Genomic DNA, 57671 nt, shown 5'->3' on the forward strand with positions numbered 1-57671 from the left:
ATTGCTGACTTTGGCGGCGCGGGCACGTATATAGTAGTTTGATTTCCAGCGGAAACCGACTATCGGTCCCACTTTGCCGGAGAAACCTCCGAGAATGCCTTGATTGATAATTCCCATACTATCGTGTTTTAAATTACTTGTTTTTCTGATTGCGCAAATATATGGAAAAAGATTCTCATCAATCCGGTCCACGTGATTTTTGCGTTCATTTGCGTCGTTTTGCGTAGATAATTATTTTGCCTTTTCCGATGGGCTCTGTTTTGTCCGCATTATACCCGGGATGCACTTGCTCCGTACCAAGGTCGTGGTTTCTTCGCTCAGAGGTACCTGTGAGTGGAGAAGGTACGGAGCAAGTGCATCCCGGATATAGCTCGGATAAGAGGTTGTTTAGCTATTAATTAGTAATGATGAAACGTGAGCAAAGGTTTCTGTAACATTTCCTTTCTTCTTTAAGTGTATGAATCCCTATCTTTGTAATCTTCTTCACAATTTCTACATCGTACATTTCCTTCTTTTTTTAGTATCTGATAGAGGAGGAGTGTATTTTGTGTAGGAACAGATTATTTGTTAGAATTGAAAAATCATTTTAAAGAAGGATATCTATCAAATAAAATAAAAAATAGGAAGATGCTGGGGGGGGTAGATGAAGATTCAAACCCTGTCATTGTATATTATGAGTTCAAGCAATAAAATAGTAGTTTGTCTGTAAGAGTTTGTATTTAAACGTAACCTCTGATTAAATTTATGATGTAACCATGATTCGATATAAAGTAATATTTTTATTATTAGTTATAGCTTTTAATATTTCCTGTTCTAAAAAAGGAGCACAAAGCGAGAGTAAGTATGAGGTTGATTTATTAAGTGGGGTGGTAGATAGTCTTGGCTATTCTTTATTTACTGACTCTATTAAGTATATTAATCTGGAAACTACAGATTCTTGTTTAATAGGGGAGATAACAGATATGGCAATTGGTACTGACCGACTGTTTGTCTTCGACAAGCGTAGACAAACCATATGGGTATTCAATCAGGAAGGTAAATTTTTGAGTAAAATATTTAAGCAAGGGAATGGACCGGGGGAATATATTCGAATTGAGCAATTCGAGTATGACGAGAAAAATAATCAAATTGTGCTTTTGGCATGGGGAAGTCAACTTTTGTTTTATACACCGGAAGGTGAATTTTTGAAAACTGTAAAACTTGGCTTTCCTCTTACTCCTAGTGATTTTAAAATAGTTCCACAAGGTGGTTTCATTTTCTCTCAAGCGGGATGGGATAAACCCACTGCTGGAATTTATTATGTGAATGATCAGGGCAAAGAAGAGCAAATATTGGTAAAACGAAAAGAGAACCATCTTGTTTTTATAAATTTCGATTGGGAATTATGTTCTTATGATAATACGATTTGTTTTATGTCGCCCAATTTTGAAAATATAGTTTATCATTACGAAAACCAAGAACTTGTAACGGAATATCCATTTCGTATGAAGCCTGAATTGAAGCATGATTATATGGAAACGGTCTCCCTGCAATATTTTGAGGACTTTATTAGAACGGGGTATTTGGAAGGAGAGAAATGGATATTGGCAACTTATTGGTCTTCGGTGGAGGATGCCAGGGCATTCCTTTTTTCAAAGGAGAAGGAGAAATATTGGATTGGGAAATATTTAGTAAATGATTTGGATGGAGTAGATCGTAATGCTAATACTTCTGTATCTGGAAATAATACTTTTGTATTCTGGCGTGAGAATGAAGATACTGATGAGAATCCTATCATTCAGGTTTTGTATTTGAAATAGTAGATTTAGTATTTTATTATGAGTATGAGATATATACAAATTGATATTTTATTGTTCATTGGGATATTAAGTATCTGTAGTTGTTCTTTTAAGAATGATTATCCTAGACAGGCTAACCTTGTCCAGATAGATCTATCTTATCAAAAAACTCAATTTCCTCTCTCTTCTTTTATTGATGATATATCTACTATCAAACTGGAACTTCCTACTCCTTATTTTTGGGGAGTGGTTACAGATGTTTTATTTGCGGATTCAACTCTTTTTGTAGTGGATAAGAAACAAGGAAATATTTTTCGTTTTAAGAAAGATGGTACCTTTTTGAATAAGATTGGATCGAGAGGAGGAGCGCCTGGAGAGTTTCTTAGTTTACATCGTTTCTTTATAGGAGATCAATATGTGTTTGTTAATGACTTGAATGTAAGGAAAATACATTATTACGCACATTCAGGAGATTATGTTAAGTCTATTTCTTCTACATATGAATTGGTTTATGATGATATAGTAGCTTTGCCTGATGGCAAATTTTTGTGTCATGACATAGAGGGGTATAAAGATGAAAGTAAGATTTGGCTTATGAATGAAAAAGGGGAGAAGGAAAGGACATTATTGTTTCATGAAGATAATTATCCCTACAGCTATACAGATTGGAATACTATTAATACTACTATGGATAATCAACTAAACATATTGGATCCTATAACTGGTACTTTTTATCTTTATGATATAGAGAGAGAAAAGCTGACAGAAACTCTACGCTTAGTATCTAAGGAAAAAGATTTATCAGCTTTTGGGGGTATTGAAAATCTCTCGCAAATTAAAGATAAATATGCATATCTCTCTTTTGCAATAGATACTGATAGCTATGTGTATTCTATATGGTCTACTTCAGATAATATTGCTTTGTGCTCTCTTTATGCGAAGGAAGAAAAAAAGATTGATGTTTTCAGAATGCCTGAAATGGATTTTCTTGGTTATTCAATATGCCCTATTCCTGTATCTACAAATTTACCGGATGTGATGGTAGCTATTATGACTGATGAGTATCCTTTGGAGTATTTCCCGGATCAGTATCAAGATGGAGTTTCTGAACAAGTAGTAATTGTTTATATAATGAAGTTCAAACAACCTAGATGATGTTGTGTAATACTGAATGAAAGTTTGATATGGAGATGTGTATATTGAATAAGGTTGATAATTGATTTTATATTTAATATAATGCAAAAATTTTGGTTTATTGGAGAACCTGTTTACTGTCATTGATATTTTATATGGTGATTGCTTGTCGGAGAAGTTATCTTCATATGGACTGAGTATGCAGGAATTGAAGTTATGCTACCTGGTTCGTGCCCGGTTAGGCAATAAGGCTATTGCAGTTCTCTTTAATATTGCTTCCCGTTCGGTGCTGAAGGCAAAGCAACGTATAAAAGGGAAATTAGCGTTATCGGCTACAGATTGTTTGGATAAATGTATTCAGCAACATTAACTATACGATTCATGTTCTCTTGTTCTTAATTTATTCGTTTGAGTGTAGACGCTTATCCGGTAATGAACACTATTCTCGAAATGATATATAGATAGTCAACTGTTTGATATTTTGCCTCAGATACGTAGAAGTTCCTTGATCTCACGGGAAGGTCTGTACCCCATTCTCAATATAGAAAACTTTCTCTTCTTTTCCTCTGGTCAAATTCCGGAGATGGAGCAGAGCGCCTTTGGGAATGTTATCGAAAACGAGTGTATCGGTTTTTGCTTCTTGTTTGGAAATATACTTCCATCCCTCATATCCATCATTGTATCCTATTTCATAAACATCCCCAACCCGTATGAAGTTGTCGTCATTGCGGGGTGTATAGTCTAGACGGTCTATGTATACCTCTTTTCCAAAATCTATTGTGATATGACTTCCTTTTTGTTTTGATACAATCCAAGTCAATGGATTATGATCCAAGCATTCTTGCAGTTTCTCTGCAGAAAGTTGCCCCTCATATTTATTCTCGCTAATACTTTGGGCAGTGATTGGCTGACCTTTGTGATAAAAATCTAAATCAGCCACTTCTACAACTTGATTTTTTGGGGCTGTATAACGGATATAACGGCATTGAACAGGAGGATTGAGATGAATGGTATTCACACTGACTTTCGGTGTATCTGCAATATGATATAATAATTGTTTTTGTCTGAAGTTCTCATAATCCGAACCATATATTTTAGCTCCTACCACTTTTGCCATGTGTTTAACTACCCGCAGATAAAGAGGGCATTTGCGGGTTACAGTAATGCTTTCATATTCATCTTTATTAGGAACAAAGGTTATAGCAGAATCTCCTTTTAAGACGAAAGGATACCCGGCTAACCGATATTCCATACCATCATAATAAAGTGGTTGATAGGCAATATTAGGCTCTATATTATGGAAAATTGCTTTCCCATCAGCTACCTTTGCCATATCAATAGGCATCCACTGGGCGGGGCTGAAAATTCCGATGTACATATATGTTTCAGAGGCATCTTCCGATGGCACTTCATGACAATTTTCAAAGTATTCGCTACTAACATCTTTTATGAAAAGATTTTTAAAAATAGATGGAACTTTTGAATCTAGAATCATGTCTTTGAACGTTTCTTGCTGCATACCGAAACACCTGCGTAATACTTTGCCTTTCTTTCTTCCATCATTATATTTGTCGCGTCTCACAGCATCTTCTTCTGTAAACCAGAATGGAATATAACGTTGTGTGGTGTCTAAAACAACATTCCAGGTGTGTCCTGTCAGGTTATCCGGTGAAAGAGGTAACTCATCTACTGCAACGGGGATTCCCAATGAGCGTAATACATATATCAGGTAGTCGCAAGAGTCTACACATTTTCCTACCCGGTGTTTTAATAGAAACTGTGCTCCCAAGTGTGGAAGATTCAGGTTGCGGTTGAAGATGAATTTTTCATCCCTTAGATATTGTCCAATAGCATTGGATGCTTTAATGATATCTGAGCCTGTATATAGAGAATCTAAAAGGAACGAGAATTTTTTACGATAATCTGCTCTCCAATTCTCTAGTGGTTCATCGCTTATCCGGTATGGTAAGATAAGTTCGCAAAAGTCATCGAAGGTAAAGTGCTTGTTCCACGGTCTTTTCTCCCATTCTTCAAAAGCCATATCTATATTCTCTATTAAATAGTCGGCCGTTATCACATGTGCATCATATACTTTGGGTAGATTATCGTATCTGAAACCTTTCAAAGGGTTTACTTTGTCATCCGGTAGTTTACCATTTTCATCAACGCTTGCTTTGATGGCTTTTATGCTATCTAATACGTGCCCGGCATAACTAAAATAGTAAGGCATATTTTTTATAAGAAAATGGGCAGCTTTTAATTTTAGCGGGTTTTTGCGGTAGTGTTCCAATACTTTTAATAATTCAGAACGATTGTCTCCTGCAAAATCCAGGGCATATTCTATACGATAATTTTCTTTTTGACATGCGACCACAATAAATAGTAGGATTATGCTAAAGATAAAAGTTTGTTTGGACGATTTGTTTTTCATAATCTATTTTTTATAAGTGACAAAAATAGAGGAGAATATGCTATTAGTATATGTCTATTCCCGCCAAAAAGGTATGTTTTACTGTGTTTTGTTAATTTGTATATAGTTTTGGCGAGGATGGGTATGTGTGGTCACTATATTTCCTGCTACTTTTGTGAAATATTGATGGTAAGGTAACTATAAATAGATTATTTTCAATCTTTGATATCTAGTATAAAATTATATTGAGTAGAAAAAGTGAAGAAAAAGATAAAAGTACTTGCTACTTTATATTATTAATTAAATTTTTATTTATTATGAAGAAAAACATTTTAGTGGGAATATTTGCCCTTGCGTTTTTAGTAACTGTAGGTTATGGAGTGGAAAGAATGAATAATTATTCTAAATTAACCTATTTAGCATTGGAGAATGTGGAAGCATTGGCTGACGATGAAAGTGGGACTAAGGTTGGGCGTTGTAATTTGGAAGATACATGGGCACATGAAAGAGGGTATAGATATTTTTGCGATAGCAGGACTAATGATAGTACAATTTACCCATGCCCATCCTCAAGCTCATTTGGTAGTTATGATGATAATAAGAAAGAACGATGTACTAAATAATTAATTTTTAACTATAAAGTTCTCTCAAAATAGGTATTAACTTCTTGTTTGTAATTCTTAATTCATAATAAGAATGAAAGAGGGTAATATCTATTTTGAGATATAAAAATTAGTTGGAAACATTATTTGTAAATAATCATAGTTGTATAAGCAAAATTAGAGACATGCAAATAATAAAAAATATACTTTATCTTGTACTTATACTAAATACTTGCATAAGTTGTCATAAAAATAGTGATAACACATATTTCAATGGTGAAATCCAAACTATTGAAGATAGTATCAAAGATGTGAAGAAAGTTACGTTGAAAGTCGTTTCATTGGATGGGGCAAATTTCGGCTGGTTATCGACCTATGATTCACTCATGTTTTTTTTGAATCCCAAATTAACGGATCGTTTTTATAATATATTTAATATAGATACAGGGAAAGAAATAGGGACTTTTTGTAATAAAGGAGGAGGCCCTGATGAGGTTTCTACTTTCGGCCCTATTTTTCACCTTTTTGAAGAAAAGGGTGAATTAAAAACTCTACTATTTGCGCCTAACGAGGAGAAGTTATTCATTTGGAATATAACTCAGTCTATTCAGCAAGGCACAACTATTATGGATAAAATGTTTCCATATACTTGGCGGACAGAGAATGGAGGTGCCCCTTATCTCCTTATGTTTCTTCAAGATAAAAATACATTAATAGCTGAATTACAGTCATTTCCTCTTAATGAAGAAGAGGCTACTTTGCCTGCTTATCAGAAACGGACGCTTGATACTAATAAGTTACTGGGAAGTTATTCAAGCTATAAGAAGTCAATAAAAAATGGAGCAGCATCTATTTTCCCAGAGTCTTTCTTTTATTCTAATGATGCTTTTAAACCAGATAAAACTAAAGTGGTACAAGCTATGGCTAATCTCCCACAATTGAATATTCTAGATATTGAAACAGGTCAAGTAGTAGGTTACCGTATGAAAAATGGGCCAGATTTCTCTCTGTTTGAAACAGATAGACAAATAAAGAAATATTTTACAAGGGTACAGGCGGATGACAATTATATATATACATTATATTGGGGAAAAGAGCATTGGGGACGTTTTGAAATTCCATATATGAATACTATTTATGTTTTCAATTGGCAGGGAAATTTGATACGAAAGTTAGAAACAGATCGTGGGCTTGATCAGATGTGGATAGATCCGATAAGAAATAGATTATATGTAACGAGTCCCAAAGTTGACGATGTCTTCTATTTGGATTTAAATGGACTTTTTGATTAAGTTATTGTTGGATTTTTTGTAATTATATAATAAGCTATGGAGCGCTTATGTTTGTTGTTGCTATTTTTTTTCTTTTATTCTTGTAAAGATAAGAAAGATGATATTGTTCAGTTAGTTAATGAGTGGGATGGTAAAGAAATTGTCTTTCCTACTTCTTCTAAATTTACAGTACAAGGAGAAGACACTGTGACTTTTTCTTTCTCAGATGCTGATTATAAGATTGTTTCTTATATAGATTCTGTTGGTTGTACTGGTTGTAAAATGCACTTGCCTCGGTGGAGAAGATTTATGTATGAAATAGACACTTTGATGGATGCCAGTGTTCCATTTGTGTTCTATTTCCATCCCAAAAATATCGAAGACTTGTGTTACATAATGCGTCGTGATGTATTTACTCATCCAGTTTGTCTTGATATATCTGATGATTTTAATACTTTAAATCGTTTTCCTAAAGAGAGAGCTTTTCAAACATTCTTATTGAATAAGGAAAATAAGGTAATAGCTATTGGCAATCCAGTTCTTAATCCTAAGGTGAAAGAATTATATCTTAAAATATTGATGGGTGATATATCTCAAACGACTACTATTCCGAACACTGAAGTTGTTGTTGATAAATTGAAGTTGGATTTTGGTTCTTTTGTCCATTCAGAAACTCAAGTGCATAAGTTGATTGTAACCAATACAGGTGGAACTCCTTTGGTTATTCAGGATATTATTACCTCTTGTGGTTGTGTGAAAGTGAAATATGCTAAAGAACCTGTTCCTCCCGGTAGTAAGTTGGAAATAGTAGTTATTTATGAAGCTGAAAAAGCGGAGTATTTTAGTAAAACTATAACGATATATTGCAATACAGAGTCTTCTCCAATAATGTTGAAGATAGTGGGAAATGCAGAATAGTTGGATACACTATGAGGAAATGGAGTAAAATGATAGTGAGTATTGCTTATGGTTGTTGCATTAGTATTGTAGCGTTATTCATAGTGCAGATATTTGCACTTACTTCATTTAAGATACCCTCTGACTCGATGGAACCTTCTTTATTAGCTGGAGATTATATTTTGGTGGATAAATGTTCTAAGGGAGCTAGGTTGTTCAATGTGTTTGATGCTGTAGATAGGCGGGAAGTGAAGATTCATCGTGTGCCTGGTTGGAGGAATTTTAAGAGGAACGATGTATTAGTCTTCAATCTACCTTATCCAGATCGTTGGGATAGTATCGCTTTTGATGTGATGAAATACTATGTAAAACGTTGTATAGCTCTTCCAGGCGATACTTTCGAGATACGAAATGGGCGATATTATGTGCGGAATTGTGACGCTATTCTGGGGAATGTGGCATCACAAGAATATTTGATGAATATATTGGGGTCGGGCAAAGCGGAGGAGCATGGTGTTGTGACAAGGTGTTATCCTTATAGTGGATTGCTGGATTGGAATATTAAAAATTTTGGTCCATTTTATATTCCTGCTAAGGGAGATACGATACTTATTAATCCAAAGACAAAACTGCTGTATCGGAATCTGATAGAATGGGAACAGAAAAAGAAGTTGCAACTAAGAGGTGATACAGTTCTGTTTGGCGATAGTATGATACGGAATTACTGTTTCCGGGAAAATTATTATTTTGTTGTAGGTGATAAGGTTGTGAATTCGAGAGATTCTCGCTATTGGGGATTATTGCCAGAACCTTTTATTGTAGGCAAAGTTGTTCGGATATGGAAGTCGGTAGACTTAAAAACTAATGAGATGCGGTGGAACAGAGTTCTTAAAAGGATAGAATGATAAAGTTGAGCATACATAGTATGAAAAATACAGTAATAGTGACGCTGTCGTTTGTTGCTGTATGTTCTTTGTTGGGGCTGGTATGTGTAACAACTCCTGGACTTCCTATTAGGGAAACCATTGGGCAATGGATATGGTTTGGGAAAGCTGTACTATTTTCGGCGAGTTGCGTTGTTGCTGTTTTTTTATTGGAGTTTTTAGGGAAAAGTTCTTGGAAAGCAATATTGCTTTTCCCGCATATCTCTGTTTATGTATCATGGAGTTTGATATTTTGGGGAGCTATCGAAGTTATTTGGGGATTACGCCAGTTATATGGTTTTTCAGCTTCCGGTCATTTGCAATATGCATTTACAGGCTCTTTTTTTAATCCGGGTCCGTATGCCGGGTACTTGGCGATGGTATTGCCAATATGTTTGCATCAGCATATGTGCATTGTTGGCTGGAAGCAGGTAAGTGTTTTTCGGAAAATAGAGAAATCTATTACAGTAGTTGTTGGTTTTTTGATCCTTTGCATGCTACCGGCTACTATGAGTCGTTCAGCTTGGATGGCTGTTATAATAAGTTGTACTTGGGTGATGTATATGCATCGGAACCATCGCAAATGGACTCTTCTTTGGCAGAGATATAGGAAACGCTATATCTCATGGGGAATAGGAATCTTTTTTATTTTGATGCTGGGAGGCGCAGGAATGTTTCTTTTGAAATCAGATTCTGCTTTGGGGCGCTTGTTTATGTGGAAAATTACTTGTCAGGCTATAGCTAAATATCCGCAGGGTTGTGATAAAGGATTTGCTTTTGCTTATGGCGAAGCACAGGAAAAATATTTTGCTCAGAGGAATTATGCTGAATGGGAAGAGCGTGTGGCGGGGAGCCCGGAATATGCATTTAATGAATATTTGGAACTGGCTTTGACGAAAGGGATTGTTATTTGTGTAATGTTGTTGGTGATTACTTTTGGTTGTTTGTGGATTGGGGTACGATCTGGACGATATGGTGTATGTGGTGCAATTATAGCTTTACTTGTCTTCTCTTCTTCTTCTTATCCTATGCATCTTCCTGCTTTTATAATAGCCTATATTTGTTTGTTGTTAGCTTGCGGAATAGGAGATGTGATAGGGAAACCACTTACTTTATATGTATGTGTTATGATATGGGGTGGAGGTTATAGTGAGAAATGGCAACAGGAAAAGGAGGCTTATTGGGTATGGGAGAATACAAGAAAACTTTATTATTCGGGAGCTTATGCATCTGCTAATGAGTATTACAAGGAACTTTATCCACTTTTGAAGGAAAAAGGGAGGTTTTTGTTTGAGTATGCTCATAGCTTGCATAAATCTGGATTTTATAATGAGTCTAATGAATATCTGCGTGAGGCTGGTAAATATAGCACTGATCCGATGATATTGAATATTATGGGTAAGAATTATCAGGAATTGCATTATTATGAATACGCTGAAACTTGTTTCCTCTCGTCTGTCAATCGTTTACCAGGTAGGATTTATCCTTACTATCTTTTGGCAAAGCTTTACACTGAATCGGATTTTTGGAATAAGGGAAAATTTGTAGAGATGAGTCAGATTGTGTTAACCAAAGAACCTAAAGTGCATTCTACAGCTATTGAAGAAATGCGCAGTGAAGTGAAATTGATTGCGAAAAAAATGAAATAAATAAGGAAATAATATGGATAATTATAAAATAACAGGAATATGGAAACCTATCATGATAACTGGAATGCCTGTCTGCTATTCCGCAATAAACAATTGACTAAACAACTGAAAGACTATCAGAATGCCTCGGCATTAGCTGAATATTCTTCTGCCCTGCTTGTGTCTATGGGGCAATTGCTTCGTCTTCATCAGCATCCGTCTTATGGACTTGTTAGGGATGAGGCTGAATGGGAGAACCTGTTTACTGTCATTGATATGTTGTATGGTGATTGCCTGTCAGAGAAGTTATCTTCATATGGACTGAGTATGCAGGAATTGAAGTTATGCTACCTGGTTCGTGCCCGGTTAGGCAATAAGGCTATTGCAGTTCTCTTTAATATTGCTTCCCGTTCGGTGCTGAAGGCAAAGCAACGTATAAAAGGGAAATTAGCGTTATCGGCTACAGATTGTTTGGATAAGTATATTCAGCAACATTAAATGTCTGTTTCGGAAATATGCTATTATGACGGATTTGGTAATGTTTCGTATTTCAATTGAGTGTTTAAAAACAATAAAAGGGTTCCTCCGAGCGAGTATGGCAGATTATAGTCTGTATGCCTTTTTGTATGCATTTCCCCTTATTCTTATTTCATAAAGATGGTATATTGGTGATTTTGCTAACGCTTATTTTTGTCAATACGTGCAAAGTAGATATTTAATGCATAAATAGCCAAATAATTAGTGCTACTTGCTGCATAATATACGATATTTATACGATAATTAGGCGGAAAAAGTCAATTTCATGCAAACAAACTCTTAACTCCTTGTTGACAAACTCTTAATTTCCTGTCGAAAAGAAGTTAACTTTATCGTAGATGAATGCTTGCTTGCTCTGCGAGAAACCATATGAAACTCTACGGTGAGCGAAATAGGTAGACATAAGATGCCTTTTTGAGTTTTTTAGCGAATGTTTCCTGATGAGTATTGAACTGTTATTTTGAATGGTAAATTGCCAAGTTTTGTTTCCTTTTTCTTAAAAACAGGATTTCTTTGTTCTCTTCTGTCGATAGTTCGTATTTCTTCCTTTCCTCTTGCTCTCTTTCTAATGGCTCTGGCTGCGTTTCTTCTGTTTCCTCTATCCTTTTCCCGGAAATACAATACTCAGAAGTCCTTTAAAAATACAAAATGACAGTTTGCAATTTGCATTTTGTCAGCTTACCCTTTAAATAGGTGTGATACAATTGTAACTTTTTATAGCTAATTATTGAGGGAATAAACTGACTTTTCATATCTTTGGACAAGATTAAACTGTAGAAAACAATGGATGAAACATTAAAAGGACAGATTGATGCTTGGACAGAAGCTGACGAGCATGGTAAAGGTATTGATGCGGTGCCCTTCAGAAAACGGGTTCAGGACTTCTGGAAATGGTTTACTGACAACGAAGAAGACCTGGCGCAGATAGTTGAAAACCGTGGTCAGCTTGAGAGTGGTGATGCAGTTGAGTTTGTTACAGCCGGAACTAATCTGATAAACGAGGATGTGCACTTCAACCTGGGCGGAGATTATGAATTTACTTTCTCTGTGGAGGGTAGTACACACTTATTCTACCTTTATCCGTATGTGGTATCGCAGTTGCCCGCACAATTCAAGGATAAATGGCATTTCTTTCCCTTCAATCAGGGGACAGATGCAAGCTTTAGCTTTGGTATGTACGGAGTGAATGTGGATATGGCCCAGGTGCAGGTATCTGCTACTTATCAGGAAGACATCAACGCCTTTAATATTTGTTTTTACGAAGAGCATTTGTGTTCGTTGGAAGAGGCCCAGAGCTTTAATGCATACTATATCATGATGGAAATCATGCTTGGTGAAGGACTTTCATACCAGTACATCGGCAATGTGGAACGGGCGGATGCTCCGCTTGAAAACAGTATGAAGCTTCCCGAACTCAGGGCATATATTACGGATACGCTAAAGGCTCATGACAAGGAAATATTCGATAATCCGCAACAAGTGTATACCGGTTACCGTTTTGAACCTCAGGAGAGCGAAGAATTGCGTTTTGACGTTGTTGCAGGCAGCTCCTGCTTCCAGCCTCTGGTTGCCGATTATTATAATGGGTCGGAGGAGCTGTTCAACCGGTTGAACAGGTTCGGTGCACAAGCGGTATTTATCGCTTTCCCATATGAGAACAATGAAGAAGGAGACGGGAAGAAGGCACTGGATTTCCGATACGAGTTGGAAGACCGCTTATCGGAAGAGTTGCTTGCGCCGGAAGGTCTGGGACTTTTGCTGGGTGGTGCTGTCGGAACAGGTACTTGCTACATAGACCTCCTGTTATTTGATGAGCCGGCTTTCATCGAGAAGATTGTCCCGTTCCTGAAAGATTATCCCCAGTATCGCTTCTATCTCTCTGATTTCCGTCAGGGGAGTGACTTGTGCAGGTTGTATGAGACAGAAGATGACGAGACGGAGGAATAAAAATAAATCGCTAATAATTAATATATCACAACCATGAGTATAGGTTTCAGATTAACAACGAAGTGCAAAAACGTTTCTTCATTCCAGAAGCTGTTGGATGTGGTGGCTGCCCGGCATGAGGTGTCTGTTAGTCATACAGAGGATTATTCGGAATTATCTGTTTGTCGTTTAGGAAATATATTCTTCAATTATGAGCCGGCAGAGGATGAAATGGTCATTATAGGCGATTGCCAGACCAACTTGTTAGGTGCAGGCTTTCATAAGGCTGCGATAGATATCGTTGATGAATTGATGGATCTGAGGGACTTCCCTTTTGAGGTGGAAGACGATACGGAATATTATGAGCACAGGGACTTTGAGCGGATGCGTTCCGAGCATTTCTATCATTGGCTGAATGCGATTGTAGAGCTTTGCCAGGAACGTATGAGTAAGGTTGGTGGTATGCAGGCCATCTGCTGGGATTGCAATAAATACATGCCGCAGGAAATAGAAGGAACGGTGGTATCTCCCTTCGGACGACTACGTCCCGAAAATCTTGTAGAACGGATAAAGAACAAGGGCATCGAAGCATTGGCAAATGAATTCCTCATGTGGAACAATAAGGAACGTGATGCATTGTTCTACCGGAATACTGCTTTGAGTGCTTTGTGGGAAGATTGCTACTTCATGCCTTCTGCCCGCAGCGATGAAGATGAGGAAGTCAATTCGTTCATTATAAAAAATCTGGAGATGGCAGCCGGAATAGATGCGTCTCTTCCTTTTCCGAAAGAAGACTATCTGTTGCTTTGCCGTCTGGCAGAAAAAGAGCCGATAGATGTCTCTGCATTGCCGGACTACGTATGTGAGTTTCCGATAGGTTATCGTAAAGGATGGGTGACGTATACATTGGGCAACTTGAAGTTTTCTCTTCCGGGTAAGTATCTTTATTTTGAAGAAAACGATTCCCGCGGTTATTATGACGGGGAGGATGAGAACTGGCATATTGTTCGCATGACGGCATGTTCCATGCCTGATGAGGAAGTGGACTATCTGGAAGACGATGCGCCTGTATTGCTGAAGGAACTGTTCTTCAAGAATGGTAAATGCAGGCTCTATGACCTGGGTGCAGATGGAGATGAAGAGAATGATGAATACGTATGCCAATGTCAGGTTATCACTGAACATCAGTTCACCCTTTTCACCATTTCGTGTGAAGGGAAGAAGGAAGCGACGGCTTTTTCAACTGATTTTATAGAGCATTTTTTGGCTATAAAGGAAGATAAGCATGAAGAGTTGCTCAAAAAGATAGAAAAGTGGAATGAGGAGGATGAAGAACAAAAAATAATCGATGCCATCCTGGAGATTGTCGAAGAAGAGCGGGGCACAGAGCTGACAGGACTTCTGGCACGTGCTTACAACAATCTGGGAAGCTTTCAGAAAGCTCTTGATTGCCTCTTCTCCATAGAGGAAGAGTGCAGGGAAGATGCGCTTTGGTTCTATCGCGTGGGCTATGCCTATTATTATTTGAATCAGTTGGACAAGGCGCAGGAGGCATTTGAGCATTCGTTAGAGTTGGACCCAGACGATGAAGATGCGAAAGAATACGTTGAGAATTGTAAGAATGGAGTATATCCCTATAATCTGGAAATGTACGAAGAGGAAGAATTGGATACTCTGGAGGCCCATGTTGAAAAGTTCTTCGGTCATTCGGATAATGTCTTCCATGAAATAGCTTCGCCGGATGTCCACGTGGATATTTATATTGTTGAGCCGACGGCTGAAAAGAACTATTATACGTTGGTAACTTCGGGCATGGGTGCGCATCGGATGAATGTACCCCAAAAGTTGGCTGAGTATAAGCTGGAGCGTGCCGAACTATTGATATATTTGCCCGCCGATTGGAAAATCCAGAGTCATGATGAAAAAGATTACTGGCCATTGCGCTGGCTGAAGATACTTGCCCGTCTGCCGATAGAGCAGGATACCTGGTTAGGTTGGGGACATACCATTCCGAATGGTGAGCCGTTTGCGGAGAATACAAAGCTTTCGGGAGTATTGCTCATTAATCCGGAGAATGTGAAAGAAGGTGCTGCCGTATGCCAATTGCCCAATGGTGAGGAGGTGAATTTCTATCAGGTGATTCCACTCTATGAAGAAGAGATGAATTTCAAGATAAAGAGAGGCGCAGAGGCTTTATTGGGAAAAATGGGTGAAATGAGCGCGGTGGTGGATATTAATAGGGTGAATGTCTGTGGTTAATCATTAACCACAGACACAAAAGTAACGACAGAGCGTGCGGGGATTACTGCCAATTGTTTATTCTTCAATTTATCAATGGGAAGCAAGTCTTCGCCAACCTTATCCGATGTGCGATAGCCCTGCCATGATTTCACCTTCGAATCATTTACATGGAACGTGAAATTTTGTTCCCGGTCGGCATAGTTGATGACGACCATTACCCATTGCCCGTTTACATTCCGGTAAGCAGAGCACATAAGTCCTTTGGGGTCAGTATCTCCTTCCGGAATTGTCTGTCCTTTTTCGTTAGTTGCACGAATAGACATGCGTACAGCTCCCGGACGGACAAAACGACTGTAGTTGCCTAATATCCACATCAGTTTAGAATCTTCCACTTTGCCGTCATGTAAGTCGGGGACCGTGTATTCTCGTATCAATCCATCCTTATAATCGCCTCCTATGGCACGCCACCATTGCCAGCTACGGGCTCCTGCATAAACAATGTCATGATGAATGATACGTGCCACATAAAGGGCTGTTTTCATTGTGCGGTCGAATCCGTGACCGCCGCCTATTTCCTCGTCATTCCCCATAATGCAGGTTTCCGTCTGCCAGAAATCAACCTTGTATTTATCTAACGTATCACGTAACTGACGGCGATAATCACGAAGCATGTTTAGCGGAGTAGTTGTCCAATAGCTGTGCCCTGAGATGAGACGGAGGACCTTGGGGGTATTTCCCAAATAAGTGTCTGTACTATCCGGTGAAAAGAAAGATTGTATCTCGTATCCACGTTCGTGATTAGTCATATGGGTAGAAAACATGCAACGGTAATCCGATGATTCACAGATAGCAATTTCCGTATCAATTCCTTCTTTTACAAACTCTTTACTGATGAGGCGTACGGCACGGGCTATTTCTTTCTTCGTGGCCGGAGTACCTTCCTGTTTGGGTCCTATCCAGTTCCAGTGACCATCCGGTTCATTGAAAGGGGAAAGGTAATCGAACTTGATGCCGTCCTTCTTCTCCACTCCTTTAATCATATTTGCCAGAAAGCGAGCGAAATCTTCATAATGTTCCTCTTTCAGATTAAGTGTACCGTCACGTCCGGTGTTGGTGGCAAGCCCGTTCTGGGTATAATAGACGGGCGGTGAGTTCAGGAAAGCGAGAAACTTGCCGACCCCGCGTTCTTTGGCTAAACGGAGAAAGTTGCGTTGTCCCTGTTGCTTATTCCAGTCATAGCTCCCATCCGGCTGCAAGAAACACTCGGTACGCATCCAGGGAGAACCTATTTGACTCGCTTTGCCCTGCTCCGTACTTCCTGCGCCTACATTGAATCGCCACATAGAGAGACCGATACCTTTAGGTTTTCCGTTGGCATCGTTCTCCGTGCTAAACAGCCAGTCTGCCACTAGGTTTTGTTTTTCCTGAGGCCATTTGCCTATGATGTGCATGCTCCAGGCATCCGAGGCGCTGAAGTGCTCCATGACTTGCAAGGGCTGTTCGGTAACTATCTCGAAATGAGTGGGCGGCTGGGCAAAAGCATAACTGCATATGCCGGATAAAATGGCTGCAAGGATTATTTTCTTCATTTGATAAGAATTTCTTTATAAACTGGAGAGGAAGTATCTGTTTGCGGATACTTCCTCTCGTAATTCATATATTTAAGTTATCCTGTAACTTATTTCAGTGTCACTTTGGTTGATTGCGTATAGCAAAATTCCCCTGCTTTGTCCGATTGTACCCCTACACGTGCAAAGACATAGTCGGCACTGGTCAGTGAGGATGGAATATCAATCTCGACAGTCATTTCCTGATCCAGAATAACGTTGGACAAATCCATGAATTTGTTACCTTCGTTTCTATTGTTGTCAGTTAATATACTTTTGCCGATATAAATGCCTACACTTTTCAGGTTTGCACTCTCCACGACTTTCTTGATTGTAAATTTGGCAACAACCTTATTTCCATTTTTCAGAAAAGATGGGTTCTTGATAACGAAGTACGGTGTAACTGGGATATCCTGTACTGTATTGCCTTTTACTCTGATTAATATCGTATCGTTCTGAGGTGCTTCCCAGGGTGCTCCGCTAATTCTGACCAGTTTATATTCGCCATCAAACAAAGATACGGAGTAAGTTCCATCTTGAGCAATGTGTGCCGGTATTTCTGATTTGAAATCGTAGCCATCCTGGAATAGTGCAAATCGTGTTCCGTCAGTACGAACTCCTATTGCTTCTCCTTCATACACTGCTTTTCCTGACAGCATGGACTTGGGTTCATCATAGTTGTCATATCCGCAACTTGAGAGTATCAAGAGACAACCTATTGTGATAAAAAATACTATTTTTTTCATGACTTATATATATTATTAATGGAACGGGTTTTTAACAATTTTCGGGTTGTTGTTGATAACATTCTGGTCAATTGATGAATAATAGTTGGCCAGACGGAACAACCTTGGTCTTTTGAAGCGAGTCAGCGTTGCTTTGTCAAAGATGAATTTGTCTTTGTCATCTGTTCCGGGTTTAGCTACGGCGATTCTGTAAGGATAGAGCCCGTATACTACTGTATTGTCATTGTAAGTACCGTCCCAAGTCTTATCTGCTATTCTCCAACGCTTCATATCAAAGTATCGGTGATCTTCAAATGCTAGTTCTACGCGACGCTCATTTTGGATTTTTTCCAGAGTCAGGTGTTCGATGCTGTTGGCAGGGAACCCTGCACGTTCACGCAGTTTATTGATGTAACTTTCTGGCGTAGGATCTGTTTCGCCCAGCTCGAAAGCAGCTTCGGCAGCGTTCAGATAGATTTCTCCCAAGCGAAACCAAGGCCACCAGTTTTCGCAACCAGTACCGCGTGAGCTGGCTGCTGATGCTTCGCTGACAAACTTACGAATGTAGAAACCAGTATTGCTTACGTCTGGTGCATTGTCTTTCGGACCATCCAGACCTGTCCATGTCTTTCCATCTTCATAATTGCTGCCCAATGTAGGGTTTACACTAAGATCATAAGTTCCGGTAGTTGCATTCCAGATAGCAACACCAGCCTGAATGTCAACGTCTATACTGCGGAATTTAGTACCTGGATAAACGACAGTACCGTAAAGGCGTGCGTCTTTATTGGCAAAGATATCGGTTTGATTTTCATATACAATGTAATTGCCATTAGCGTTTTTATAGCGCAATGTTCCTTTGCTTCCATCCAGATAGTCATAGCTTTCAACAAGGCTCAGTGATGGGGCGATGGTAGAAGAAGACTCGTTGTCTTCGGTCAGGTGTCTTACGATGTTATCATATGCAAAACGGTGCACTTTAGTGGGAGCTAGGTAATCTTTAGCAAAGATGATTTCTTTGTTTCCTGTCTTGGTCATGAACAAGTCATAGAAGTTCTTTCCTTTATCTGGATTTGAATTATACAGTTCATAAGGACCTGCGATGATTGCTTTGGATGCTTCAAGAGATTTCTTGTAGTAATCATTAGCCATACTGGCAGAGATACCTACTTCACCACCATCTGTCTTCACAGCGGGAGTCAGTTCGTTGTTGTATTTAGCAATGGAGCCAGCATACAGCATGGCACGACTTTGCAATGCAAGGGCTGTATAGGTGTTGGCTCTGGTCTGGCTTCCGTTGTTGCTTGCCAACTGATCCTTGATGCTTTGGATTTCAGTATAGATGAAATCATAGATTTCATGCTCTTTGGCGCGCGGATTTTGCAGATAAGACGGATCGCCACTGAAGTCATATTCCAACGTGGTAGTGATGAGGGGAACTCCACCCATGCGTCTTACTAATTCAAAATATACATAAGCACGCAGGAAACGGAATTCTGCGTTGAACAATGCTTTCTGTTCTGTCCCTAATCCGGTGCTGAATTTATCCAGTTTCTCGATAGACATGTTGATGTCGCGGATTAATCCGTAATCCCACCATCTGCCATAGTCATCGCCATACTGAAGCTCATTTCTGTAGTTTTGATCCATTGTGCCCGAATACATGGCATCGTCAACTTCGGTCATACCACCTGTATTGAAGTCACCGTGCAGTTGAGGCATTCTGTTATAGATGTTTGCCAACTGCGATTTTATCAGGGCTGGGTCATTCCATACCTGTTCGTCGGTAAGGATATTCTGAGGATCTTTCTCGAACCAACTATCCCCACAACTGGATAATAGGGAGGTAAACAATACCCCCACAATGAATAAACTGATATATCTTTTCATAATCATCTTTTTTAATAGGTAATGTTAAATCCAACAAGTATGGTTTTTTGCTGTGGGTATACAACAGCTGCTGCGGCACTGATTTCCGGATCTATTTCATATTGGTGTACATTGTCGAATGAAATCAAGTTTGAAGCATTGACATATACACGTACCTTTTGTGCACGTATTTTTTGAAGAATGTGTGCAGGAAGGCTATATCCTACTTCCAAGTTCTTAACTCTCAAATAGTGTACATTGTGCAACCAGAAATCACTGTTTTTACCGTTAGGTCCAGACTCTCCCTTTCTAATAGCTGGATAATACCCTGAAACCCATGCGCTGTTCGGATCATATGGGTCCTCGCGATGCCATCTATCTTCTAGAAGATACTCGGGTGAGCTACCGTTGCCGTGAAGAGGGTTTCTCAATTCATAGTTCTGACCCCATCCTTGCATGGCACCACCTGCAAAGTCGATATTCAGGTCAATACCTTTCCATTCAACACCGATGTTGCCACCGAACGACAACATTGGAGACCAACCTTCGGGATAACCGATAGGACGTTCGTCCATTCCATTGATGATACCATCGCCGTTGACATCTTTGTAGATAAAGTCACCGGGTAACAGTGAACGGTTGTTCTGGCCGTCTATATTTACCGGATAGTTGTTGATTTCATCTTGGGACTCGAAACGTCCGATTACCTGATATCCCCAATAAATACCTCCCCAACGGTCATTGGAGCCATTGCGATATTTATTCCAGGAGCTACCGAATCTTTCTTTGTAACGATAAACCATCTTATATCTGGAGAAAGTCATATTGCCACTTACGGTATAGTTCACATCTCCGATATTATCTTTCCAGGTAATCATACCTTCGGCACCTACATAAGCATCTTTGTTCAGGTTTTCATTGGGTAGGCTGTAACCTACCTCGCTGGGCAAAACAACGTCGTAACGTCCTGCTGGAATACCGGTAATATTCTTTCTGAAGGCATCGAATGTACCTGTCAGTCTGTTATTGAACAGAGCAATATCAAAACCTATATTAAGTGATGTGTTTTTCACCCATGACAGGTTTCTGATGGGCAATCCACGTTGATTAATGCCGGTGACTACTTCACCGTCCAGAACAGCACTTCCTTGTTTCCAGTTGTATCCGTCCATGTAACCGAACATAGATACACCGGCTTCACTACCTGTCTGCCCCACAGAAGCACGAATTTTGAGATCATTGACTACACCCTTCAGATTTTCAAAGAAAGATTCTTCTGAAATTCTCCATCCGATTGATGCACCGGGGAAGAAGCCCCATCTTTTTCCGGGAGCGTAAAGGTAAGAACCGTCATAACGTCCCAGTAATTCAACCAAATATTTGTCAGCATAGTTGTAGTTGATTCTGCCAATCCAACCGGCTCTGGCCTGATAAGACCAATCGTCGTTGAAGTCGTTAATTTCACTGAATTGTAGTAGCGGCAGGTAGTTGTTGGTTGGTACCGTACCGTTTGACTGATAGTTCTTGTCATAGTCAGAAGCCTCGTAAGCAAATACAGCTGATATGTAGTGGCTCTTGATTTGCTTGGTATAGTTCAGTTGGAGTTGCATATAGCGTGCAGCTACGTCTCTCTCCGTCTGGTATCTCCAACGGCTATTCAAACCACCGGTTTTGTCATATACACCACTTTCCTTATTATAGGTGTATGCATCATAAGCGTATTGGAAACCATCGAATTTACTGTTGGTATAGTTGTAAGAGAAGGTCGCCTTTGCTGTAAGCCCGAAGCCGAAATCATATTGTGCATATGCGTTGATGTTTGCATTACGCGTCAGGTTGTCCTTATAGCCGGCAACGTCTCTTTTAAAGAGTGCCGGGTTATAACCGATTTCGTGAGTGTTATTGATGTAATCAGGATTATCGTTGGCATAGGGGCTTTCGATAGGCCACATTTTGAACATAGACAGAATAGAAGAAAAATATCCGTCACCGCCGGGAAGACCTACATCCTGGCTTTTCTCATATTTACCGCTGATTTGAGTTCCAATAGTCAGGCCTTTGGCTATCTTTGTTTCGATGTTAGCCTGGATATTGGTTCTTTGGTAGTTGAAGTCAGGCATCAATGCATCCTGGCTTGTATGAGCAATAGAAATGTAGTGGTTGGTCTTTTCGGAACCACCCGTAACATTGGCATTGATGTGATATTGAGGTACGTTATTTCTCATGATGATATCGTAGTAGTCATAGCTCTGATATCCAGGTTCCGTGCCTGCCTGCCATTTGGCTAATTCTTCTGGACTATAGAGATTTGCCGGATTTCTGCCGTAGTTCTGTTCAGACTCTACCAATGCTCTTACATATTGTCCGGCATTAGCCAGTTTGGGGAATCTGGTCAGATTCTGCCAGCCATAATACCCATTGACATTGATGGTGGCTTTCTCGTTTTTCTTACCTTTCTTAGTGGTTACCAGTACAACGCCGTTGGCTGCACGCAGACCGTAGATAGATGCGGACGCGTCTTTTAGGATAGAAATGCTTTCGATATCCTCGATGTTGAGGGCATTGAACGCATCATTACCAGAGACATTGGAGCTTTGCACCCAGTCGCTGCCGGTTTCACCACCATAAGGAATGCCGTCGATAACGAACAATGGATTTCCCATATTACGGATTTCCAGATTGATTCCTTTACCGGGACGTGCATCCATGGCACGGGTCGAAATACCTGCCATCTTACCGGATAAGGCTCCTGCCGTAGTAGTGGAAACCGAGCGTGTCAGAGCTTCGGATTTTACGTTGCCGATGGCTCCGGTCACATTTCTTTTGGACTGGGAACTGTAACCAACAACGATGACCTCATCCAAGATTTCCGAATCCTCTTCCAATGTAACTTGAAAGACTGTTTTACCATTCATCTTGACTTCTTTGGACTTGTAACCGATGAATGAAACCACCAGTGTGCCATTTGTGTCGTTTACGTTTAATGTGAAATTTCCATCAATGTCGGTGATGGTTCCGTTCATACTTCCTCCACTCGTCACCTCTTTCACTGTGACGTTGGCACCTATGACTGGCTCACCTTTTACATCAGCTACATAACCTTTGATTGGGGTTTGTCCGAATACTGTAGCAGATAACAATAGCATGGCACAAGTGCATAGCAATTTAAAATGCCTCATAAGAATTAGAATTTAGAGATTAAACATATATTATCTTCTGTTCACTTTTTAACGCCGCAAATGTAAGAGAATGTAGCATATATTAGTATTATAAATCATGCAAATAAGGTTCATGAATCTTGCAATGAATGATTTGTATATATCAGATACAGAATTTATTCTTATTTTTGAATCGCTATTCGAGAACATACACAAATTGGCATTATGAGATATACATGCATATTCTTGTTTCTGTTATTTCCGGTGTGGCTGTCAGCGCAACCTTATTCCGTGAAACGGTTAGGGGCAATCGAAGGATTGTCCAACAATAATGTTCTGAGTATAACTCAGGATAAGCAGGGCTTTTTATGGTTTGCAACGGAGGAGGGACTGAATAAATTCGATGGTACCCGTTTTATTACCTATTATAAGGGAACCTCGGACAAACTCAGCATTACGGGTAATGAATTGAACTGCGTACTTGATGATCCGGTGGATTCTATTCTCTGGATTGCTACACAGCGTGCCGGATTGAATGCCTATGACTATGCCAATGATACTTTTACTACCTATGCCTATGAGCGGGGGCAACCAAATAGTCTGACTACCAATGATGTCACAGATATACAACCTGCATCGGACGGAAACTTATGGATTGCTACTTATTGGAATGGTATTGACTATCTGGATAAAAAGACCGGGAAGTTCACACATTACAATTGGGAAACAGTGCCGGGGCTGGTCAGTAATCAAATCTGGTCTGTGGTTGATGGTAGAGACGGAAAACTCTATATTGGGCATGTACATGATGGATTCAGCATACTCTCTGTAAAGGAAAAGAAGGTGAAAAACTTCAGACACGATCCGGCTGATCCCAATAGTCTTCCGGCAGACGGGGTGATGTGCGTATATAAGGATAACAGCGGAAATATCTGGTTGGGAACTTCCAATGGTTTGGCTCTGTTCAATCCGGTGGCGGAGAATTTCATTCATTTTAAAGACAATCGGGAGGCGGTTCAGCATCGGGTATTCAATATCAAGCAGATGGATGATAATAAGCTGTGGATTGCGATGGAGTTTGGCGGAATTGCTATTCTGGATTTGGCACAACATCTGTTTTTATCGCCGAGACAAGTACGTTTTACTTATATAGGCGAAGGCAATGATGAATATGGTTTGTCGAATTCTACGGTGCGTTATCTCTTTCAGGATTCTTATAAGAATGTATGGGTGGGTACCTGGGGAGGTGGCATTAATTTCTTAAGCCATGAACCCTCTTTGTTCAATACTTATAATTATTCGCCCATTCCGACGGCTGAAAGAAATCTTACCAACAAAATGGTTAATAGTGTTTGTGTTAATCATGAAGGACAATTGTGGATAGGAATGAATAACGGAGACATTAATGTCTTCGAAAAAGGAAAGCGGATAGCGGCCTATGGTAGAAACAGCGGCGACCTGAATGGCAATCCGGTTCAGGCTTCTCTATGCGATTCGAGAGGGAACTTGTGGTTCGGTCTGTTTGCTGGAGGTGTATGCTATTACGATAAAAACAAGGAGATTTTCAAGCAGATTTTTCCGAAAGATGAGATTGATACAGATGTGCGTACCATCTATGAGGACAGAAATCATGTGATATGGATTGGAACCAGTACAGGGATGTATAAGGCGGATATTGAAGGTCGTGTTTTGGAGCACTATATAGAAGATATACAGATACGCAGTATCTTCAAAGATGAACAGGGATGCTTTTGGGTTGGTACCTTCGGAAGTGGTGTTCTTGTCTATGCGCCTGATTTCAGCGTGGTGAAACATTTTCATGTGGGTGAGGACTTCCCTTCAAATACCATCAATGCTGTGTACGCAGACAGCAAGAAGCGTGTGTGGATAGCAACCGGCGAGGGGCTGGTATGTTTTCCTTCTTCGAAAGAGTGGGAGTACAAAGTTTATAAACGCATGCACGGAATGGAAAACATCCATGTACGGGCAATAATGGAAGATGCTTCAGGCAATATCTGGTTCAGCACGAATAAGGGAATCAGTTGTTATATGGAGTCTAAAAACAATATCTATAACTATAGTCGTGAAGATAATATTCCGGCAGACGGATTTATGAGCAACAGTGCGGCATGTGACAACGATGGCAGGATTTACTTCGGTTCTCTCAACGGATTATGCTATTTTAATCCGGGGATTGTGCTGGCAGAACGCAAAGCTCCACCAGTCATTATGACGGAAATGCGCATATTCGAGCCTTTGAATGACTGGGGAAATAAAGAAGAAGTGCTTCCTCTTGACGGATGCTTGTCAGTAGAATTGAACTATTTGCAAAATAACTTCAGTATTACTTTCAATGTACAAAATTACGCATTGGCCAACCAAGTGGAATATGCCTATATGTTGAAAGGGCTTGAAGATTCTTGGTATACCGTAACGGAACCCAATAATACTACTTTTCGTAATGTGCCTCCCGGCAATTATCAGTTTTTGGTGAAGACACGTATGAGAAACCAAGACTGGTCGGACCAAATAACGACGTTGAATATCCGCATCATACCTCCTTTGTGGCTATCGTGGTGGGCAAAGTTGCTCTATGTTGTGACAGGGGTATTTATTGTGCTCTCCATACTCTATGCTTACAAGAAAAAGTTGGATATGGAGCTCCTTTACGATTTGGAGAAGAAAAATCATGAGCAGGAACAGGAATTGAACCAGGAACGATTACGCTTTTATACCAATATCACTCACGAACTCCGTACTCCGTTAACATTGATACTGGGACCATTGGAAGATATGCAGAAGAGCCATTCACTTTCCAATAAAGATGCCCAGAAGGTATCGGTTATCCACCAAAGTGCTATCAGATTGCTGAACTTGATTAATCAGATACTGGAATTCCGTAAGACGGAAACGCAGAATAAGAAACTCTGTGTGACTCATGATAATATAGCTAATCTGGTATACGAAACAGGGCTTAAGTATAAGGAGCTGAATCGCAAGCCCAATGTTAAATTCCATATTGAGGTAGAGAGTGAAAATATGTTTCTCTATTTCGATAAAGAGATTATGACCATCATATTGGATAATTTGATCTCCAATGCGATGAAGTATACCGAGAAAGGCTCTATATTATTGAGGCTGTACAATGTGGCACGGGATGGTGTCGACTACACCGAAATACTGGTGACAGATACAGGCTATGGGATTACTCCCGAAGCCTTGCCTCATATCTTCGACCGTTATTATCAGGAAGGAAGTGAGCATCAAGCATCCGGTACGGGCATTGGTTTGGCACTGGTGAAAAACCTGGTAGAGTTGCACGAAGGGACTATCAGAGTGGAAAGTACCCTGAATGCGGGGAGTGCGTTCTATATCAGCTTACTGACGGATAATATTTATCCTAATGCGTTGCATGCCGACTCGCCGGAAAAGACTGACGATGAGCCGGAAGAAGAGAAAGAAGACATTCCAGAGTCCGTATCCGGCGGAAAGCGTATCTTGCTTGTAGTGGAGGATAATCCTGACATCTGTAATTATATTGCAGAGTCTTTCTCTGATGATTTTGAGGTGAAGACGGCAGCCAATGGAGAGCAAGGAATGGAACAGGCACTGAACTGCATTCCGGATATAATAGTCAGTGACATCATGATGCCTGTGATGAATGGAACCACCATGTGTAAGAAACTGAAAGAAGACGTGCGCACCAGCCACATTCCTATCGTTCTGCTGACGGCTAAGGATTCTTTACAGGACAAGGAAGAGGGGTATCAGGTGGGGGCGGACTCCTATCTGACAAAGCCTTTCAGTGCTACATTGTTACATAGTCGCATCAACAATCTGCTCGAATCACGCAAGTTGTTGGCAGAGCGTTTCAGTGGTTCTACACCCCATCATAATTTGAATGAAAAACGTGCCCGGTTGGCAGAGTCCCTGAACAAGCTGGATAATGAATTCATTGAGAAGATTAATCAGTTGATAGAAGGTCGTTTGTCGTCCGAAAAGGTGGATATTGGTTATCTGGCTGACAATATGTTTATGAGTAAATCTACGCTTTACCGTAAGATGAAAGCATTGACGGGACTTTCCACCAATGAGTATGTTCGTAAGATAAAGATGCAGTATGCCGAACGTTTGTTGCTGGAAGGCAGGTACAGCATTTCCGAAGTTGCTTTTAAAGTGGGAATAAACAGTTTAGTTTACTTTCGCCAATGCTTTAAAGAGGAGTTCGGCGTGGTGCCTTCGGAGTATCTGAAACAGCCATAAACATTGCCAACTTCTTGCCACCGCATTGGCAAACTTTTGCCACTGCGATGGCAAAGTTTTGCCAAGCCTATGGCAAAGTCTTGCCAACACGGTGGCAAGAACTCGCTCCTATATCCCGTGTATTAAGAGACTACCATTCGTAGCCTTCTACATAAGCATCAAACTCCTGTTTCTGGGTCACTCCGCACTTCTTGAGGATATTCTGTACGTCCTTTTGCTCGGCAGGGCTGAGGAGACGTTCGCCTTTGCGGATGCGGTAATAAGTTCTTTGGCTGAATCGCTCTACCAGCAGGGTCATAGCACGTTGTCTCTGCTTGTGCGGCAGATTCTCCAGAATATTCATGCAACCTTTGGCATAATGCACTTTCTTGCTGGAGCGGTAGTGAGGACAAGCGCCTTTCAGCGTGGCTTGGTGTTTGGGACTAATGACCACCCAATGTTCGATGCTGCTCGGGATGGCTTGTTCTACCAATTGCCTCAGGCAGGTAGAGGCTTTGGGGCACTGACGGTTGAGGCATAAGGGATAATTGTGCGGTACGTCCGGAAAATAATGTTCTTCTTCCATGATTGTGAGTTGTTTGTTGTTGTTTCCAAGGCAGTTATCCTTCTTTAAAGAGAAGCTCAGTGTTTCTTTTGTGATGACTACGATTGAATTTCACGGCAAAAGTAATCATTATTCAGACACGTTTGCCTGAATAATGACTCTTTTTTATTCATTTATTTCTCTTCAAACGTATTGAACGAATGGGGTTGGAGCTGCACGTTCAGATAACGGTTGCCTAATTTCACGGTTATTTCTTTGGTTTCATTGTTGAAGTTGCCGGCTATCACTACTTTCTTCTTTTGTGGAGTTTCCACAATCATAACGGGTGTTTTATCTTCTTTCTGCGCTTTGTAGGCTATGATGCGTGAACCGGGAGAGACGAACCTGCTGTAATGCTTCACGGCGTAATATTCGGGCGTCAGAGTTGCCTTGCGGGTTTTTGAATCCACATGTATCAGTGCATTTTGCTTCCATCCCCAGGGACTCTCACCGTTGTCGCAAAGTGTGTTGTTCCAGAAGGTATATTCTTCGCAACCATTGCCCAGATAGTGGTTAATCAGGTGGAAAGTGTGCTCTCCTGCCTGCCAGTCGAAGCTGCCCCAGCCACATTCGCTTTCACTCTGTACATACTTATATTGGGGATACTTCTCGCGGATTTTCGGCAATATCTGTCCGCCTTCCCACTGGAAACCTATGCCTTCGATGCTTTGTGGCATACGCGGGTCGGAAAGTATCTTGTCGACGTAGTCGTAGCGGTTCGTATTGAAGGTGCCGAGGTATAGTTTCACTTCCGGGTGATGTTTCTTTAGCGTAGGAGCCAGATATTCTACATTGAAGCGTACGGTGCCTTCGGCAGTCCAGGCACAACCGGGATAGGGGGTATAGCTGTATGCCTCATTCTGATACATGACCATATCGATGGGAATTCCCTGTTCCTTGTAGGCATCAATGAATTTGCAGAAATAGTTGGCATACGTTTGCAGATAGCGGGGGTCTTGTATCATGTAGTCGTTCATTGCCAGTTGTTCGGGGAATACGCCTTTACGCTTCTCGGTGTTGTCTTCGAAAAGGGCTATGCTCGATTCGGGAGACATCTTATTGGTCTTGTCGCTGCGTACCGGATAGTCATGGTTGATTTTCATCCAACTGGGAGGAGACCAGGGGGAAATCCAGAATGTCATCCCGGGATTGTACTTTTGTGCTGCCCGCACGAAAGGGATGATGGCGAGTTTGTCGCGGTTGATATTGAAATACTTCAACTGGAAGTCGCCCGATACTTCGTCGCAACTGTACCAGTCGCGTGCATAATCGTTCGCATTCATCGAGATTCGTCCCCGTGTGAAGCGTAAATCTCCCTGTGGAGAGAACATCTTTTCCAGAAGGTCGTCCTGCTCATCGCGGGTAAGCATGTTCAGAGCATCCCAGCACAGTTCGTTGAAGGTGGTGCCCCATGCTTTGAAGGTGGTGCCCCCTTCTGTTCCGTTGATTTCTAAAAGCGGAGTCTGTCCGGTGCTTGATTGTAACTTTACTTTAGATTGTTGCCAGATGTTGGCTTCCGTGCTGCTCACCCAGTTGTAAGTCTGGGCATAGGTTCCGGTGGCAAAGGCAGTTGCCAGGCAATAGAGGAATACTTTTTTCATTTTCTTCTTTTTCATGGTAATAAGTCTTTTGAGCGCAAAATAAGCAAAATAGTTGCTATTACAAGGTGCACAAAAGGCGCAAAAAGGGGGACAAATCAGTTCAAGCGAAGATAACATCGTTGTGAAACGTCACGTATGGGCATAAAAAAAGGAGTACCGCTGTACTCCAACCTTTGTTAACCTTAAATCTAATACTATGAAAAACACATTGCAAAGGTACGGACTTTTGGGACATCTGCAAATAAAACAAATAAAAAAGAGTGTTTTATAACATGTTTTAGCGAAAAGAACGCTTTTGTTAAGGCTTGCTAAGGATTTGAACCCTCTCCACGCTTATTTTCTAAAAAAGAATTATCTTTGTCTCATTAATTAACGAACACAGAGGCACAGAGACATAGGATTCTCTTTTTCTATAAAGTGAAACACTCCGTACCTCTGTGTCTCTGTGTTCAATAAAGATAAATCCACATGAACGAAGATATTGTGCTCACCCCGATGATGAAGCAGTTTCTGGACTTGAAGGCCAAGCATCCGGATGCCGTTATGCTGTTTCGTTGCGGCGATTTCTACGAAACTTATTCTACTGATGCTATTGTTGCGGCCGAAATCCTCGGAATCACCCTCACCAAGCGTGCCAATGGTAAAGGAAAAACCATTGAAATGGCCGGCTTTCCCCATCATGCGCTGGATACGTATCTGCCTAAACTGGTGCGTGCGGGTAAGCGTGTGGCTATCTGCGACCAGTTGGAAGACCCGAAGATGACCAAGAAACTGGTGAAGCGCGGCATCACGGAACTGGTGACTCCCGGTGTTTCCATCAACGACAATATACTGAATTACCGGGAGAATAATTTCCTGGCTGCCGTCCATTTTGGTAAAGGAACCTGCGGTGTGGCCTTTCTCGACATCTCCACAGGCGAATTCCTCACAGCAGAAGGCCCTTTCGACTATGTGGATAAACTATTGAATAACTTCGCCCCGAAGGAAGTGCTTTTTGAACGTGGAAAACGCGGTATGTTCGAGGGAAACTTCGGGAGTAAGTTCTTTACTTTTGAGCTGGACGACTGGGTGTTTACTGAAACTACCGCGCGTGAGAAACTTTTGAAACACTTCGAGACAAAGAACCTGAAAGGTTTCGGTGTGGAGCATCTCAAGAATGGTATCATTGCTTCGGGAGCCATCCTGCAATATCTCATCATGACTCAGCACACCCAGATAGGGCATATCACTTCACTGGCACGCATTGAGGAGGATAAGTATGTCCGTCTTGATAAGTTCACCGTCCGCAGCCTCGAACTGATAGGCAGTATGAACGATGGCGGCAGTAGCTTGCTGAATGTGATTGATAAGACTATCAGTCCTATGGGGGCCCGTCTGCTGAAACGCTGGTTGGTGTTTCCGCTGAAAGATGTGTTGCCTATCAACGAACGCCTCAACGTGGTGGAATACTTCTTCCGTCAGCCGGACTTCAAGGAATTGATTGAAGAACAGTTGCATCTGATAGGTGATTTGGAACGCATTATTTCAAAGGTAGCCGTGGGGCGTGTCTCCCCGCGTGAGGTGGTGGCGCTGAAAGTGGCGTTACTGGCTATTGAACCTATCAAAGCAGCTTGTATGGATGCGGATAATGCCAGTCTGAACCGCATAGGTGAACAATTGAATATCTGCCAGTCCATTCGCGACCGCATAGAGAAAGAGATTAATAATGATCCTCCGTTGCTGATTAACAAAGGTGGTGTCATCAAGTCGGGTGTCAACGCCGAACTGGACGAGTTGCGCCAGATAGCCTATTCCGGTAAGGATTACTTGCTACAGATACAGCAACGGGAAAGTGAACTGACGGGAATCCCCAGCCTGAAGATAGGTTACAATAATGTGTTTGGTTACTATATCGAAGTACGTAACCTGCATAAGGATAAAGTGCCGCAGGAGTGGATACGTAAACAAACTCTGGCAAATGCCGAACGCTACATCACGCAGGAACTGAAAGAATATGAAGAGAAAATCCTCGGTGCTGAAGATAAGATATTGATACTGGAAACGCAACTCTACATGGAGCTGGTGCAGGCGTTGAGTGAGTTTATACCCGCCATCCAGGTCAATGCAAACCAGATAGCCCGTCTGGATTGCCTGCATTCCTTTGCTAATGTGGCGCGTGAGAATAACTATATCCGCCCTGTTATTGAAGACAGCGATGTGCTGGATATCCGTCAGGGACGCCATCCGGTAATCGAGAAACAGCTTCCGATAGGCGAGAAGTACATTGCCAACGATGTGATGCTGGATAGCAGTTCGCAGCAGATTATTATTATTACCGGTCCCAACATGGCGGGTAAGTCTGCATTATTGAGGCAGACGGCGCTGATAACGCTGCTGGCACAGATTGGTAGTTTCGTACCTGCCGAGAGTGCGCATATCGGATTAGTGGATAAGATATTTACCCGTGTGGGGGCTAGCGATAACATCTCCGTCGGTGAATCTACCTTTATGGTGGAGATGAATGAGGCGGCTGACATCCTGAATAACCTGTCTCCGCGCAGTCTGGTACTCTTTGATGAATTGGGAAGGGGTACTTCTACCTACGATGGCATTTCTATTGCCTGGGCGATTGTAGAACATATCCATGAGCATCCCAGGGCAAAGGCGCGTACACTGTTTGCCACGCACTACCACGAACTGAATGAAATGGAGAAGAGCTTCAAGCGCATCAAGAACTACAATGTTTCCGTCAAGGAAGTGGATAACAAAGTCATTTTCCTGCGTAAACTGGAGCGTGGCGGTAGTGAGCATTCTTTCGGTATCCATGTGGCAAAGATGGCAGGTATGCCGAAGAGCATTGTAAAACGTGCGAATGACATCTTGAAGCAACTGGAAACGGATAATCGCCAGCAAGGCATCGCCAATAAGCCGATGGCGGAAGTGGGAGAGACACGCGAGGGCATGCAACTCAGTTTCTTCCAGTTGGATGATCCGATACTCTGCCAGATACGCGATGAGATACTGACGCTGGATGTGAATAACCTGACACCACTGGAGGCGCTGAATAAGCTGAGTGATATTAAGCGGATTGTGAAAGGGAAATAATTTCCCTTTCATCCTTTTTAGTTCGTCATTTCCTTCTTCACATTATCCTTCTGCTGTTCCCTGTATTGTCTTGGCGGCATGCCAAAGCGTGAGGTGAACAGTTTGTAGAAGGTGCCGCGATTATTGAAGCCTGTCTGATCCATAATCTCTTCAATGGTGAGATTTTTGGTCAGCAGTAAACGCTCCGCTATGGTAAGGCGATACTCCTTGATGATGTCGGACGGTGACTTTTCGGTTATCGGTTTCAGTTTCCGGTAGAACTGGCGGGTGCTATAGCCTAAGTCACTGCTCAGCAGTTCCACGGATAAATCAGGATTGGAGATATTCTTATCTATGGTTTCTATCACTTTATCCAGGAACTCTTGGTCTTCTTTATGGATGCAGTTGCCGTTCTCTACCTTGAAGGAACTGAAAATGGAGCTATAATACTCTTTTAAGTCCGATTTTCGCTTTATCAGCCGGTAGACAATCTTCTCCAGGTATTTCACATTGAAAGGCTTGGTAATGTAAGCTTCCGCGCCTGATTCGATGCCTTTCACTTGCTCATCTTCGTTATGGAGGGCGGACAGGAGGATCAGTGGTATGTGGCTCCACAATTTATTCTGTTTTATCTGTTGTGCAAAAGAGAGTCCGTCGATTTCGGGCATCATCACGTCTGAGATAATTAAGTCCGGCTGTCTTAATTCCAGATTGGCTAAAGCCTCCTTGGCATTGTTGAAAGACAATACATTGTACTCCTCTACAAATATCTCCGAAACAAACCATAGCATGGAGGGATCATCATCGATAATCATGATTGTTTGTTTGGAGGTGTCGAAGTTAGCGATGGTCTTTTCTAATTCTATGGGCTCTGCATTGACATTCAAAGGGGGGGCCTCATATACTTCCTGCTGTGTTTCCTGCTCCGTCAAAGCCAGTTCCGGCAAGGTTACTGTGAATGTCGTTATCTCATTGGGCACACTGTCTACACTGATTTGCCCGTTCAGCAAATTTGTCATGCTTTTGCATATAGCCAGTCCGAGTCCGTTCCGGGAGTTTGCTCCGTTCATTTCGAAGGAATCCAGTATCTTGTAACGGTCGAATATCTTTGTAAGGTTTTCTTTGGCTATTCCTTTCCCGGAATTAGAGATGCGAAGGGTGAGAAGCCGGTTTTCTACCCTCAATCCGACAGTAATACTTCCTTTCTCCGGCGTGTATTTGAAGGCATTGGATATCAGATTGTTCGCAATCTTGTTGAAACAACTGATATCTGTGTTCCATTCTATACCCGGTTCAATATTCAACTGATAATCCAGTTCCCGGTTCTCAGCCAATTCACCGAATGACTCCGCAATACCCTGCAGCTTCTCCGATACGGGCAAACTCTGAATGGAAAGTGTTTTGTTGCCGGTTTCGAGTTTACGGAACTGAAGCAGTTCCAGGATTAAGCTGTTCAGCTTCTCCGTGTTCTGCTGTATCATCTTTCCGTATTTGAGGATGTAGGAGTCGGCTTGCGGGTAGGCAAGTATCTTTTCGCATGGGCCGTAAATCAGCGTTAACGGCGTGCAGAACTCATGTGTGATGTTTGTAAAGAAACGCAGCTTGGATTCGTAGATTTCCTCCTTCTTTTCCCTATTCAGTTTCTTAATCATGCGCTGCTGCTTGCGGCGGTATTGCCGGATGGTCTGATAAATGGCCGTGAAGCAGAGCAAGGCGATCAGTATGGAATAGATGATATACGCCCAAGTACTCAGATACCAGGGTGGAGTAATGTGGATAACCAGTGCTTGCGGTTCACTCTCTTTGCCATTCATGTTATTCTTGTATTTCACTAACAGCGTGTATTGTTCCGGTGCGAGATTGGAGAAGATGGCACTGGCCGATGTGCCACTCTCTATCCATTGATTACTAACTTCTTCCAGCTTGTAGGAGTAGGAATAATTGTTCCCATTAATATAATCTATTGCCATAAAGTCAATGCAGAAGAAGTTCTGACCATAGTCCAGTTGTAGTATGGTCTTGTCTTTCTTTTCGTGCAGGAACTCGTGGATGTTATACTCTTTTCCGAAGATGGACAATCCTCTCAGGCTAATCTGTGGCATATAGTCTTCTGCGATATATGCATTGGGTTTGACGGTGACGAACCCGTTTGTACCGCCGAAAAATAATGTTTCGGTCCGCTGGTCTTTGTAAAAGGCGCCGTCACTGAATTCGGTCACGTCCAACCCGTTTTCTCTATTGTATGTTTGTCCGGTATTGGTTTTGGAGTTGAATCTTACCAGTCCCTGATTGGTGCTTAACCAAAGATTATTCTGCTGGTCTTCTAAAATACCGTGTACGGTATTGGTTGAAAGTAGGTTGGCTCTGTCGTGATACTGTGTATAGTCCTGATTAAAGTAAAGTAATCCGGAACTGGTGCCCAGCCAATACCCCTTTTCGTTTTTGTAGATGGCAAAGATGTCATTGGCAGTTTGACTGTTTACCACGTCGTCAAACCTGTAGGGCGTTAATATCTCCGTTTCTATGTTCAAGCGATATGCCCCGTATCCGCGATTTCCAAACCACAGTATGGAGTCGCTTTCCTGATAAGAGGTGAAGAAGTAATTGGAAGCCATACGTCCATCATCCAGAACAATGCGGGTAGCTGATTTTACGACGGGAGCCGTACCTCCTTTCTGCAAGATAACTTTTACAATGCCCTCCCCAACAGTAGATACCCATAAGGTGGTATCATTCAGTTCGTTGATAGAGTGTACGTATTTCACTCTCTTACCGTCTGTTACCACGTCAAGTGTATTCAACAGCTTGTTTTTATAGGAGTAATAGTTAATGCCGTTTTCGGTGCCTATCCATAGTTTGTTCATGGAACCTGGAGCAAAGCAATAGACGGTATTATCGGTCAAAGCACTGTTATTGACGGATATGCGGTCGAAGGACGTAGATGTGCCGGTTTCGGGAGAATAGTCTTTGATACGTAATATTCCACCTCCTTTAGTGCCTATCCATAAGGTTCTCTCTTCGTCATAATAAAGGGTGCGTATGGGGTTGTTGATTTGATATATGGGAGTATCCAGCACTGTGTTGGCTATTGAAAAGGTGTCGTTGTAGTACATGTATACTCCCTGCCCGTCGGTTCCTATCCAAACGATATCCTGATACCGGTCCTTCATCAGGCAGAAGATGCCCGATTGAATCTCGGTAGATTGTATTTGGTACTTCACCTTTTGGTCGGACATATATTTCAGTACAATCAAGCCGCTGCTTTTGAATCCGATATAGTAGTCATTCTGCTGTTTGATGATGGAAGAAACTTCTCCGCGGGCTTCGATTTCTGCTTTGAGGTCGGCTATGTAGTACTGCTTCCGGTTGTTGAAGTCATACTCATACAGCGAATAAGTTTCATCAATGAAATAAGCTGTCTGGTCTTCGCTGAAGGTCCATAACAGTCTTTCCGGGTGTATGAAAAGGTTGGTGTAGACTAAAACTATCTCTTGGCCTTTCTTTTTTATCTTGTAACTGCGAGTGTCGTTATTGGAAGTGAATATCCATAGAATGTCGTTTTCATCAATGACGGTGGATAGTACATGCTCAAAGTTCATTTGGGGAACTTTCAGTTTTTGGAGAGCCTGTTTTTCTTGTTGGTAATAGTAGAGGTATCCATCATCTTTTACGATGAAAAGGTCATTTTCGTTACTTTTCGCCATGGAGTTCTTGTCCTTGAACTCTGCAAAGCTTTGGCAAGTCTGGCTTTTGGTGTCCAATCGGTCCAGTCCGTAATTTGTCTGTATCCACAGCACGTTTTCTTCGGTTTCCATGATGTGGTTTATCAGGTTGCCCGAGAGTAATGCTTTTGAAGGGTTGACAGGATTATATACGTGGATGTCGGTGCCGTCGAAGACATTCAAGCCGTCGCATGAACCAATCCAGATAACTCCTTGATGATCTTGATAAAGAGACAGGATGGCACTGTTGGACAGGCCGTTCTTGTTGGAGAATTGTCGGAGGCTGTATGCATGAATCACCAAAGGGAAACAGCATATGAAACAGATGACTAATATGAACCGGATTGTTTTGCGAGTGTTTTTCATATCTGTATATCGGACTAATTAGGTATTGCAAAGATAGAGAATAATGGCAGGATGTCACTGCAAAAACGAGGAAAAAGAGTGCTACTTATCTGACTTTTTTGTCTGTTTGGCCGCCATGGCCCGATTGTGAGACTATATGGCATAAATGTGTATCTGCATTTTCATAAATACGCTTAGCTTTACGGCTGATAAGAAACCTCATTATTTACAATAGACTGTTTTACTATGAAACTACCGATTATCCTATTGGCATCCGCCTTGCTTTGTGCAGGCAGCGTGCAAGCGCAAGATGCAAAACAAGAGAAGAAAGCGAAAGCTTACATGGTGGCAGATGCGCATTTGGACACCCAGTGGAACTGGGATATACAAACCACCATCAAGGAGTATGTCTGGAACACTCTGTCACGCAACCTGTTTTTGCTAAAGAAGTACCCCGATTACATCTTCAACTTTGAAGGCGGTGTGAAGTACGCATGGATGAAGGAGTATTATCCCGGCGAGTACGAACAACTCAAATCATTTATCAGTTCGGGCCGTTGGCACATCAGTGGCAGTAGCTGGGAGGCTTCGGACGTGCTGGTTCCTTCCGTGGAGTCTTCCATTCGTAATATCTTGCTTGGGCAGGAATACTACCGGCAGGAGTTCGGAGTGGAAAGTACCGACATCTTCCTTCCCGACTGCTTTGGTTTCGGCTGGACGTTGCCCACCATTGCCAATCACTGCGGTCTCATCGGCTTTTCTTCCCAAAAACTGGATTGGCGCGTCAATCCTTTCTATGGTAAAAGCAAACACCCTTTTACTATTGGACTGTGGCAAGGAGTAGATGGTTCCTCTATCATGCTTGCGCACGGCTATGACTATGGCAAGCGTTGGAGCAACATCGACTTATCAGAAGATAAACAACTGCAGGAACTGGCCAAGCGTACTCCACTGAACACCGTGTACCGCTATTACGGTACGGGTGATACGGGCGGTTCTCCTACTCTCGGCTCCGTCAACTCTGTAGAGAAAGGCATCAAAGGGAACGGGCCGTTGGAAATCATCAGCGCCACCAGCGACCAGTTGTTTAAAGACTATCTTCCCTATGACAAACATTCCGAATTGCCCGTATTCAACGGAGAATTGCTGATGGATGTGCATGGAACGGGATGTTATACTTCGCAGGCTGCCATGAAGCTCTACAACCGGCAGAATGAGCTGTTGGGTGATGCAGCCGAGAGAGCTGCCGTTGCTGCAGATTGGCTGGGTATAGCCGACTATCCGGGCAAGAGCCTGACAGAATCGTGGAAACGTTTCATCTTCCATCAATTCCACGATGACCTTACGGGTACCAGCATTCCCCGTGCTTATGAGTTTTCATGGAATGACGAATTCCTTTCACTGAAACAGTTCTCCGGTATATTGACTACCTCTGTCGGTGCTGTTTCCGAGAAGATGGATACCCGCGTCAAGGGAATTCCTGTGGTATTCTACAATGCACTGGGCTTTCCGGTGACGGATGTGGTGGAAATAGCCGTTGAGGCTTCCAAGTTCCCCAAAGGCATCAGTGTTTATGACGCGGAAGGTAAAAAAGTTGCTTCACAACTGCTGTCTTATGAAAACGGAAAAGTGCACTTGCTGGTAGAAGCCACGGTGCCTGCCACCGGATATGCCGTTTATGACATCCGCCTTTCCGGAAATCAACAACAGGCAGCTACATCTGTCGCAACCACTGTTATAGAGAACTCCGTATACAAGATTTCACTGAATGAACAAGGGGATATAACTTCTTTGTACGATAAGACGAATGGTAAAGAGCTTGTTAAGAACGGTAAGTCGATTCGCCTGGCGCTATTTACGGATAATGCCTCTTACAACTGGCCTGCCTGGGAAATTATGAAGAAGACAGTGGACAGCACCCCTGTTTCCATAACGGAAGATGTCAGAATGACTCTGAGTGAAGACGGAGACTTGCGCAAGACCCTATGTGTGGAGAAGCGTCATGGTGAATCTGTATTCCGTCAGTATATCCGTCTTTACGAAGGAGAACTGGCTGAACGTATAGACTTCTACAATGAAATTGACTGGCAATCCACCAATGCCCTCCTGAAAGCGGAATTCCCTTTGAATCTTGATAACGAGAAAGCAACCTATGACCTCGGTGTAGGCACTGTTCAGCGCGGTAACAACGTGTTGACTGCTTATGAAGTGTATGCCCAATACTGGGCAGACCTGACTGACCGTGACGGCAGCTATGGCGTTGCCATTATGAATGACAGCAAATATGGCTGGGATAAGCCCGATAACCATACGCTCCGTCTGACTTTGCTCCATACGCCTGCCACAAAGAATAATTATTCTTATCAGGACCGCCAGGATTTAGGCTATCATACGTTTACATACAGCTTGATGCCTCATACCGGCAATTTGGACAAAGCACAAATTGCGAAAGATGCCGAAGTGCTGAATCAGCGTGTCAAGGCTTTCGAAGTAGAGAAGCATAACGGAACATTAGGAAAAACCTTCTCCTTGGTATCTTCGGACAACGCCCATGTGGTAATTAAGGCTTTGAAGAAAGCGGAAAGCTCTGACGAATATGTGGTGCGTGTATACGAAACCGGCGGCAAAGCTCCACAGAATGCCGTGCTGACCTTTGCCGGAAACATCTTGAGCGCCAATGAAGCGGACGGAACGGAAAAGACTACAGGCAGTGCCGCCTTTAATGGCAACCAACTGCAAGTTTCCATACAACCCAACAGTATCAAGACTTATAAACTCCGCCTGAATGCTGCCGGAAAAGCAGCGTTGAAGTCCGAACAGCTTTCTCTGAACTATGACCGTAAATGCTTTAGCTGGAATGAATTTCGCTGGGAAGCCGATTTTGAGTCAGGCTATTCCTATGCAGCCGAGTTGGTTCCTGCTGAATTGACTGTCAACCGGGTTCCTTTCCGTCTGGAAACCAAAGAAGAACTGAATGGTATGGCATGCACCGGAGATACTTTGCAGTTACCTGCGGGGCACGCTTACAACCGTTTGTATATCTTGGCTGCTGCGGCAACTGCTGAGCAGGACTCTAAAGGTATATTCCGTGTAGGTAAGAGTGTGCAGGAGGTTGTTGTTCCATCTTATACCGGTTTTGTCGGTCAATGGGGACATACGGGGCATACGCAAGGCTATCTGAAGGATGCGGAAGTAGCCTACATCGGTACACACCGCCACTCGGCAGAGGGTGACCATGCGTATGAGTTTACTTATATGTTCAAGTTTGCCATTGATATTCCGGCTAAGGCCACTCAGATTATCCTGCCGGATAATAAAAATATGGTCTTGTTTGCCGCTACGCTTGTGGAAGAACCTTATGCTCCTGCCGAGGCTGTATCTACTTTATTCCGTACTGCCAATAAAGACAATGCCGGTCTGCAAGGGGTGACAGAACCCGAGGTCAATCTGCTGAAACCGGAACACATCGTTGCTTGGTCGGGATATATCAACGACAAAGAAAAGCCTGCATTCCTTATCGACGGAAACGAGAGCACCAAATGGTGTGACATCTCCATGCTTCCCAATTACGTAGACTTCGACTTGGGAACAGAAAAAGAAATCAGTGGTTGGAAGGTGGTGAATGCTGCGCAGGAAAGTTTCTCTTACATAACCGGCGGTTGCTTCCTGCAAGGCAGAAACAACCAGGATGAGGCATGGCGCACGCTGGACTTTGTTACGGGTAATAAGCAGAATGTAATCAACCGTTCTTTAGGTAAGGCCGAAAAAGTACGTTATCTGCGTTTGTTGGTTACTCAGCCCGTGCAGGCTCCCAACGGGAAAGCTACACGTATTTATGAATTTGCTGTTTACGAATAAATCCGTTGATCGTAATCCTGATTAAAGAAATATCCGACTGATTCTAAACAGTCGGATATTTCCTGTTGCAATAGAAAATGCTTTTTCATCTTTCATGGTTGTCTTATTCATCGGCTTTTCCGTTGAAACTGCCGTCTACCTCCTCGCACACCCGCATTTCCATCCCTTTATATACCACTACAACCTTGTGCAGCCGGGTGTTGCCGATGGCGCGTTTCACTGTGTCCGTGTCGGCGTAGCGGTTGGCTTGGGCAATGGCTTCCCGGCGCAGTTCTTCCACGCGGTTTTCGGGGTCTTTGTACTTGGCATACTTCAACTCCACGATGTAACTGTGCGTCATGTCGGAGTAAATCTCCAGCATCGGACAGAGGAAGATATCGACGTATCCTGCCTGTGTGTCCTGTTCGGAGATGGGGCGGTAGAAGCGATTCTGAGCAGTCATGGCAAGGGTGAAGCCGTGGACAAAGAACTCGCCCTTCTGCTTGTCACGCTGTGAGGCATAACGCTTCAGACAGTCGGCAATGTAGCCGAAGTAGGACTGCCAATCACCCCGATAGGCCAGTGCACTGGATAGTTCGCTCTTTTCATAGCTGCTGAAGCTGAGGTCGGCATCATTATAAGTATTCAGCAGATAGGTGTAGAGTTGTTCCTGCACCACCATATTGGGAATGGTCAGTTTGGTTTTTCCTTCGTGCATTCCGCTGATGGTGAGCATTCCGAAGTAGTAGAGCAGGCTTACGAAATTATCGGGATTGGTGATGCTGACGGCAGGGAAACCATCCTTCAGGTCACCGGTGATATAGCCTTGGCTCACTAAAGTCTGGATGATGGAGGCATCGTGGGCAAATTCCTTGTCCTTGCGGATGAGCATGCGCAACTTCTCATAGTCGATGCGGATGTTGCTCTCTATCATGTTTTGCGGCACTTTACCATTATCAATGTAGTTTTTTACGAAATAAAGCACCATATTGGAGTTGTACATCGTGGTTTCGCCATAACAATCCTGCGCAAAACAGTAATTGTCATACCAAGGTTTCATTATCTCTATCAATTCGTCCACGGTGTGGCGGAAAGGACTGTTTGTAGAATAATAGTTAAGCATTTCGCGCACTTCTTCTTCAGTGAAACCCATCAACTGGTTGAATTTCGATGAGAGTGAGTAGTTGGTACCAATGTTGAATCCGCTGGTCAGGTCGTCCATCGTCACAGGGCTTACGCCGGTGATGAAGCAGCGCTTGATGCTGGAATAGGTTCCTGCCTTCACTTTGTTAAATAGATTACGCAGATAACCTTCGCCATGCGTCTCGTCAGTGTATCGGCGTAAACTTTCGGGATTGGAAAGGATGGCGTTGGTGAAATGGTCGTATTCGTCGATGAAAAGGTACATTTTCTGTCCGGCGCGTTCACATACTTGGTAGAGGAATTCCAGTTGCGCTACAGCTCCGTTTTTGGTATGCAGTTCTTCCCATGTCTCCGGGGGGAGGAGATCGGCATATTTCTTGCAAAAGCTCTCGATGGTTGTGCCGCAGTGCTCATCCAATCCTTTGCGGTAATCATTTAGTTCGGCATTGATGCCGGAAAAGTTGAGATAGAGCACTAAGTAGCTGTTGCGGTCAGGCGTGGGGTGTTGCCCGATGTAGAGGTCACCAAAAAGATCGTCAAACTTATCGCGGGTACTCACGTCATAATAGTGTTGCAGGATATTCAGTGTCAGACTCTTGCCAAAGCGTCGTGGACGGATGAAGAAGAAGAAACGGTCTGCCTGCTCTATCATGGGGATGAAGCGGGTTTTATCTACATAATAATAGTTGTCGCAGCGAATATCTGCAAAGTTCATCATTCCGTAGGGAAGTCTTTTCCTGTCCTGTACTATATAGTCCAATGGATTCATTTCCTGTCCTCCTTATTGTTTTTTAATCTGTTACCTTGTAACACAACGATACAAAGATAACAAAAGTTCTTATAGGGACGATGCGTTTCTAACTACATATTTTATGAAGTATTTCAGGTTTATCTTTTGGGCACTGCATGCCTCGGCATTCCGTAATATCCCGGTATAGGTTGATAGATAGACTGTGCAGGCCTTCCACTTGTTACTAAAATGGCGTCTTCCTTTTGCAGAAAGACGCCATTTCTCTTCTTTTGCTAATACAAACCTTTTTTGAAAACATGAAAATAGGAGTTACATGTGCCGGATAATGCCTGTAAATGCAGCTATTTCCTATGCTGTTTTTCAGATGTTGATATTCTGTTTGCAAGAGCTATATATCCAATCTGTCGGTACTTTATATCCAACTTGTCAACGCTTATATCCAGCGCGCTGGGTCTATATGTCCTGCACCTTGGAAGTTTATTCCCTGCACGTACGGCATCCTTTTCCAACGAAAAGCACCTTCATTTTGTAGAAATAGGAGATGCTTTTACTTTTATAACGATGTGTATAAAAAGATATCCGGCTGTGCATCAACCGGATATACTTTTTTAATCGCGTATTTCTGTCCTACTGTGCCCTGTTGCGCAAATAAGGCATTCTCGGGGGATGGGAAATACAAAGTGTCAAAAACCTATCACCATCCTTGATTCTGTGGATAACGTTCGCCGGTCGTCACACGGTCAATCATTTGTTGTGGAACAGGACGTAACCAATGTCTGTCTTCCGTAATATTCGTATTAGCTTTACCATCGTCATACATGCGCACACGGTCAATCAATGTTCCGGTACGAACTAAATCTGCCCATCGGCAATGTTCTGCAAGCAACTCACGGGTACGTTCTTCAAGGATGAAGTCGAGCGTAACATCACTTGGAGCGATGTCCAATGCACCAATTTCACCGATTTGCTTATCACGGGCACGCTCTCTAATCACATTTATATATTTAGCTGCATTCGTATTATCACCCAATTTGAAAGCGGCCTCAGCAGCCAGCAAATAAGTTTCGGCTAAACGATAAATGATGTAAGAGCGATCTGTATTGTCATTGGGAATAGCACGCGTTCTGTCCAGAAACTTCATGATAGTGGGGAAAATGGCACGACCATTGTAAGCGTCAGGGGTAAAAATCAGATAGTGATTGCCTTCACGATTCTGGGTTTTAGCTCTGATTTCTTCAGCAGACATATAATATCCCGGATAGTACATGGCAGTATCGCCAACAACGGTATAGTCCCAGTTGAAGCTTTCGTCCTTGCCGTCAATGACATAATTGACAACACCACCTTTTTGCGTTTTAGTGGCATACCACACTGTCTGGAAAGTTGCTTTATAACGTGTATCTTTATCACGGTTGTTGAAAGCATTATAGGTATAGCCGGTAGGATTAATCCAAGAGTAACAACGTCCGTCATTGATGTTACGCTCACCCAAATACTGGTCATAACCATTCACAAAGTAATGATTCAGCGTGCTGCGTCCGCCAAAAGTGTTGTCATCATCCCAGTCCATACGGGCTACAAACAGTTCTTCCTTGTTCTTGCCGGAAGGGGCATCATTGGCTTCATCAAAAACATCTGCATAATTGTCCATCAGCTTCAATCCCAAAGAAGGGGCATCCGTGATTAATCCGGTTGCCATATCAAACGCTTTCTGATAATATTCCTTAGCCTTGGTGGTGTTATAGTACTTCGTCTGCGTATTTCCTTTATATGATGGATTGGCAGGATCTTTATCGAATACCCAGGCTAATGTCAGATAAACACGTGACAACAAGTGGCGGGCAGCTGCGGCAGAAGCGCGGCCTGACTCCAGATTATTGAGTTGCGGACTGGGTGAACAGAGCCTGATGGCATTCAATAAATCAGGGATAATGACCTCTTCATAAACACGCACCATATCATGGCGTTCGGCCGAAGTACTTGGGGATGCATTATAGGTGGTAGTCAGTGTAACGTCACCGAATTGTTCCACCAAATGAAAGTAATTATAAGCTCGCATAAAATAAGCTTCACCTAAGTACTGGTCACGCTGTGCAGCAGTCAGCACAGTGGTGGTAATATCTACTTTATCAGCATTTTCAATCATATAGTTCAAGGTGTTGATGTGGATATAGGCATCGTTCCACAACTTCCTTGGGTATTCATTGTTTGCATTATATTTCTCTAAATCGTAGTTTGCAAGATCGGCGCAACGGTTGCTTCCTCCGATGTTGTTCTTCAATTCGTCCGTGCCCGGATTCATCAGTCCGTGAATGCCTTCTTCGGCACTATAAGTGGAACGTACATTGGCATAAACAGAGTTTAGGGCCATGCCAAAGCCGGAAGGTGTTGCCATGAAATCCTGCATTACATTCGAGTGATTCTCTTCCTCCAGAAAATCGGAACAACCGGTTGCCAACAAAACAAGTGATGACAAGGCAAGTGTTGATAATATCTTTTTCATATTCATTCTGCTATTATTCAATTACTAATTTAGAAAGTTAAATTCAAGCCAAACACAAATGTGCGTGTAGGAGGAGTCTTTAAGTTGATGGTACTTGTAGTCTCCGGATCTATGCCGCCATCTTTACGGTATTCTTTGCTAAACCAAGTGAAGAGATTTGAGCCTGTAGCATATACGCGGGCTGTTTGCACGTTTAATTTGGAAAGGAATGTCTTGGGGATATTGTATCCTAACGTGATATTCCTCAGTTTCAGGTAAGAACCGTCATAACGGGCCAGTAATCCTTTGTTGGAAACTGTAGCGGTAGTGGGTTTCGGCCAACGGGCTGTTGTATTGTCCGGCGTCCAGTAATCCACGTTCAGGTTGTTGTAACCACCCTGCAAAGTATTCATCCAGCCGTTATGCATATCCGAGGTAATAGTTCCACCACAACGGAATGTCCACAAGAACGAAAGGTCGAAGCCTTTCCAGGCAAAACGGTTGTTGATACCTCCTTCAAATTTGGGAGCACGCTGTCCGATAAATGTTTTATCGTCTTCATTGATTATTTGCTTGGCTTTCGGAGTTACACCATCTTCTTCATAATCTATATGGTGGTTTTTGATTTTGACAGTACCGATTACTGAATTGGCACCGGAAGTTGCGTAGCCGAATGATTCTGCTAATGCATGGTCTTCAGGAGTATCCTGCCACAATCCATCCTGTTCATAAGAGTAGATTATGTATTTGTCTTTACTGACAAACCATCCTCTATCTTTATCAAATTCTACTCCTTCACCAAGATCCATAATCTTATTGCGATTGCCGAAGATATTCAAATCGGTTGACCAAGAGAATTTATCCTGCCCGTCGCCTGCAATATTGACTGTACTCACATTGAACTCCAGACCGCGGTTCCGGGTGGCACCACGATTGGTTAAATATGAATTGGAATAGCCAGAAGTGGAGGGCAGGTTCACGCCTACTAACAAATCGGTCGTATTCTGTTGATACCATTCAATAGTACCCGTAATGCGATTGTTCAAGAAGCCAAAGTCTATGCCCACATTCCAGGTTTCGGTATTTTCCCATCCCAAAGTTTTATCAGGAACAGAACCCGGACGAACTCCCATCACACCGTTTGTCCCTAACAAGTACTTGCTACCGGTATCCAGTCTTGACATTGTCTGATAAGCACTGATAGCCGTACTACCTACATTACCCCAACTGGCTCTAAGTTTTATGCCGGAAAGAACATCCGCATTGACATTCTGCATGAAGTTCTCACGCATCAGGTTCCATCCCAAAGCAACCGAAGGGAACGCATGCCACTTGTTGCCTTTTGCCAAGCGGGATGAGCCGTCGTATCTCACGGTTGCCGTCAACAGGTACTTCTCTTTATAGTTATAGTTCAGACGTCCCATGTAAGAGAGCAGGCCCCATTTCTCGTAGCCACCGCCACCGGTCACGTTGCCCTGTGCAAGTCCCGGATTGTAATACTGGATGTTGTCATCGTAGTAGTCATTGCCGGACACGCTGTTCTTGGTGAACTCCTTCTCTTCTGCGGAAAACAATCCGGTCACGTTGAAGTTGTGGATATTGTTGAAAGAGTAGTCCCAAGTCAGGATATTCTCCAGTGTATAGTCCACGCTGTGTTGGTATTCGCCGAACGACCAGTCGAGGGCACCCATACGTTTGGTCGTATTGGTGGATTGGAATTGACCGATTGAATAATATTTCAGATTTACACCACCATTAAAACGGTACTTGATGCCGAAAGGCAGCTTCACGTCGATATAACCGGTGGTGAAGGTAGACAGGCTCTTACGGTCGTCTATCACACTGTTTTTCTGAGTATCTAATAAGGGATTCCATACATTTTGACCACTACCGGGCAGATAAGTACGCAGAGAACCGTCTTCTTTATATGGAGTAGTGAAAGGAGAAGCACGCAAAGCCATTTCCATCGGATTGGTGTCCTGCCCTTTATTGATGATGTAAGTGTTTAAGGTAGAGAGACCTACTTTCAGGAAGCTGGTTATCTCTGTGTCAAGAGAAAGCTTGGCCGTCATGCGTTCAAAGCTATGTGCTTCATAGTTATTCTGTCCTTTATAATAACCTACGGAAGCACTGTATGTAGTGCGGTCATTACCACCATTGATAGCTACTTGGTGATTTGTCGTCATGCCGTTTCGGAATATCATGTTCTGCCAATCCGTATCGTTTCCTGCCAGATAGCCATCCATCTCCTCCTGATCACGGAATACATCACCCACGCGCATCAGGTTCGGATCATCAATGCCGGTGTAGGCATCCGGATTGGCATTGTAGGTGGCCCATTTTTTCAATTGTATATATTCGGAACTGTTCATCACGTCATATTCTTTAATAGCAGTCGTAATGCCGTAATAGCCGCTGTAACTGACGTTGATTTTTCCCTTGTTTCCACGTTTAGTCGTGATTAGGAGTACGCCGTTGGCACCGCGAGAACCATAGATGGCTGTTGCTGAAGCGTCTTTCAGTACGCTGATACTCTCTACGTCATCGTTATTGATTTCGTTCAGTCCACCGGAGAAAGGAATTCCGTCCACAATAATCAAGACATCATTACCTCCATTAAGAGAACGTTCTCCACGTACGCGAATCTGCGGAGAAGCTCCCGGGTGCGTATTTCCGCCTGCCATCTGCACGTCCACACCGGCAGCCAGACCTTGCAATGCCGCGCCGATGTTTCCTACAGGCGCTTGTTGCAGCGCTTCGCTCTTTACGTTCACCATAGCTCCGGTTATGTCTGATTTCTTTTGAGAACCGTAACCGACAACTACCACTTCGTTCAGCATCTCGGCATCATCCTTCAACACTATTTTCACCGAAGGTCCTGTCACTTTCACTTCTTCCGACTTATATCCGATAAAGGAAATAAGCAGTACCGCATTCTTCGGAGCGTCAATAGCAAAATTGCCGTCTATATCCGAAATCACTCCAGTAGTAGTACCTTTTACTACGATATTGGCTCCAATCACAGGTTCACCGGCAGAGTCTACAACCTGCCCTTTCACATGGATGGCTTGTTCTATAGCCGCCATGACATTTACACTATTTACGAGAAATAGGCATACCACTAAAGGTATCCATAATAAATGTGTTTTTCGTAACTTCATAATATGCAATTTAAATTAAACGATTTGTTATTTAATTATAGTTTATATTCTATGATATCCTGACCGAATGTCACCTTTTTGTCTTATTGTAATCCAGGATTATCTTTTCTCCATCCTTTGCTATCTCTATACAGGTGGAATTGAACAGGGCTTTGCAATAAGGATTATCATATCTATACTGCCAACGCAATGGCATTTCCTTGCCTTTCACATAGAAAGGACTGTCCCAACTGTATGAAACCATACCTTCGGACGGAGATTCATAACTGATGTCCAATCCGTCATCATGAACCGATGCGGCAGATATGGCTTCTATAAACTTTGAGAAGCTTCCCCATTGTGATTTTGAACCTATCTCACAAATCCAGATATTCTGCCGGCCCTTTGCCAGTAGGTCACAGACTTCGCCTCTGTCATCGGCTCTTAAATCTGCTGTATTTCTTGAATATAAAGCTACATAGCCATCCTCTTTACATCCAAATATCCAGGAACCGGAAATATGTACTTCATCAAAAGCTTTCACGGGGAAATAAGCATGGGAAAAATCATTCTTTTGATTGGCCGGTATGTTATAGATGCAGATTACCACATTCTTGCTTTGAGCAGCACGGGGCAGAATTTCGTTACCGGCCCAATAGTTGGGCGACCAACGCAGATTCTTTCCGCCGGGGTGATTGGTATATACCAGAGCCTTATTGCCCAATGTTGCTTGCCATATATGTTGCTGATAGCCCGGAGCACCTTTTCGGTAGTCCAGCGCACAACTCAACATATAGTCCTTGGTACGGTAGGTTTCTATATTGGCCTCTGAAAGTGCAAATCGATCCAGATGCATATCCACAAGTTTGCCATGTTCGGCTATCTGCGCATCATATTTTTTAATGTACTCATCATAGTTCCGATAGGGCCATACGTCGTATTTTTCTGAAATCTGTTTAGACATACGAATAGCCATGGGATGTATGAACTCCTGCATGCCCCAGAAGAGGTGACAATCCAGCTCCTTATCATACGAAATGCCATAGGCGGGAGCATCTTCTACGTTTATACTTACCCGTTGACGGTTTAATAAAGGAGTCTTGTAGTCCACTGCTATTTTTCGGATGACTTCCGGGCAACGGTACGAACTGGTGGAGAGAGCTACGGGTGCCATCACCTCATCCCGGTCATAAGTCCCCACGCCGAATACCAACTTGGTCAATGGAGCCGTATTGTGGGCTCCCATGATGATAGAATGGGCATAATTACGTCCACTTGCCGAGCCGAGGAAACCTTCATAATTATTCAGCGCTACATCAAACATGAGTAAATCCAGCACCATGCCGGCTTTGGAGCGAATATCCTTGTCCTCGGCAAAATCATACAAATTGGCCAGCAGCAATACTTCCACCTCGTAATAAGTGGACATCCATTCGCTGAATCCGAAACGGAAACGATATTCCAACCATTTCATCAGCCTTTCTTTAGCGTGTGCCATGTGTTGCTTGCCGTTCATCCCATTGGTAAACTTTGTTTTTTTATAAAGCTGACCTGCCAGCAATTCCGCAGTATGATAAAGTGCCTGATGGTTTTCCGTATGATAGCAACGGTAGGTTGTATCACGGCGGCCGTCGTCCCACCAATATTTAAAGTCCAGAATACACTCTTCAATGCTTCCTTTTATTTCTGCCGGAAAGAAAGGTTGCCTCTTGTCCAGATAAACCATGCGAAGCAGACAATTGAGTGTAAAGTCATTGCAATCACGGTTCGATTTGATGACGGAAATCACCTCCCTCATCTTGTCCATCTCCAGAGGACGTCCGGAAGCGGCACGCGCTGCCTGGCGGAAGACACCGTAAAGAGGGTGTCCACCTCCATTCTCTGAGTAGTAATCTAAAAATAAATCACGACGTTCTTCGTAAGTGCCACGAGGAGAACTCCAATATTCATCAGGCTGACGAGCCTGGGTCGGCATGGCAAATAACCACACCAACAACATTGTAAACATCATGTATTTCATAAATTCTTTATTTATTCGTAGCGTCCTTTCCAATCATGCGGGAAAGGAATGGTTTTATAATATTTCAATGAATGTTGGGGCTGTTCCAGATTTGCAGGGATAGGCAATCTTGAATAGTCCTGAAAGAAAAGTAGACAGCCGTCTCGCCACCAGATAGCTTCCTGTTCCTGATACTTCAATAAAGATGCGACATGATTAAAACGTTCACGGTCTATCTTACCATCCAGTTTGTTCCAAATTGCCTGCATCTGCCGAACTTCGTCCACACCTTTGTAGTAATGATAAATAAGTTCATCCCATAAAGTCCTTCCCGAAGCCATCTTATAGTTCCAAGGAACTCGATGAAACCACAGAAGATATTCCTGAGGGCACGCCTTGATATCATCAAACATTTCACTAACCGGGTGATGATATTGTCCGGTAGCTCCCGTCCCCTTGGCAGTTCTGTTTACACCGATACTGTCCTTGGTTATTTTATGATAGTCGAAAGCAGTCCATACCGGATCGTCATGCCAAGGTTCAGGTCCGTTATGTGTGTCATAGTTCATGATATGATTCAGTCCGAGGGGCATGGTATAGTTGACATAGGTTTCACGGGACATCATCATAATTTTCAGTACCGGAGAGAGTACGTTTTCGTCGTTGGAGAAGGTCATTCTCACCCAGTCTTCCGCAATTTTGCCTGAGCTTGTATCCGGATTCCATGCCAGACGACCGAAGGCATACCAGTTGGCTTGTCCGAATAAATGTCCTGTCCAATTAAGGTCTGTACCAATATTAGGAACACCGGCGATGGCTGAAATTCCATGAGATTCCCCGTAGTTTTGCAAAACCTTTGAAACGGTAGAGCCTTTTCCATTCTCATAAGTATCTGATTGGAGGGTTTCTTCAAACAGAGTGCCCAAATATACCAGATGCCCTGCATGTCCAAGATTCTCCTGTGTTATCTGAAACTCTAAAGACAGTGGCGTATCGGGCATACCACCGAATAAAGGGTGAAAAGGTTCACGCGGCTGAAAGTCTATGGGGCCGTTCTTGGGTTGTACAAAGACATTTTTTGCAAATTTACCATCCAGCGGTTTAAACTCATTGTACCCGTTTATCACACGATCTACATGACGTTCATTCTGGTAGACAAATGCTCTCCAAAATACAATACCCCCATAAGGTTCCAAAGCCTCGGCAAGCATATTCGCACCATCGGCATGAGAACAGCCGTAATCTTGTGGTCCGGGTTGACCTTCTGAGTTTGCCTTTACCAGAAAACCACCAAAATCGGGTATTAAAGAATATATTTCTTTCACTTTCTCTTTCCACCATTTCCGCACCTGAGGATCTTTAGGGTCAGCCGTATTCAGCCCGCCTATTTCTTTGGGTGCGCTAAACTTTGCTGTCAGATACACTTTTATACCATAAGGGCGGAATACATCTGCCAGTCCGGAAGCTTTTACCAACCAATCCGTCCGCAAGCTCTTAGCTTGTGCATTCACATTGTTGAGTACCGTTCCGTTGATACCGATGGAGGCATTGGCGCGTGCATAATCCGTATAGCGTTGTTCCTTATAAGATGGAAGCCTTTCCCAATTCCAGATACTATACCCTGCATAACCACGTTCTACTGTTCCGTTCAGGTTATCCCAATGATTTAATACACGATACTTCAGTTTTGGATTTTCCTTAATATATAGTTTATCCAAAGGCTGATTGGTCTGTATCAACCTGAGATAATGGAAAACGCCATATAGTATTCCAACATCTGTCCTGGCTGCTATAGCTATAACCTTTTTCCCTTCTATAGTACAGTCCAGAATTAGATAGCCTTCGTCGGACAATCCGTTAATTTCGGCATAGAAATCTTGCTTCTTAAACAATGGTACAGACTGAGGTGTACCAACCACCAGCATGTTATCCTCTAAAGTCTCCGCTTCTGTATAAGGCATATTTAATAATCCGGACAGACCGGCCTGTAGTTCTTTCTTTGCAGCAATCAGGCTTTCTGCTTCTCCCGGGAACATGATTTTACGGCTTTTCAAGCAGTAGGACTCGCAAAGATTTCCCTTGTTTACCGGTTTATAACGTAGCCATAGCTCATAACCGTTCTCTGCATGCAGCCCTTGCACACAACACAGCAAGAGAAGCAGGCATATATTTTTCAAATTCATAGTATTGTTTTTCTTATTCGATTACACCGGCCCAACCACCATTACGAACCAGTTTCATCGTCAATTTGGTAGAACTTGTAACTTCTGCTTCTCTCTTTTTATAGTCCATAGCCTGGCGGTCTGCATTGATGCCATCTTCAAAATAAGTAAGATGTAGTTTTTTGCTTTCCGGCAGGAAATTTAAATCTATCTCAAGTTCACGTCCGGTATTGTTGGTGATAGCGCCGATAAACCATTTTTCTCCGCTACGGCGGGCAATAACAACATATTCTCCCACTTTGGCATCTAATACTTTAGTTTCATCCCACACAACAGGAACACTGGATATGAATTCTGTACAAGGACGTTCACGGTAATAATACACAGGGTTGTCGGCGAGCATCTGCAAGCCACTCTCAAACACAATAAACAGAGCCATTTGGTAAGCACGGGTTCCCGATCCCATTGCATTGGCGCGAGTAGAACGATTGTCCTCGGGTTGGGCGGAAAGCATAGAGCCGGGGGTAAAATCCATGGGACCTACGGCATTTCGCATGAACGGCAGATAGATGGAATTTGCCGGTTTACAGTTGCCGCCTTGCTCCATGCCCAATACTCCTTCATACGAAAGGACATTCGGGTATCTGCGTTCCAAACCTGCCGGCTTGAATGAACCATGGAAATCTACAAATAATTTGTATTTAGCAGCTTCTTTGGCTACACGTTCGTAATAGTTCACCATCCATTGATCGCTACGATCCATAAAATCTATTTTTACTCCGGCAATTCCCCAATCGGCAAATGTCTTGAACAGATCAAAATGATTTTCTACCGCCAACCAAGTCAACCACAATACAATCTTCACATTACGTTCTTTGCCATATTTAATCAGCTCTTGCAGGTCAATCGTAGGATTCGGTGTAAACGGGTCACGGGTGCTTTTTGCCCAGCCTTCGTCCATGATGATGTAAGGAATGCCAAAAGATGAAGCGAAATCAATATAATATTTGTAGGAATCCATGTTGTAACCGGAGCGGAAATCAACTCCATACAAACGGGCATCATGCCACCACTCCCAGCTTACTTGGCCCGGCTTAATCCAACTATAATCTTCCAGTTCACAGGGAGAAGAAAGATTGTACACCATCTCATTGGAAATAATATCCCTGTCATCATCGGAAATCACAAAGAAACGCCACGGGAAACTCCTTTTTCCGGAAGTCTTGGCTATATAATCGGCCTCTTTCAATATTTTCATGCTACGGTCACCGTCCTCACCAAATTCCAGCGGACACTTCGGGAAAAGCGATTGCATCCCATTGTTACCGGTACTTTTCAGGAACATACATGGATAATCCTGCAAATCGGCTTCCGATATCAATATCTTGTATTGTTTATCTGTCTCTAATAGTACAGGCAGATAGGTCATACGGTCTGTTGCTTTGTATTCTTTAGTTTGTATATGCGTATATGGATATTCGTAGGACGTTTTAAAGCTGTTCGGCTGAGACATGTGAGCCAAATAGTCAGCCGGGAAATTGATTACGAAATCTTCTCCCTTTACTTCAACCTCACCTTTCTTGTCTGTTACAAAACGATAGGCCATTCCATTATCAAAGACCCGAAATTCGATGGCGTAATTACCTGCCATATTCATGCGTAACGTATTGCAATAATTCTCAACGATTGCATTTTTCAATGGGATTTCCCGTCTTATGCTTTCATCAATCTTGCCACGTTTCAAACTTCTCAGTTTCGGTTGCTCTCCCAGTACTTCATTGCCTAATGTCATAGTCAAAGAACAATTATCCAGTAATAAGTCATTCCCCGAATATACGGAGTAATATACCTTATCTTTTAATTCTATGTTCACTCTCAGTTTGCCGTCGGGCGACTGTACACTGATTTCCTTGGCAGAAACTTTTCCTCCGTACATGCACAACAGTGCTATCAGTACAGGCATAAAATACTTATGTATCATTGTTTTTCTATCGTTATAAGGTTATTTTTCCAAAAATGCATTCACACACCACAATACCGGAGCTTGTCCATGCATATTGCCCGATAAAGTGCGGCGGTTCAAGTAGAATTGACGATCATTCGTCTTGTTGGTGCCTTCGCACACACCGGCAATATCTCCCTTTTCGTCAATATGTCCCACTAAAGCAATCCAGGCTTTCCGAACTATGGGAGTGTAGACAGCCTCATCCAGCCACCCTTGTTTTACGCCTTTTATCATTGCATAAATGAACATAGCCGAACCGGATGTTTCCGTCCAAGTCGTTTTATCATCTACTAATTGTCCCCACAAACCATCTTCTTTCTGATATTTGCGCAAGGTATCCATCATTTTCCGGTACGATTCCAAAATGCGGGTTCGGTTCGGATTGTCCTCAGGCAAGAGTCCGAGAAGTTCCGTCATTCCGGCTGCCATCCATCCATTACCGCGCCCCCAGAAGAATGGAACATCTTCTGCATGATAGAATAATCCGTTTGGTCGCTGTATTTTATCAAGGTAAACCACCATTTCCGCGGCAGCACGGTCTATATACCGGCGGTCTTTGGTTACGAAAAAGGCTTGAGACTGAATGGCTGATATCATAAACATGTCATCAATCCAATAACGTGTCTGCCACGATAGCCCTTTATCCAGCAAGGCTTGATATTCTTCTTTATGTTTGGTGTTACGGGGCATTTTCCATTGCTCGTCGGCATACCAGATTCCCATATGATAATAAATCTCCTTACCCGTCTGCGCATACAATTGCAAAGGTATCGTTCCGAATACGGTATGGTCTACATGGTCGGGTAACGGCTGCAAACGGCGTTCCGGACCGAAGATGGGCAAGAAGCGCTCTTCCAATTGCCGGAGTAGTTTCTTATTATGGGTTATGTCCGCATAGCGCAAAGCTCCAAACCAAGCACATGTTTCAGGATAAGTGATTTCATTGGGGGGAGCCGGATTACCATTAAAATTGGGGTGCGGAACTTCTACAAAGCGCTTACTAACCAGTTCACCCACTGCTTTAGGAGATGCGCCTTCAGGCCAATTCTTAAAAGCTTTTTGTGCCGACAGCCAGATGGGCACAAAAGTCATTAACCCCACTATTATTAATTTACGCATATTTGTTTCTCCTCTTATTTGATGTTGTTCAATAATTCCAGTTTTCCTTCATCCACCAATTTCAGAATCAGTTCTCCGAATAGTGTGTTTTGCCACGCAAACCAGGCACGGGTGAAGTTGGCGGGATTATCTTTATGGAAAGATTCATGCATGAAGCCTGTACCGGCATCGGTATCCATCAGCATTTTGATACATTCTTTAATCTCTTGATCATCTTGGCTGGTGAAAGCTTTCATCATGATGCTCATGGGCCATACCATGTCATATCCGATATGTGGGCCGCCTATTCCTTCACCGGCTTTGCCTTTGAAGAAATACGGATTGTCCTGGCTCCATACGAAGCGGCGGGTATTCTGGTAGATAGGATCGTTTACATCCACATCGCCCAGATAAGGCATGGCGAGGAGGCTCGGCACGTTGGCATCGTCCATCAGCATGTGGTTGCCGAAACCATCTACTTCGAAAGCATAGATTGTACCATATTTCGGGTGATTATAGGTAGCGTATTTCTGTAGAGCAGTCTCTACCTCGTCAGCCAAAGCTGTGCACTCCTGAGCCAAAGTACCATTTTGATTTACCGTGGAAAGGATTTCCGCAGCTTTTCTTAAAGAAGATACAGCGAAGAAGTTCGATGGAATCAGGAACTGAAATGTTGTAGCATCGTCCGAAGGGCGAAAACAGGAAACAATCAGTCCCACAGGGTTGACCGGAGAACCTAAACCATTATTGTTCAGTGTGTCGAGAGCACGTTCCGTCTTGCGTTGGAATTTATAAGGACCGACACCGTCTTTACGTTGTTGCTCTTTGAATGTCTTCAGTATGTTTGTGATAGCTTCCAGCCATGCTTTATCGAAAACGCTGGTGTCACCGGTTTCTTTCCAGTATTGATAAGCCAATCGGAGAGGGTAACAGAGAGAGTCGATCTCCCATTTCCGTTCGTGTAGTTCAGGCTTCATATCTGTATTATCAGACATCCAGTCGCCGCCTGTAGGGCCATCGTTGTATCCGTTCGCATAAGGGTCGATGTTGATGCACATGAATTGGCGACGGATGACACCTTCCAACATCTTTTTCAGTTCAGGGTCTTTATGCGCCAGTTGCACGTAGGGCCACACTTGTGCACCGGAATCGCGCAGCCACATGGCATGGATGTCACCGGTATAAACAAATGTGTCGGGTTTGCCGTCTAGCAAACGGTAATGTACGGTTGTATCCAGCGTGTTCGGGAAACAATTCTCAAACATCCATGCCAATTTCTGGTTGGTCAGCAGTTTCTTTACCCGCAAGATTTCAGCTTCTACGGCTTTCGAAACATATAGTCTGTTTTTTACCGCAGGGCGGTTTGTCTTGTATGCGGCAGTCACCTGGGCATGGTTCACAACTTTAGTGTTGTCTTGTTTTAAAGTTGGTTCCATTGCTTTGGCATTGTTGTGCATACAGAACAAAGCTACGGCACATAGGCCAATATTTCTCTTTTTCATGTTTTTAAGGGTATTAGTGTATTTTCGTTTATTACTTGATAGCTGCAAGGCGGGCGTACATTTCGACCATGGCGGCCTGAGTCAGCAGCCATTTACGATTGTCGTGGGTACTGCCGCTGAAGTCGGTATTGAATAATCCTTTCTCATCCCGTGCATGTTCCCAGGCATAGTCCAGACTTTGGTTGAAGGAATCCAGATAGACTTTATTCCGGTCTGCTTGGTATAGTTCGATAAAACCTCTGAGCATGACTGCGGTGAACCAGATATCGCCTTTCTTCAGGAGTTTGATGGTGTTGCCCTGTTCTGTAGCATAGTCCATGAAGAAATAGTTGTGACACGCCCGGGCGATGTCCTGAGCGTCGGTCAGGTAGTTCTTGTTGCCAGTCAGTTGGTAGAGTAGGGCAGCCGACTGCATCATCTGGCCACTGTTGTAGGCGAATTTGGCTTTACCTATTTTTCCGTTCAGGGCGATATTGTCGAAGTACAGATAATCGGTAGAATCTTGCAGATTCGCTTTGGTCCATTCATAAAGGTGCTTCCCTTTTACGAAGTAAGTGCTGTCTTTTGTGGCTTTGAAGAGCTTCAGTGCGAAGACTGAGCCAGGGGCATTTGAGCAAGTGTTTTTGGATTCTTTCTTTTGCTCGCACCAGTAGATGCCACCTCCCAGGTTACTGTCCATGCCGCTTTCTATGAAATTCCAGATAAGTTGCGCTTTCTGGAGGTATTTTGCTTCTTTGGTAAGCGTGTAAACGTCGGTAAAGTCAATGCCCAGCCAGACATTATCATCATAGAAACGGTCGGATTGTGCTGCGCTGTTGATGTATGAAGCGTAGGCTTCGGGAGTTCTCTGGGTATCGAAATATTCTTCCAGTCCTACTAACACTTTATTATCGAGCAATGATTTGTAGTTTGCATCGCTTGTTGCCTCGAACAAAGCGTTTATGGCAGAGAAGGTTCCGGAATAGGGCCATAAATAGGAATACAGGTTAGGCATATTCTTTTGCTCTTCGGATGCCAGGTAGGTTGCGGTGTAATCACCTATGTTGGAAGGATAATTTTCACGTAACAAGCATGTGCCGGAGACTGAATAATTCTGGTACAAGGAATCCAACGTTTGTTTGGCTCGTATCAGGGTGAGTTCATTGCCTACGAGGACTTGTTTTTGCGTATCACAACCTGTTATTGCCAGTACGCACATTAATAGACTGAAAAGCGCTTGTTTTGAATTCATCATTCTTAATTTTGATTGTTATATTGTATGTTTTTCTT

At 42.7% G+C, this 57671-nt stretch carries 30 protein-coding genes and 1 pseudogene; 14 read left to right on the forward strand and 17 right to left on the reverse strand.

Annotated features, from left to right (window positions below):
• Positions 1-755: 755 nt before the first annotated feature.
• From QZ135_RS10000 to QZ135_RS10010, 3 genes and pseudogenes are all read left to right on the forward strand, one after another.
• Positions 756-1799 (forward strand): 6-bladed beta-propeller, encoded by a 1044-nt coding sequence (locus QZ135_RS10000; RefSeq protein WP_294608551.1) that lies wholly within the window; start codon positions 756-758, stop codon positions 1797-1799.
• A 24-nt stretch (positions 1800-1823) separates the two neighbouring features.
• Positions 1824-2933: a BF3164 family lipoprotein gene (locus QZ135_RS10005; RefSeq protein ID WP_294608552.1), complete on the forward strand. Its 1110-nt coding sequence runs from the start codon at positions 1824-1826 to the stop codon at positions 2931-2933.
• 106 nt (positions 2934-3039) lie between these two features.
• Positions 3040-3282, forward strand: a pseudogene (locus QZ135_RS10010) (helix-turn-helix transcriptional regulator); the annotation flags it as partial.
• Positions 3283-3423: 141 nt separating this feature from the next.
• Here the strand turns inward: QZ135_RS10010 and QZ135_RS10015 are convergent.
• On the reverse strand, positions 3424-5343 hold the full coding sequence (locus QZ135_RS10015) for a transglutaminase domain-containing protein (protein ID WP_294608555.1): 1920 nt from the start codon (positions 5341-5343) through the stop codon (positions 3424-3426).
• A gap of 296 nt (positions 5344-5639) precedes the next feature.
• Here QZ135_RS10015 and QZ135_RS10020 point away from each other — a divergent pair, with 296 nt between their 5' ends.
• From QZ135_RS10020 to QZ135_RS10055, 8 genes are all read left to right on the forward strand, one after another.
• A complete protein-coding gene (locus tag QZ135_RS10020; RefSeq protein ID WP_294608557.1) occupies positions 5640-5945 on the forward strand; it encodes an NVEALA domain-containing protein in 306 nt (101 codons plus the stop codon).
• Positions 5946-6058: 113 nt separating this feature from the next.
• Positions 6059-7216 carry a BF3164 family lipoprotein gene (locus tag QZ135_RS10025; protein ID WP_294608558.1) on the forward strand — a complete coding sequence of 386 codons (1158 nt, stop codon included), beginning with the start codon at positions 6059-6061 and terminating at the stop codon, positions 7214-7216.
• A 36-nt stretch (positions 7217-7252) separates the two neighbouring features.
• Positions 7253-8113 (forward strand): DUF1573 domain-containing protein, encoded by an 861-nt coding sequence (locus tag QZ135_RS10030; protein WP_294608559.1) that lies wholly within the window; start codon positions 7253-7255, stop codon positions 8111-8113.
• Positions 8114-8142: 29 nt separating this feature from the next.
• Positions 8143-8997: a signal peptidase I gene (gene lepB, locus QZ135_RS10035; protein ID WP_294608560.1), complete on the forward strand. Its 855-nt coding sequence runs from the start codon at positions 8143-8145 to the stop codon at positions 8995-8997.
• Positions 8994-10664: an O-antigen ligase family protein gene (locus QZ135_RS10040; protein ID WP_294608561.1), complete on the forward strand. Its 1671-nt coding sequence runs from the start codon at positions 8994-8996 to the stop codon at positions 10662-10664. The genes lepB and QZ135_RS10040 overlap by 4 nt, the downstream gene beginning before the upstream one ends.
• 39 nt (positions 10665-10703) lie before the next feature.
• The gene (locus QZ135_RS10045) at positions 10704-11141 is read left to right on the forward strand and encodes a helix-turn-helix transcriptional regulator (protein ID WP_294608562.1); all 438 of its coding nucleotides are present in this window, start codon (positions 10704-10706) and stop codon (positions 11139-11141) included.
• 822 nt (positions 11142-11963) lie between these two features.
• Positions 11964-13127, forward strand: coding sequence for a hypothetical protein (locus QZ135_RS10050; protein ID WP_294608563.1), 1164 nt, complete (start codon positions 11964-11966; stop codon positions 13125-13127).
• Positions 13128-13160: 33 nt separating this feature from the next.
• Entirely contained in the window at positions 13161-15365 is a 2205-nt protein-coding gene (locus tag QZ135_RS10055) for a suppressor of fused domain protein (RefSeq protein ID WP_294608564.1), read from the forward strand.
• On the opposite strand, the gene QZ135_RS10060 is transcribed toward QZ135_RS10055, so the two are convergent.
• From QZ135_RS10060 to QZ135_RS10075, 4 genes are all read right to left on the reverse strand, one after another.
• Positions 15362-16936 carry a glycoside hydrolase gene (locus QZ135_RS10060; protein ID WP_294608565.1) on the reverse strand — a complete coding sequence of 525 codons (1575 nt, stop codon included), beginning with the start codon at positions 16934-16936 and terminating at the stop codon, positions 15362-15364. The two genes, QZ135_RS10055 and QZ135_RS10060, sit on opposite strands and share 4 nt — an antisense overlap.
• A gap of 89 nt (positions 16937-17025) precedes the next feature.
• On the reverse strand, positions 17026-17700 hold the full coding sequence (locus QZ135_RS10065) for a DUF3823 domain-containing protein (protein ID WP_294608567.1): 675 nt from the start codon (positions 17698-17700) through the stop codon (positions 17026-17028).
• Positions 17701-17715: 15 nt separating this feature from the next.
• Complete coding sequence (locus QZ135_RS10070; RefSeq protein ID WP_294608568.1) at positions 17716-19569, reverse strand: RagB/SusD family nutrient uptake outer membrane protein; 1854 nt, start codon at positions 19567-19569, stop codon at positions 17716-17718.
• A gap of 11 nt (positions 19570-19580) precedes the next feature.
• The gene (locus QZ135_RS10075) at positions 19581-22727 is read right to left on the reverse strand and encodes a TonB-dependent receptor (RefSeq protein WP_294608569.1); all 3147 of its coding nucleotides are present in this window, start codon (positions 22725-22727) and stop codon (positions 19581-19583) included.
• 204 nt (positions 22728-22931) lie between these two features.
• Here QZ135_RS10075 and QZ135_RS10080 point away from each other — a divergent pair, with 204 nt between their 5' ends.
• Complete coding sequence (locus tag QZ135_RS10080) at positions 22932-26969, forward strand: hybrid sensor histidine kinase/response regulator transcription factor (RefSeq protein WP_294608570.1); 4038 nt, start codon at positions 22932-22934, stop codon at positions 26967-26969.
• Positions 26970-27099: 130 nt separating this feature from the next.
• Here the strand turns inward: QZ135_RS10080 and QZ135_RS10085 are convergent, their stop codons facing one another.
• Both QZ135_RS10085 and QZ135_RS10090 read right to left on the reverse strand, forming a co-directional pair.
• A complete protein-coding gene (locus QZ135_RS10085) occupies positions 27100-27534 on the reverse strand; it encodes a DUF6078 family protein (RefSeq protein WP_294608571.1) in 435 nt (144 codons plus the stop codon).
• A gap of 152 nt (positions 27535-27686) precedes the next feature.
• Positions 27687-29168: a beta-glycosidase gene (locus QZ135_RS10090; RefSeq protein ID WP_294608572.1), complete on the reverse strand. Its 1482-nt coding sequence runs from the start codon at positions 29166-29168 to the stop codon at positions 27687-27689.
• Positions 29169-29621: 453 nt separating this feature from the next.
• Here QZ135_RS10090 and mutS point away from each other — a divergent pair, with 453 nt between their 5' ends.
• Positions 29622-32237 carry a DNA mismatch repair protein MutS gene (gene mutS, locus QZ135_RS10095; RefSeq protein ID WP_294608573.1) on the forward strand — a complete coding sequence of 872 codons (2616 nt, stop codon included), beginning with the start codon at positions 29622-29624 and terminating at the stop codon, positions 32235-32237.
• A gap of 17 nt (positions 32238-32254) precedes the next feature.
• Here the strand turns inward: mutS and QZ135_RS10100 are convergent, their stop codons facing one another.
• Positions 32255-36304, reverse strand: coding sequence for a hybrid sensor histidine kinase/response regulator transcription factor (locus QZ135_RS10100; protein WP_294608574.1), 4050 nt, complete (start codon positions 36302-36304; stop codon positions 32255-32257).
• 225 nt (positions 36305-36529) lie between these two features.
• Here QZ135_RS10100 and QZ135_RS10105 point away from each other — a divergent pair, with 225 nt between their 5' ends.
• A complete protein-coding gene (locus tag QZ135_RS10105) occupies positions 36530-40141 on the forward strand; it encodes a glycoside hydrolase family 38 C-terminal domain-containing protein (RefSeq protein WP_294608576.1) in 3612 nt (1203 codons plus the stop codon).
• Positions 40142-40244: 103 nt separating this feature from the next.
• On the opposite strand, the gene QZ135_RS10110 is transcribed toward QZ135_RS10105, so the two are convergent.
• The 9 genes from QZ135_RS10110 to QZ135_RS10150 all read right to left on the reverse strand — a co-directional run bounded on the left by QZ135_RS10110 (position 40245) and on the right by QZ135_RS10150 (position 57633).
• Entirely contained in the window at positions 40245-42032 is a 1788-nt protein-coding gene (locus tag QZ135_RS10110; protein WP_294608578.1) for an AAA family ATPase, read from the reverse strand.
• Between the two features lie 676 nt (positions 42033-42708).
• The gene (locus tag QZ135_RS10115) at positions 42709-44517 is read right to left on the reverse strand and encodes a RagB/SusD family nutrient uptake outer membrane protein (protein WP_294608580.1); all 1809 of its coding nucleotides are present in this window, start codon (positions 44515-44517) and stop codon (positions 42709-42711) included.
• Positions 44518-44546: 29 nt separating this feature from the next.
• Positions 44547-47657, reverse strand: coding sequence for a TonB-dependent receptor (locus QZ135_RS10120; RefSeq protein WP_294608582.1), 3111 nt, complete (start codon positions 47655-47657; stop codon positions 44547-44549).
• 70 nt (positions 47658-47727) lie between these two features.
• Complete coding sequence (locus tag QZ135_RS10125; protein ID WP_294608585.1) at positions 47728-49656, reverse strand: hypothetical protein; 1929 nt, start codon at positions 49654-49656, stop codon at positions 47728-47730.
• Between the two features lie 11 nt (positions 49657-49667).
• Positions 49668-51818 (reverse strand): alpha-glucuronidase family glycosyl hydrolase, encoded by a 2151-nt coding sequence (locus tag QZ135_RS10130; protein WP_294608587.1) that lies wholly within the window; start codon positions 51816-51818, stop codon positions 49668-49670.
• Between the two features lie 13 nt (positions 51819-51831).
• Positions 51832-53775, reverse strand: a complete 1944-nt coding sequence (locus tag QZ135_RS10135; protein WP_294608602.1) for a glycoside hydrolase family 97 protein — start codon at positions 53773-53775, stop codon at positions 51832-51834.
• 24 nt (positions 53776-53799) lie between these two features.
• Positions 53800-54921 (reverse strand): glycoside hydrolase family 88 protein, encoded by a 1122-nt coding sequence (locus tag QZ135_RS10140; RefSeq protein ID WP_291549702.1) that lies wholly within the window; start codon positions 54919-54921, stop codon positions 53800-53802.
• 14 nt (positions 54922-54935) lie between these two features.
• Positions 54936-56402, reverse strand: coding sequence for a glycoside hydrolase family 125 protein (locus QZ135_RS10145; RefSeq protein ID WP_294608590.1), 1467 nt, complete (start codon positions 56400-56402; stop codon positions 54936-54938).
• 31 nt (positions 56403-56433) lie between these two features.
• Complete coding sequence (locus QZ135_RS10150; RefSeq protein WP_294608604.1) at positions 56434-57633, reverse strand: glycoside hydrolase family 76 protein; 1200 nt, start codon at positions 57631-57633, stop codon at positions 56434-56436.
• Between the last annotated feature and the right edge of the window lie 38 nt (positions 57634-57671).

Origin of the sequence: uncultured Bacteroides sp., from assembly GCF_905207245.1 — a bacterium.
Taxonomy (GTDB): domain Bacteria; phylum Bacteroidota; class Bacteroidia; order Bacteroidales; family Bacteroidaceae; genus Bacteroides.

Coding starts and splice junctions, on each gene's coding strand:
- QZ135_RS10030 (WP_294608559.1), top strand. CDS start 7,253: ATGGAGCGCTTATGTTTGTTGTTGCTATTTTTTTTCTTTTATTCTTGT.
- QZ135_RS10105 (WP_294608576.1), top strand. CDS start 36,530: ATGAAACTACCGATTATCCTATTGGCATCCGCCTTGCTTTGTGCAGGC.
- QZ135_RS10005 (WP_294608552.1), top strand. CDS start 1,824: ATGAGATATATACAAATTGATATTTTATTGTTCATTGGGATATTAAGT.
- QZ135_RS10140 (WP_291549702.1), bottom strand. CDS start 54,921: ATGCGTAAATTAATAATAGTGGGGTTAATGACTTTTGTGCCCATCTGG.
- QZ135_RS10055 (WP_294608564.1), top strand. CDS start 13,161: ATGAGTATAGGTTTCAGATTAACAACGAAGTGCAAAAACGTTTCTTCA.
- QZ135_RS10110 (WP_294608578.1), bottom strand. CDS start 42,032: ATGAATCCATTGGACTATATAGTACAGGACAGGAAAAGACTTCCCTAC.
- QZ135_RS10080 (WP_294608570.1), top strand. CDS start 22,932: ATGAGATATACATGCATATTCTTGTTTCTGTTATTTCCGGTGTGGCTG.
- QZ135_RS10100 (WP_294608574.1), bottom strand. CDS start 36,304: ATGAAAAACACTCGCAAAACAATCCGGTTCATATTAGTCATCTGTTTC.
- QZ135_RS10065 (WP_294608567.1), bottom strand. CDS start 17,700: ATGAAAAAAATAGTATTTTTTATCACAATAGGTTGTCTCTTGATACTC.
- QZ135_RS10000 (WP_294608551.1), top strand. CDS start 756: ATGATTCGATATAAAGTAATATTTTTATTATTAGTTATAGCTTTTAAT.
- QZ135_RS10070 (WP_294608568.1), bottom strand. CDS start 19,569: ATGAAAAGATATATCAGTTTATTCATTGTGGGGGTATTGTTTACCTCC.
- QZ135_RS10020 (WP_294608557.1), top strand. CDS start 5,640: ATGAAGAAAAACATTTTAGTGGGAATATTTGCCCTTGCGTTTTTAGTA.
- QZ135_RS10015 (WP_294608555.1), bottom strand. CDS start 5,343: ATGAAAAACAAATCGTCCAAACAAACTTTTATCTTTAGCATAATCCTA.
- mutS (WP_294608573.1), top strand. CDS start 29,622: ATGAACGAAGATATTGTGCTCACCCCGATGATGAAGCAGTTTCTGGAC.
- QZ135_RS10040 (WP_294608561.1), top strand. CDS start 8,994: ATGATAAAGTTGAGCATACATAGTATGAAAAATACAGTAATAGTGACG.
- lepB (WP_294608560.1), top strand. CDS start 8,143: ATGATAGTGAGTATTGCTTATGGTTGTTGCATTAGTATTGTAGCGTTA.
- QZ135_RS10120 (WP_294608582.1), bottom strand. CDS start 47,657: ATGAAGTTACGAAAAACACATTTATTATGGATACCTTTAGTGGTATGC.
- QZ135_RS10060 (WP_294608565.1), bottom strand. CDS start 16,936: ATGAAGAAAATAATCCTTGCAGCCATTTTATCCGGCATATGCAGTTAT.
- QZ135_RS10115 (WP_294608580.1), bottom strand. CDS start 44,517: ATGAAAAAGATATTATCAACACTTGCCTTGTCATCACTTGTTTTGTTG.
- QZ135_RS10150 (WP_294608604.1), bottom strand. CDS start 57,633: ATGAATTCAAAACAAGCGCTTTTCAGTCTATTAATGTGCGTACTGGCA.
- QZ135_RS10090 (WP_294608572.1), bottom strand. CDS start 29,168: ATGAAAAAGAAGAAAATGAAAAAAGTATTCCTCTATTGCCTGGCAACT.
- QZ135_RS10045 (WP_294608562.1), top strand. CDS start 10,704: ATGGAAACCTATCATGATAACTGGAATGCCTGTCTGCTATTCCGCAAT.
- QZ135_RS10130 (WP_294608587.1), bottom strand. CDS start 51,818: ATGAATTTGAAAAATATATGCCTGCTTCTCTTGCTGTGTTGTGTGCAA.
- QZ135_RS10085 (WP_294608571.1), bottom strand. CDS start 27,534: ATGGAAGAAGAACATTATTTTCCGGACGTACCGCACAATTATCCCTTA.
- QZ135_RS10125 (WP_294608585.1), bottom strand. CDS start 49,656: ATGAAATACATGATGTTTACAATGTTGTTGGTGTGGTTATTTGCCATG.
- QZ135_RS10075 (WP_294608569.1), bottom strand. CDS start 22,727: ATGAGGCATTTTAAATTGCTATGCACTTGTGCCATGCTATTGTTATCT.
- QZ135_RS10145 (WP_294608590.1), bottom strand. CDS start 56,402: ATGAAAAAGAGAAATATTGGCCTATGTGCCGTAGCTTTGTTCTGTATG.
- QZ135_RS10050 (WP_294608563.1), top strand. CDS start 11,964: ATGGATGAAACATTAAAAGGACAGATTGATGCTTGGACAGAAGCTGAC.